The organism is Limosilactobacillus portuensis (assembly GCF_028607025.1).
Taxonomy (GTDB): domain Bacteria; phylum Bacillota; class Bacilli; order Lactobacillales; family Lactobacillaceae; genus Limosilactobacillus; species Limosilactobacillus portuensis.
Genome location: NZ_CP117296.1, coordinates 1,671,455 through 1,729,125 on the forward strand (window position 1 = coordinate 1,671,455; position 57,671 = coordinate 1,729,125).

Consider the following 57,671-nt stretch of genomic DNA (forward strand, 5'->3'; position numbering starts at 1 on the left):
GGGAGATAAGCCTGTTATCCCCAGGGTAGCTTTTATCCGTTGAGCGATGGCCCTTCCATGCGGAACCACCGGATCACTAAGCCCGACTTTCGTCCCTGCTCGACCTGTCTGTCTCGCAGTCAAGCTCGCTTGTGCCTTTACACTCTGCGAATGATTTCCAACCATTCTGAGCGAACCTTTGGGCGCCTCCGTTACCTTTTAGGAGGCGACCGCCCCAGTCAAACTGCCCACCTGACACTGTCTCCCAGCACGTTCAGTGCTGCGGGTTAGAGTGGTCATAATGCAAGGGTAGTATCCCACCAACGCCTCCGTCGAAACTAGCGTTCCGACTTCTATGGCTCCTACCTATCCTGTACAAGCAGTACAAACACTCAATATCAAGCTACAGTAAAGCTCCATGGGGTCTTTCCGTCCTGTCGCGGGTACCCTGCATCTTCACAGGGATTTCAATTTCACCGAGTCTCTCGTTGAGACAGCGCCCAGATCGTTACGCCTTTCGTGCGGGTCGGAACTTACCCGACAAGGAATTTCGCTACCTTAGGACCGTTATAGTTACGGCCGCCGTTTACTGGGGCTTCAATTCAGAGCTTCGCCGAAGCTAACCCTTCCTTTTAACCTTCCAGCACCGGGCAGGCGTCAGCCCCTATACTTCATCTTACGATTTTGCAGAAACCTGTGTTTTTGATAAACAGTCGCCTGGGCCTATTCACTGCGGCTGGTCTTGCGACCAGCACCCCTTCTCCCGAAGTTACGGGGTCATTTTGCCGAGTTCCTTAACGAGAGTTCACTCGCTCACCTTAGGATTCTCTCCTCGACTACCTGTGTCGGTTTGCGGTACGGGCAGTTAACGTGCTCCTTAGAAGCTTTTCTCGGCAGTGTGACATCGGCAACTTCGCTACTGTAATTTCGCTCCCCATCACAGCTTGTCAACCCGGATGTAAGCATTTGACTCACATCCTGACTTACTGCTTGGCCCCACTCTTCCAATCGTGAGGTTTGCTTAGCCTCCTGCGTCCCTCCATCGTCAAACGCAGTTAACTGGTACAGGAATCTCAACCTGTTATCCATCGCCTACGCCTCTCGGCCTCGGCTTAGGTCCCGACTTACCCTGGGAGGACGAGCCTTCCCCAGGAAACCTTAGTCATTCGGTGGACAGGATTCTCACCTGTCTTTCGCTACTCATACCGGCATTCTCACTTCTAAGCGCTCCACCAGTCCTCACGGTCTAGCTTCACCGCCCTTAGAACGCTCTCCTATCACGTGCACGTAGTGCACATCCACAGTTTCGGTAATATGCTTAGCCCCGGTACATTTTCGGCGCAGAATCACTCGACTAGTGAGCTATTACGCACTCTTTAAATGGTGGCTGCTTCTGAGCCAACATCCTAGTTGTCTATGCAACTCCACATCCTTTTCCACTTAGCATATATTTAGGGACCTTAACTGGTGATCTGGGCTGTTCCCCTTTACACGGTGGATCTTATCACTCATCGTGTGACTCCTGGGCATAAATCAATGGCATTCGGAGTTTATCTGAAGTTGGTAACCTATGACGGGCCCCTTGTCCAAACAGTAGCTCTACCTCCACGATTCTTTTTCCCAAGGCTCCCCCTAAAGAGATTTCGGAGAGAACCAGCTATCTCCAAGTTCGTTTGGAATTTCACCGCTACCCACACCTCATCCCAGCCATTTTCAACTGACACGGGTTCGGTCCTCCAGTGCGCTTTACCGCACCTTCAACCTAGACATGGGTAGGTCACCTGGTTTCGGGTCTACAACTACATACTTCGTACGCCCATTTCAGACTCGCTTTCGCTGCGGCTCCGGTTTTTCCACCTTAACCTTGCATGCAATCGTAACTCGCCGGTTCATTCTGCAAGAGGCACGCCGTCACCCATTAATGGGCTCCGACAGCTTGTAGGCACATGGTTTCAGGAACTATTTCACTCCCCTTCCGGGGTGCTTTTCACCTTTCCCTCACGGTACTGGTTCACTATCGGTCACTAGGGAGTATTTAGCCTTGCGAGATGGTCCTCGCTGCTTCCGACGGGGTTTCACGTGTCCCGCCGTACTCAGGATCCTGAACTGAGAGAGTGCCGTTTCGTCTACTGGGCTTTCACCATCTCTGGCACAGCTTCCCAACTGTTTCGACTACGTCGCTCTTTGGTAACTCAAATGTTCAGTCCTACAACCCCAACGAGCAAGCTCGTTGGTTTGGGCTCTTCCCCGTTCGCTCGCCGCTACTAAGGGAATCGATGTTTCTTTCTCTTCCTGCAGCTACTGAGATGTTTCAGTTCACTGCGTCTACCGCTTGCTAGCTATAGATTCACTAGTCAAGCAACCAACGACTAAGTTGGTTGGGTTTCCCCATTCGGAAATCTCCGGATCAAAGCGTACTTACCGCTCCCCGAAGCATATCGGTGTTAGTCCCGTCCTTCATCGGCTCCTAGTACCAAGGCATTCACCATGCGCCCTTCATAACTTAACCTTGATAATCACTTCGTGATTATCCGATTAATTGAGTTAGCGATTAATTTCTAAAAAACTCAAAATAACGCGGTGTTCTCGGTTTGTTTTGTTAATTAATAAAGAAAATTGATATTATTTAGTTTTCAAAGTGCAAGCTTGAGAGTAAACCTCTCAAAACTAAACAAAGTTTCCACAATGTGTAGGTTTCCGTTTTATTCCTTAGAAAGGAGGTGATCCAGCCGCAGGTTCTCCTACGGCTACCTTGTTACGACTTCACCCCAGTCATCTGCCCTGCCTTAGGCGGTTCCCTCCAAATGGTTAGGCCACCGACTTTGGGCATTGCAAACTTCCATGGTGTGACGGGCGGTGTGTACAAGGCCCGGGAACGTATTCACCGCGGCATGCTGATCCGCGATTACTAGCGATTCCGACTTCGTGTAGGCGAGTTGCAGCCTACAGTCCGAACTGAGAACGGCTTTAAGAGATTAGCTTACTCTCGCGAGTTCGCAACTCGTTGTACCGTCCATTGTAGCACGTGTGTAGCCCAGGTCATAAGGGGCATGATGATCTGACGTCGTCCCCACCTTCCTCCGGTTTGTCACCGGCAGTCTCACTAGAGTGCCCAACTAAATGCTGGCAACTAGTAACAAGGGTTGCGCTCGTTGCGGGACTTAACCCAACATCTCACGACACGAGCTGACGACGACCATGCACCACCTGTCATTGCGTCCCCGAAGGGAACGCCTAATCTCTTAGGTTAGCGCAAGATGTCAAGACCTGGTAAGGTTCTTCGCGTAGCTTCGAATTAAACCACATGCTCCACCGCTTGTGCGGGCCCCCGTCAATTCCTTTGAGTTTCAACCTTGCGGTCGTACTCCCCAGGCGGAGTGCTTAATGCGTTAGCTCCGGCACTGAAGGGCGGAAACCCTCCAACACCTAGCACTCATCGTTTACGGCATGGACTACCAGGGTATCTAATCCTGTTCGCTACCCATGCTTTCGAGCCTCAGCGTCAGTTGCAGACCAGACAGCCGCCTTCGCCACTGGTGTTCTTCCATATATCTACGCATTCCACCGCTACACATGGAGTTCCACTGTCCTCTTCTGCACTCAAGTCGCCCGGTTTCCGATGCACTTCTTCGGTTAAGCCGAAGGCTTTCACATCAGACCTAAGCAACCGCCTGCGCTCGCTTTACGCCCAATAAATCCGGATAACGCTTGCCACCTACGTATTACCGCGGCTGCTGGCACGTAGTTAGCCGTGACTTTCTGGTTGGATACCGTCACTGCGTGAACAGTTACTCTCACGCACGTTCTTCTCCAACAACAGAGCTTTACGAGCCGAAACCCTTCTTCACTCACGCGGTGTTGCTCCATCAGGCTTGCGCCCATTGTGGAAGATTCCCTACTGCTGCCTCCCGTAGGAGTATGGACCGTGTCTCAGTTCCATTGTGGCCGATCAGTCTCTCAACTCGGCTATGCATCATCGCCTTGGTAAGCCGTTACCTTACCAACTAGCTAATGCACCGCGGGCCCATCCTGAAGTGATAGCCGAAACCATCTTTGAAACGAAAACCATGTGGTTTTCGTTGTTATGCGGTATTAGCACCTGTTTCCAGATGTTATCCCCCGCTTCAGGGCAGGTTGCCCACGTGTTACTCACCCGTCCGCCGCTCACTGGGAATCCAACGTCAATTCAGTGCAAGCACGTCATATCAGTTGGGCCAGTGCGCTCGACTTGCATGTATTAGGCACACCGCCGGCGTTCATCCTGAGCCAGGATCAAACTCTCATATAAAATATAAGAACTTGAATAGCTCTAATTCAAATTAATTAAGCGAATTGACTTCGCAAATGTTTTGCTTCAAATCATTATGATTGAAGACCCTACACATTTGATTCGTCGAAACTTTGTTCAGTTTTCAAAGGTCTACCTTAGTCAGCAACAAGTGCTGACTAACAAATCTATTATATCAGATGTCTTTTAGGATGTCAACAGTTAATTTTGATATTTTTCAAATTAGCTCATCAACTATTCTCAACAGACAACTTTTATAATATATCATCTTTCATCAAGCTGGTCAACAACAAATTTGATTAATTTATCTCAACCAGTAATATCATTATACTTACTTCCAACTAACTTGTCAATATAATATGATACTTTTTTCATATTATATTCTTTAAACACAAGAGTAATAATAAGTAACACAATTAAATTGGTATACCCAATTTAAATTTGCTGATTTCAAAAGACAACAGTTAAATACTATATAGGTTTCCTACTCATTTTGCAAGGGCAAATTAAAAATAATCATAAAAAATTGACGTTCTAATTTTATTCTGCAATGATAACAGTCAAAATCACTCTCTAACATTACGAAAGAAGACGATAGAAATTAAAATTGCAATTAGCAGTGATAACCACCTAGATGTCAATAAGGTAAATATCAACGATGCGTTAGAATTTCAAGCACACTGGCTTAACGCAAACCACCTCGACTATTACCTATATGCTGGAGATATTTTCAATGATTTTTCCAAAACAAGATCCTATTTTGAGCATTTACAGCAATTAACGGCAATCACTAGAATTGCCTATATTCTTGGTAACCATGACATGTTAAATAATCTCAGTTTTAACGAAGCAGAACATCCTCATTTTCCATCCTATATTCATAATCAATTTATTGATCTTCCAAATAGTAACTGGAGAGTAATCGGGAATAACGGCTGGTACGATTATTCCTTTTCGGCTTATCACGATCAATTAAAAAAGGTTCAGGCATGGAAGAATGTTTACTGGCTCGATAGTTCTATTGATCAGCCAATCTCAGATCAAGAAAGAATGGCCACAGTTATTACACAGGTCAAGCATCAATTAAATTTAGCAAGGGAAAATAATAAATCTGTTATTTTCCTTACCCACTTTGCTCCTCGTCACGAACTGCTTGCACCTAAGCCTAAAGAGGTTAATACTCCCCGAAGAGAATACTTTTATCAAATGGTTAACGCCATGATGGGGAGTGATCGTCTCGGCAACCTCCTAGAAGATTCAAATGTTGTCCGCTACGTTTTTTACGGTCACCTTCACGGAATCCATCCCCCGCTTACCCACCATGGAGTAACATACCTAAATCAGTCAGTCGGGGTTAACAATAAACGAATCAATGAATGGCAAAAGGGTAATTTCTATGATCAATGGACGACTACGCTCCGCATAATTAACCTACCCTAATACTTAAAACGCCAATTTCAGATCTTTTACCTGAAATTGGCGTTTAATTAATACTGTTATTTTGTGAATTGGAATCAGACATTAATAGTCTTTCCATATTCATCGTTGATTGTGTCGACAACATCCTTAACAGTCATGTCATCTTGAACAATAGTTTCACCATCACGAAGGGTGTATTTAACATCTTCATTCAGATTGTTAAAATCAACATCATTACCCTTTGCATCAACAAAATCGAACTTACTTGCTTGGAAGTTCTTAAGAGCATCTTGATCAATATTCATGATTAATGCTTCCTTTCACTTCCTATTGTAGTCTTCTTTTTTAAAAGTGAACGATCTTTTTCCACTTTTTTCTACATTTCTTCACCCATCTTTTTATACGAATCCATTCCGCCGAGCCATAGTTAATCCATTGAAACGTGTCGCTCCTCAGCAAAGGCCTTCATCAACGTCATATGATTCATTAAGTGGTACTTCTTATCAGGGTTTGCCGGATCAATTACCTGAAGTTGGGCCATCATTCCACCATCTTCATGTTCAATAATGTGGCAGTGATACATAAAAACTCCAGAAACATGGAACCAAACTTTAATAACCACATGTTCACCAGGATTAATGGCAACCGTATCCTTCAATCCTAACTCATTTGGATATGGGGCATGACCATTCCGCGAAACAACTTTGAATGCTGTCCCGTGCATGTGATAAGGGTGAATCATCCCTGGTGCTGGATTAGTGTTACAAATATCCCATAGTTGAACCTTGCCCATTGGCATCTTATAGTCAATCCGGTCCATCTTAAACTTCTTGCCGTTCATCGCAACGGCTTCGTCCATCCCATCAAGGGTAACATGGTGAACAGGAAGATCCTTATCAACAGCTGGATCTGGTGTTTCAAATAACGTTTCGGGAAGTACAGTGGTATCCGGCTGAAATTCATGAATCCGAAAACGTAATAGCGGAACATCATCAGAGTAAAGCGTTACGACATCTCCTGGCTTATATTTGCCAAAATCAACGATAATTTCTTGCCGTTCCGCACAGATAATCAGGAGTTTCGTCATTTTTACTGGGTGAGGAAGCAAGCTTAAATCACCAGCAATTTGCGTAAATTCAAGATCATCACTAAAATGCAAACGGAATTCCCGCCGGTTGGCTCCATTCAAAAACCGTAACCGAACTTTCTGTGTTGTAACGTCAAAGTACGGATTAATTGTTCCATTAATCATTGGCGTTGGCCCGGCAACACCATCTGGATCATAGTCTTCACGGTAATTCCATTGATTATCCTCATGGAAACGCCGGTCTTGTAAAATAACTGGAATATCATCAACCCCATAGTTCCGCGGCAATGGAAGGCTGCTTTCGTGGTCATCTTGAACAATTGCTCCAGCAGCAAGCCCATGCCAGACTTGCTCGGCAGTTGATGGACACGGGTGCGCATGGAGCCAAACAAAGGCGGCAGGCTGGTCGATCTTAAAAGTAACGTCACGACTCTCACCTGGGTACACTGGTGCATGACATCCCCCATCCTCAATTGGCCCCGGAATTGCTAACCCATGCCAGTGAAAAGTGGTAACTTCTGGTAAGTGATTAACTAAATGAAGGTGAATTGTCTTCCCCTTCTTAAATACCACCGTTTTTCCTAAAAGCGGTGCGTTATAGCCCCACGTCTTAGTCTTTTCTCCCGGCATCAACTGGACTTCACCCATTTGGGCAACGATTGTGTAGTACATATCAGTCGCTGTTTCCTTATCAGGTTTCAAAATTTCCGGAATATTTAACGGCTTTTCTGGCGTCTGCGGTTCTTCAAGTGGAACGTAACCACCGTCATGGTAGTCATATGCCGCTTCATCATAAAAATAATGATTGATCACTTTTGGTTCACTCATCGATAATCCCTCCAATGACTTTATTCAGTCTCATTATAGTTCTCCCGGTCAAACTTGACTATTTTAATTTCAATAATAAAAAAACAATCTCAGGAATTGGGCCATCCCAAAGATTGTTTCTACTAATTAATCATCGTCTTCCATGTAGTGAAGATCATCAAATTTCTTGTCTGCTTGTTGCTTAGCCAGTTGTGGATTCTGATAGTAAACGCCTGACGTCCAGTATCCAGCTCCTTCAGCAACCACGAGAACTTTGACTTGCTTACCATTAACGGTTTCGGTATGAATTGCATACGAGGAACCATCCCCAGCGGTTTGGCACCAACCACGAACATTAAGAAAGTGCAAGCCGTGAACATCCACAAACCGAGCACTTGACCAGTATCGGGTTGCGTTTTGGACACTAGTACTAGGAGTATCCCCAGCAAGGAAGTTTGGATCCTGCTTGTAAAGGTGGTATTGTTGACCATCTTCACCCAGGATTGCGTTCTTGCTAAAAGTAATCTTACTGTTTGAATCATAATCTGAGCTGTACCAAGTTCCTTGCATTTCTGCTGGAACGGTAACTGCTTCTTGACGACCATATTGATGCCCCGTAGATTCCGAACTGCTAGTTGAGCTTGATTGACTGCCGGATTGTTTATCAATTACTTGGGCATTCTTTGCTAAATCACCTACTAGCTTTGCTTGACCCTGGCGGTTAACGTAGGAAGCCATGTCTTGCTTACTAATTGTTGCTAGTTTGTGACTAAGTTTCCCTGCTTTAACATTCTGGTAAATATTAACAGTGTTGTCCTTATTGATGGTGTAAACTAACCCGGTTGATTTGCCACCAGCGGTTACATCATAAGCAACTCCTTGATCATTATCGCTTAACTTATATTTACTGGTTGGGTATAGGTTGACTTGAAGGCCCTGCTTTTGAGCTTTCTTTGCCATAGTTGCCCAATCATCACCATACTTGTTCCCGGCATAAGTCGCAATCAGGCTCACCGCTTGTTGTGGTGAAAGGTTATCAGTGCTGACCTTTTCGTTACTCTTTGCTACTAACAAACTGCTACTGTTGGAAGAAGAGGAATCCTTAACCTGACTTGCCTGTTGACTACCACAACCTGCTAACAGCAATGCCAGCCCAGCAATCATCAGCTTACTAACACTTTGCGTTTTCATTGGTTACCCTCCAATTAAGATTTAATATTAGTATACAACGCTTCTTTTGATAAATCATAATTGGTTGGCAGATAACTGTTTCCTAAACCACAGCGTACTGCTGATACTGGATCGTTGAACTTAGATAATAATTGATTCCCCAATTAGGCATGTTCGATTGTGCTAAGTGTTCAATGAACGACGAATAAACTTCCGCTCGCCGTGAAAACGGTACTTGCTGCCAAGCTTTCGCATCCTTGACTCCCCCTGCCTTAATCAGATCCGCGAAACTGCCGCCCTGACGATATCCCCTTGGTGATCGATAAATTTTCTTGGCCCGTTGGCGGAGGAGACTATCTTTAGGCTGTTGAACATCAAGATAATAATGAGTTTTTCGGAGATGCGGATAAACAAAATAGTTACCATGGGGAATCCCATAGTTAAATGATTCAGTATTGGCAATTGATTCTAATTTTGCAATTGAGTAATGTGCGGGATTGCTATCAACTTTACCGTCTGTAGTTACCTTATATGAATTCCACTCACTAATAAACTCGCCCCGATCGATATTAATAATAAATTCAATCATTCGCGCAGGATTATTACGAAGCCGCCAAGAATTACGCATTAGTTGAACTTTCATATTACGAGGATAAAAAACATCATTTTGCGTTCGATTATGATAATTACTAACAGTCTCGTAATCTAATCGTATTTTTTGTCTGTGAGCAAAGTTTAATAACCGTTGAAAGTCATTTTGACCAGAATATTGACGAATATAGTTTAAATAAAACAAGTCAAGATAACTGCGAAAAAGGTGGATTTTTCTTCCGAGTTCATCTTCTTTCAATCCACGAGAAGTTGAGTAAGCATCGATTACTAATTGGCGAAATTTAACAAAAAACGGTGATCGTGGAGAAATCTCTAGTTTTAAATAGCTGGGATCTATTTGGAGAAAGTCATTTTGATCGACTGAAGCAGCAAACTCATCATTAAGTATCATCCTTAATCGTTGCTTAGGTGAAGCATCCAGATCTAAGATTCTCATTAGCTGGTTTAGCTTTTCATTCATCAGTTCCACCGTCCTTTCTTAAAATAGTAGTTTAAATTTAGCATTAAAATAAGAAGATTATGTAACCAATTCATTTAAATAATTAATAATATTAAGTATTTCTGATTAGCTAACCGGTTTCCACTTCTTAAATTTCTTCTCAGTAATTGACACTTTTATATTGGCTATTACTATTAAAAGATATAAAGTATAATTAACTACAGGAGGGGATTAGAATGTCACTAATGCAAAACACTTCAGAAATTAGTAAGACTGAACAACAAGTTTACTTAATTACCTTAATTCGTAAGAGTCCCGATCTACCAATGTACATTGATAATATGATTTACGAATCAGCCCAATCAGGACAAAAATTCATGACCAAGCTAGTGGCTGCTTTCTCACGTGCCGGCTACCGTGACAGTAAAGTCGATGATGATCATTATGAATTAACTAACGGTCTTGATAAGATTTCATTATCAGGAAAATTAGAAGATGTATTTAAAGATTAAATTTTAATATTAAAGAAAAATAAAGAATCCAACTTTCAGTAAAACCACTGAAGTGCAACAAAAAAGTTAGACAAAATTGATTATTTAAGCTACCAAGGTATGATTTCGGTATTCAACCGGAGTCATACCTTTTGTTTTTAAGGAGATACGTTGGTAATTAAAGTAATGAATGTATTGAGCTGAGAGTGATTTTAATTCAGCTAAGTCTTTACATGGTGGGAAACCATCTAATAACTCTGTCTTAAACAGGTGAAAGAAACTCTCCATTGGTGCGTTATCATGACAATTTCCCTTACGGGACATACTTTGAATAAAGTGATTATCAGCTAACTTTTGGGTATAGTACCCCAGTTGATAGTGCCACCCCTGATCAGAATGAATAATTGGTTGAGCATTATCAGGCAGCTTTGTACATAGCTCGTTGAGAGTAGCGGTAATCAACTGTCGATCAGGATGTTGACTCAATTGGAAGGCTAAAACTTCCTTACTGGCTTCATCGATAATTGAGGAAATATAAGCCCAACTGTGATTAGCTAAGCGAACTTGAGAAACATCTGTGTGGAGGACTTGATAAGGAATGGTGGCCTGAAATTGTTGTTTTAGTAGATTATCCGCAACTGTGCCCACATTACCTTCATAAGATGAGTATTTACCACTACGGTGGCGATTATACAGTGCCACTTGAACATCTAATTTCGCCATCAACTTGTTCACCGTCATGTCCGCCAAATGAATGCCCATTGCCCGCAGTTTTTGGTTCACGCGACGATAACCGTAGGTCCATCGTCCGCGGACTTGCCCTTCTTTAGCCACGCTAAGAATCACTTGCTTAACACTCGCATATTTATCATGATGGTTAGCGATGCGCTTGCGCTCATCATGGTAAGTAGCCTTAGGAAGGTTGATTTTATGGAGAATGTCACCAATCTTATAGCGATATTTCTTCGGTAGCGATGCTTGATCTGCCCTGATCTGATCAACTATTTGCGTTTTCTCTTTGCCTTGGAGGGTCCGAACAGGGCCAACGATTTTTTTAAGATGTCACGTTCCAATTTTGTGTCATAGAGTTCTTGGCTTTTCTTGGCAAGTTCTTCTTTTAAACGTTCCACTTCAGTCTTATTAGTAAGACGACGAAGTCGTTTCTTAGTATGTTTCACCTTTGACGGCCTACCTTTCGGGTGAGGTTTCAAGGCTTCAATACCATCTCGCTTGAACTGTGACCGCCAAAGTGAAATTTGGCACGCTTGCACGTCAAATCGAGCCGCTACTTTAACCATCGATTCCTCATGAGTTTGGTAGTAGTCTATCACACTCAACTTAAAATCTGCGGTAAGGGTTCGTGGATGACGACGCCGTTTCAAGGCGTCTATCCCACTTAAGCGATATCTTTGAATCCATTTCCTGATCAGTCGGCTACTGATACTGTATTTGCGCCCCAAGGCTCGAGAACTTTGTGGAGTAGTCAGATATTCGTGGACAATTTTAGCTTTAAAGTCAGGTTTGTATTTAGTCATAAAAAGTGCCTCACAATCGTTAGAACTTTTGTCTAACAATTATGAGGCACTTCAAAAATAATTTTCTTCTTGGCCTTTTTTGTTTTTACTTTCATAGTCGTTTGCTGTATAATAATTATTGTGAAAATAAACACAAGATTAGCTAAGGAGTGTAAGAATATGTCAGATCAAAAAGCACAAATTGGTGTTGTTGGTTTAGCTGTTATGGGTAAGAACCTCGCCTTAAACATTGAAAGTCGCGGTTTTACTGTTGGCGTTTATAATCGTCACCGTAACCGAACTGATGAAATGATCCGTGATCACGGTGATAAAAAATTAGTGCCAAGTTACACAATTGAAGACTTTGTTAACTCACTAGAAAAGCCTCGTCGGATCCTGATGATGGTTAAGGCTGGTAAGGCTACTGATGCTGTTATCGATGAATTATTACCATTACTTGATAAGGGTGATGTTTTAATTGATGGTGGTAACACTAACTTCCATGACACAATGGCGCGGAATGCTAAGTTAGATAAGTCCGGAATCAACTTCATTGGTATGGGTGTATCTGGTGGTGAATTAGGTGCCCTCTATGGTCCATCATTAATGCCTGGTGGTCAAAAAGAAGCTTATGACTTGGTAGAACCAATTCTTACTAAGATCGCTGCTAAAGCTGAAGAAGACGGCAAGCCATGTGTTGCTTACATTGGTCCTAACGGTGCCGGTCACTACGTTAAGATGGTTCACAACGGAATCGAATACGGTGACGAAGAACTGATCGATGAAAGTTACAATATCATGCGGAACGTCTTAAAGATGCCAGTTGACGATATTGCTAAAACCTTTGCTGAATGGAACAAAGGTGAACTTTCCAGCTATCTTGTTGATATTACTGCTGACATTCTTACCCGAAAAGATGACCTTGGCGATGATAAGAGTAAGCCAATTGTTGATATGATTCTTGACCGTGGTGCTAATAAAGGAACTGGTAAGTGGAGTTCTGAAACTGCCCTTGACGGTGGTGCACCACAATCTGTTATTACCGAAGCCGTTTATGCTCGTTACATCTCAATGATGAAGAAGGAACGGGTTCAAGCAAGTAAGGAATTACCTGTTGATACTGAAGCCATTTCAATTGACAACAAGGAAGAACTTGTTGAAAAGATTCGTCAAGCTCTCTACTTCGGTAAGGTAATGAGTTACGCTCAAGGATTCGAACAAATGCGGATCGATTCTGAACGTTACGATTGGAACCTCCAATACGGTGAATTAGCCCAAATTTGGCGTGCTGGTTGCATTATTCGGGCCCAATTCTTACAAAATATTACCGATGCCTTCACAAAGAACCCTGATTTGAAGAATCTCTTATTTGATGACTACTTCAAAGACATTGCCAAGAAGTACCAAAAGGCTATTCGGGACGTTGTTTCACTTGCCGTAAAGGCTGGTGTACCAGTTCCATCATTAAGTGCTGCTATTAGTTACTACGACTCATTCCGTGCTGAAGTCCTTCCCGCAAACTTACTACAAGCACAACGGGATTACTTTGGTGCTCATACCTACGAACGGACAGATCGTCCTGGTAACTACCACTACAGCTGGTACGAAGAACAATAATTTAATCGAAGTTCCATTAAATTAAGGACTTATGATGAAATCATCATAAGTCCTTTTTGTTCATCATTAAATAAATATTTACTAATTGCTCACTCTTCCTAGTCATTTTATTATCACTAAGTCATTGTTGCCTGTTATATTTCGCCTATTAGCACTATACCAATTGAACATTTTTTACCTAATGAGCAAATTATTTAGCAAATTTTTTCGTAAAAATTTACTAAAAGAATATTGACATCTTTTATGAAAGCGCTTAACATAATGGCTGTAAGTTATTATAAATGTTGATGCAGAAAAGGGGAGTCTACAATGAACAATAGTTCTAAGAGTCAAGAACATGTTGGTCGTGCCCGTTTCGCCTACTCAATGGGTGCATTTGGACACGATGCCTTCTATGCCTTACTCTCTACTTACTTTATTATGTATGTTACTGGACACTTATTCCATTCCGGTAACAAAGCGTTCAACGATCACATGATTCTATGGATTACCACAATTATTGCGGTTCTCCGGATTATCGAATTGTTAATTGATCCAATGATCGGGAATGCGATTGATCGGACCCATACTCGTTGGGGTAAATTCAAGCCTTGGGTTGTTGGTGGTGGAATTATTTCTGCTGTTATCTTAGCAGCACTTTTCACCCCACTAGGTGGCTTAAACGTTTCTAGCCCTTATCTTTACTTAATTATTTTCGCCATCTTATACATCATTATGGATATCTTCTATTCATTCAACGATGTTGGTTTCTGGTCAATGCTTCCAGCCTTATCATTCAATTCACATGAACGTGATAAGATTGCTACCTTTGCCCGGGTTGGTTCAACTGTTGGTGGTCAGATTGTTGGTTTTGTTATTATGCCAATGGTCCTATTCTTCTCTGCTAACCAAAATGGCGGTACCGGTGATGACCGTGGTTGGTTTATCTTTGCTGCAATTATCGCTGCCATCGCTGCCATTACTGCTGTTGGTGTTGGTTTAGGAACCCACGAACAACAATCATTACTTCGTGAAAACAAGGAACAGACTAAACTTAAGGATGTTTTCAAGGTTCTTGTTAAGAACGATCAACTATTCTCCATTGCAATGTCCTACTTGTTCTACACAACCGGGATTACGCTTGTTAACAGTATGGAACTTTACTACTTCACATATATTCTCGGTAATGCCAAGGCCTTCTCAATCCTTGGTGGTTTGAACACGGTTGTCGGTGTTATCTCAGTTCTTACTTTCCCAATGTTTACTAATAAGATTAGTCGGCGGAAGTTATTCTATGGTTCCATCAGTATGTTAGCACTAGGATTACTAATCTTTGCCTTTGCTGGTCATTCTTTAGTAATGGTTCTAATTGGTGCTGAATTATTCTTTATTCCACAACCACTTGTCTTCTTAGTCGTCTTAATGACAATTACTGATTCAGTTGAATATGGTCAATTAAAGTTAGGACACCGTGATGAATCATTAACTCTTTCAGTTCGGCCTTTGCTTGATAAATTCGCTGGTGCCGTTTCTGGTTGGATCATCGGACCTACTGCAATTGCCGCCGGAATGACTGCTGGAGCTACTGCATCATCACTTTCTGCATCAGGTGTAACAACATTTAAGCTTGTTATGTTCCTTGCACCAGCAATCATGCTTGCCATTTCCGTTATTATCTTTGCCACTAAGGTTAAGTTGGACGAAAAGATGCACGCTAAGATTGTTGCTGAACTTGAACAAACTTGGGGCAAAGAGCTTAACAAGAGCGATGATGAAGGAACAATCATTGCTGATGAAGATGAATCAGTATCAACTTCTAAGCCTGGTGTAACGGAAATTCCTGCTCCGGTTGCTGGTACTGTCGTTGACCTGAAGAATGTTAGCGACCCTGCCTTTGCTAACGGAAGCATGGGCCAAGGATTTGCCATCAAGCCATCTGATGGTAAGGTTTACGCACCATTCAGCGGTACTGTTCGTGCAACCTTCTCAACCCGCCACGCCGTTGGTTTAGTTTCTGATAATGGCATTGCGTTGTTAATCCACGTTGGTATTGATACCGTTAAATTACACGGTACTGGATTTGTTACCTACTTCCACAAGGGACAACACGTTGCTAAGGGTGACGAATTAATGGAATTCTGGGACCCAACTATTAAGAAAGCCGGTCTTGACGATACCGTTATCGTTACCGTTACTAACAGTGAAGAATTTAACTTCAAGCAATTGATTTCTGCTAACCAAGAAGTTACAACCACTGATAACGTTATGGAAGTTACAAAGAAGGATCAAGAAAAGTAAATCTAATCCTTTATAATTCAAAAAGAGTAGCGAGAAAATTCTCGCTACTCTTTTTTAGTTCTATAATCAAGAACGGAGGTGCTAATATGACTAAAGATAAAATCATTGCCTGGTTTTTCGTTATTCTGTGGGCAATTGTCCTCATTTTAACGTTTATGAATAAGATGATGCCTGCAATGGATCTAATGGCAATTGGGATGTTTCTGGATGCAATCGTCTGTTTAATTAGGTCCTGAATGTAAAAAGAGTACGAAGTCAAAATTGTAATTCAGTGAATTACGGGTTTGACTCCGTACTCTTTATTTATTGGGTTATGTGTTCTTGGCAACATAGTCAAGATCTGGTACTTCTACTGCAACCAAGTCAAAATATGTTCGTCGTGACCGCAACTTCCGCCTAGCTATCCCGTCCTTGATTGTAAACAATCATCGTCCGGGATTTTCTAGTGCTCAGTTGCTAATTCGTCACGACTCACACTCTATTTTACCTGATCCACCGCCGTACGAACGACAAGAACATCAACGGGAGCATTCCGCTTAACGTAGGATGTAACAGAACCCATAATAGCCCGTTGCATCCGTGACAAACCGCTGGCACCCATCATAATCATATCGTTGTGGTGATCCCGAACAAAATCAAACGCGATAATTGTCTTTGGGTTTCCTAAACGAATGTGGATATCAATATTATCAAAGTTTTCCTTATCCTTAACACCCTTCAAAACGTCATCAAGGTATTGCTTAGACTTATCAACCAGTTGGTAAGCAATACTGCCATCAGACATTCCAGCAAAATTATAAGCCATTGCACGGGTATCAATAACGTTTAACACGTCAATATGTGCCTTACCATTACGCTTAGCAACCGCTACTGCACGTCCCAACGCTAATTCAGATTCCTTTGAGCCATCCATTGGGACTAAGATGTTTTCATATTCTTGATCCATAATCGAACCCTCCGTTCAACCTCTTACATTTATTAACTACTATTGTACCATTAATTAATCCGTGCTTGTAACTATGCAATTATTATTTATCACTTTTATCAATTATTCTCTACTGATTAAGCATTTGACTTGCTTCATGCAATCAATTACAATCAACGGTAAATAATATTAAGATCTAATTAGGGATGTTTAATTAATTCTAATTTTGCATCTAATTGAAATGAGGTAATTAACGTGGACAAAATCGATCGAAAAATTGTCAATATTTTACAAACAAACGCCCGAGCGTCCCTAAAGGATCTCTCAAAAGAATGTTTCATCTCTTCCCCTGCAATTGCGGCAAGAATTAGCAAGTTGGAACGTTCCGGTATTATCAAGGGCTATCAAGCAGATATTAACCTCGAAAAAATTAACTTCCATGTTAAAGCTTTTATTCAAGTTCAACTTGAACCTCGGCAAAAGAAAGAATTTTATCCTTATATTCAGAATATTCCAAACGTCATTGAATGTAACTGTGTCACCGGTGACTTTTCCGAAGTAATGGAAGTAGTTTTCCCGTCAACGACTGATCTTGATGACTTCATTAATGATATTCAACAACGTTTTGGCAAGACAAGTACCCAAATTGTCTTTAGTACCAGCGTTGATCACCGCGGCGTTCAACTGAGCGATCCCCAGGAATAGGAGCGATTACTAATGCTTCGTTTTCGTCGAGCAACTCCAAATGACCTGCCAAGAATCGTTACAATTTATAATAGTGCAGTTCCAAGCCATGACATCACTGACGATGAAATGCCTATCACTATCGATAGCCGCCAAGAATGGCTTAACCATTTCAATGATCGTTTCCCAATCTGGGTAGTAATCAGTAATTCAATAATCATTGGTTGGTGCTCACTTGGTCAGTTCTACCCACACCAGGCTTATCAATTTTCTGCTGAAATCTCAATTTATTTAGCTCCTGATACCCAAGGACGTGGTTACGGAAAACAAATTTTAAAGTTCATTGATCAGCAGATTACCGATAACCTTGATATTAAAACCGTGATTGCTTACGTTTACGAAAACAACCTTCCCAGTCAAAAACTTTTTCAAAGGTGTGGCTATCAGCAATGTGGCGTCTTGCCACAGATTTCAATCATTGATGGCAAATTCAGAATACTCAAAATTTTCGTTAAACACTTCTAAAAGAAGCCTAAGATTTGTCCAAAGTGAAAAATTCATTTTGAACTAATCTTAGGCTTCTTTAATCAGAACTGAGATCCGCTTGCCAGAAGCTTGCTCACACTCTAATTTTTACCGTAAGTATCCAGGTAGTGATTATATTCGTCACGGTTAAATTCTTTTTCGGATTCACCGATGACCAAAGTTGCAATGGAATTACCAACAACGTTTACGGCCGTTCGTCCCATATCAACAAACCGGTCAATTCCAGCGATAAAGGTTAATCCTGCAATCGGCACACCAATTGTCGAAACACTCGCCAGAAGAACAACAAAGGATGCTCCTGGCACACCGGCCATCCCCTTACTGGTAATCATCAGGACAACCAATAAAGTAAACTGATGGGCAAAGGTTAAGTGAATCCCATATGCCTGAGCAAGGAATAATGCTGCTAACGACTGGTAGATTGCTGAGCCATCAAGATTAAAAGTATACCCAGTTGGAATAACAAAGGAAACAATTCCCTTGCTGACACCCATCTTTTGCGTCTTCTCCATTAGACGTGGCAACGTAACTTCAGAACTCGCTGTTGTAAAGGCTAAGATAATTTCATCAAGAATAACGTGCATTGTCTTCCAGTAACGCAAGTGGAATAAGTGGGCCGTAATCCCCAAAATTACCACAACAAAGATGATCATCGTCATATAAGCAATAACAATAAACAACCCTAATGGCAGTAACGCACTAATTCCCATCTCGGCAATCGTCATTCCAATCAGACCAAAGACCCCAATTGGCGCGAACTTCATTACCCAGTTAGTGACCTTGAACATTACTTCGGCAACCGCATTCAGCACATCAATAAGAATTTTGGCTTTCTCACCGACTGCGGCAATCCCTAAACCAAAGAGAACTGAGAATAGGATTACTGGCATCATATCCCCATCAGACATTGATTTAAAAATGTTTGTTGGAATAATTGAAAGGATCAATTCCCAGAAGCCGCTATTATGCGAAGCAGTTTTAGCGCTCGACATGTACTGTGAAATATCAGTAGCATGAAGCTTATGAATATCAATAAACGTTCCCGGGTGGGTAATGTTACCGATTACTAGCCCAAGAATAATGGCGATTGTTGTTAAAACTTCAAAGTAGATTAAGGTTTTCCCACCTATCCGTCCTAATTTCTTAATATCACCAATGTTCGCAATCCCAACTGTTAAACAAGAAACAACAATTGGCATAACGATCATTTGGATCAAACGAATAAAAATAGTTCCTAGGCTCTGCATGACCTTAATCGCACCAGTATTATGATAAAAGATCATCCCACAGATAATCCCTAATACTAGCCCAATCATAATTTGCCACCCCATGCTTAGGCGTGAAATTCGGTATTTTTTCACCTTAAATCAGACTCCTTAAAAAATGTCTTGTTCTACTTTAGCATATTTTTAAGGGTTTTTCTTAGTAAAATTTAAATTTCATTTCTCAAAAGCCGAACAGTTATTTTATATCAACAATTATTTATTCACTTATTCATTGTTTGGAAGCGGTTTATTTTTCGCGTAAATAGAAGTAGGATATTACTATAGTCTATTTCAAAGGAGGAAATTGACAATTGACCAAACAATGGGCAAATAGTCTCACTGGTCGCTGGTGCTTTTTAGCATTTTCCATTTTGCTAAATGCCTGTTCCAACGGTCTTACCGTTTCTACAAACATGGGAAGTGCAATCTGGACTGCCTCTGCTGCTAATCTTAGTAACTGGCTCCACTGGTCACTAGGAAATATGCTGTTAATTGAAGGAGTTATTGTTGCAATCACTAATTTGCTTCTGTTAAGAAAATTTGACTACTTTCGGTTAATCCGGAATCTTCTTTACATCATCCCTTTTAGTTATATTCTCCAGGGATTTGCTGACTTCTTCAATTATATTGGCGTTCCTGATCTCAATATTTGGTTTCGTGTCATTCTTGATATTATTGGGTTATTTGGTATTGCTGCCGCTGTTTCACTTTACCAGCGAGCTAACCTGATTATGCATCCGAATGATGACTTCCCATACATTTTACGATTTCGTTTTATGCATGGTTCCGCTGTTTGGTCACAATGGACAAGTTATATTCCGCCAATTATTTTAATCATCATCTCAGTAATTGAGACCCACCAGTTAGTTGCCGTTAACTTTGGGACGGTTTACAACATTCTTACCCAAGGTTACCTAATTGGTTGGTCTGATCATCATTTCTTTAGCAAATTGCACCACCACCTAAATTACAAGTACTAAGAGAGGTAATTTTACTATGAAGAAAACCTACATTAACGGTCATATTTTTGTTGGCGATTCAGAAGATCACTTTGCCAATGGCATGATTGTTGAAAACGGCCGAATTAAATGGATCGGCAATGATCCAGTCCCAGAAGGAGAAACAATTGATCTCCAAGGGCAAACCGTTCTTCCGGGATTGATCGACTGCCACACGCATCCAAAATACATTGCCGATGCATTACATGGTGTCGCTTGTACTCCGCCAAACGTTAACAGTATTAAGGAAATGCAAGAAGCATTACGTAAATCTCCCGCCTATGGTAAGGGTGAAGAGGTCTGGATCGAAGGATGGGGATTTGACGAAACCAAATTAGCCGAACACCGGAGTCCTAACCGGGACGATCTTGATGCCGTCTCAACCACTCAACCGATTTTTATTTACCGTTCAGACTGTCATTCTTCTGTTGGTAATTCTAAGGCCCTTGAACTCGCTGGAATTGATGAAAATACGCCTGACCCAGTTGGCGGAAAGATCGAACGGTTCGCTGACGGCCGACCAACCGGCTTCATGCGGGAAGTTGCTGCATCTCAGCTTTTAATTCGCGCTAAGTCTGCTCAAAGTTATGAGGGCGACGTCCAGAACATGGTTAAGAGTTCCGAACACTACCTTGCTAATGGGCTCGTTGCAATTGGTGAAATGATGGGGCGGATGAAGCCATATACCTCTCTTAAGCTCTACCAGGACGCGGTTAAGGGTGGTTTTGCCCCTAAGGCATCAATTTACTATGTCTTTGATGAAATTGATCCTGAAAAGGGACTTCAACCAAGTGGTGACGCTAAACTCCGTGTTGCCGGAATTAAAGTTTTCATGGATGGAAGTATTTCTGGTGAGACAGCATTTAATGCCGATCCATACCCATCAGGCAAAATGGGAGTCAGCCTTACATCGAAGGAAAAGTTAACTCGTGCCGTTAATATGGCGCGTGAAAACAAGTTGCAGTTAGCTGTTCACGCGATGGGCGATCAGGCTATCCAAACCGTTATCGATGTTACTAAGGATCTCGATCCATGGCTTGATGAAATGCCATCAGTACGGATTGAGCACGCATCCCTAATGAGTGATGAAATGTTCGCTGAAATTGCTCACAGTAAAATGAAGTATGCCTTAGTAACTCAACCGATCTTCTTCTTTGCTGAAGATGAGTCATATCGTCATTATTTGAATGCTGAGCAATTCAAGCTAGCATATCGGGTAAAGACAATGTTAAATTCCAAGGCAATGCTTGGGTTAAGTTCAGACGCACCATGTACCCCATGGGCTGAACCTGACAGTCCCTTCTACAGTATTTATGCCGCTGTCACCAGGAAGGCAGCTAATGGTGACATTGTAAATGCCGATGAAGCAATCACTGTTCCTCAAGCAGTTCTTGGCTATACTCGTGATGGTGCTAAAATTGGCGGCTTTGACGATAACGGTACATTGGAAGCAGGTAAGGCAGCTGATTTTGTCATCCTCAACAAGGATATTTTCACTGTTCCCCATGACGAACTGCAAACTGTTCGGGTTAAAGAGACCTGGATGGCTGGGAAAAAAGTTTTTGAAGAATAATCATTTGAATTTGAAAAAGGTGAAGTGCCTCATAATTGTTAGACAAAAGTTCTAACGATTGTGAGGCACTTTTTATGACTAAATACAAACCTGACTTTAAAGCTAAAATTGTCCACGAATATCTGACTACTCCACAAAGTTCTCGAGCCTTGGGGCGCAAATACAGTATCAGTAGCCGACTGATCAGGAAATGGATTCAAAGATATCGCTTAAGTGGGATAGACGCCTTGAAACGGCGTCGTCATCCACGAACCCTTACCGCAGATTTTAAGTTGAGTGTGATAGACTACTACCAAACTCATGAGGAATCGATGGTTAAAGTAGCGGCTCGATTTGACGTGCAAGCGTGCCAAATTTCACTTTGGCGGTCACAGTTCAAGCGAGATGGTATTGAAGCCTTGAAACCTCACCCGAAAGGTAGGCCGTCAAAGGTGAAACATACTAAGAAACGACTTCGTCGTCTTACTAATAAGACTGAAGTGGAACGTTTAAAAGAAGAACTTGCCAAGAAAAGCCAAGAACTCTATGACACAAAATTGGAACGTGACATCTTAAAAAAATCGTTGGCCCTGTTCGGACCCTCCAAGGCAAAGAGAAAACGCAAATAGTTGATCAGATCAGGGCAGATCAAGCATCGCTACCGAAGAAATATCGCTATAAGATTGGTGACATTCTCCATAAAATCAACCTTCCTAAGGCTACTTACCATGATGAGCGCAAGCGCATCGCTAACCATCATGATAAATATGCGAGTGTTAAGCAAGTGATTCTTAGCGTGGCTAAAGAAGGGCAAGTCCGCGGACGATGGACCTACGGTTATCGTCGCGTGAACCAAAAACTGCGGGCAATGGGCATTCATTTGGCGGACATGACGGTGAACAAGTTGATGGCGAAATTAGATGTTCAAGTGGCACTGTATAATCGCCACCGTAGTGGTAAATACTCATCTTATGAAGGTAATGTGGGCACAGTTGCGGATAATCTACTAAAACAACAATTTCAGGCCACCATTCCTTATCAAGTCCTCCACACAGATGTTTCTCAAGTTCGCTTAGCTAATCACAGTTGGGCTTATATTTCCTCAATTATCGATGAAGCCAGTAAGGAAGTTTTAGCCTTCCAATTGAGTCAACATCCTGATCGACAGTTGATTACCGCTACTCTCAACGAGCTATGTACAAAGCTGCCTGATAATGCTCAACCAATTATTCATTCTGATCAGGGGTGGCACTATCAACTGGGGTACTATACCCAAAAGTTAGCTGATAATCACTTTATTCAAAGTATGTCCCGTAAGGGAAATTGTCATGATAACGCACCAATGGAGAGTTTCTTTCACCTGTTTAAGACAGAGTTATTAGATGGTTTCCCACCATGTAAAGACTTAGCTGAATTAAAATCACTCTCAGCTCAATGCATTCATTACTTTAATTACCAACGTATCTCCTTAAAAACAAAAGGTATGACTCCGGTTGAATACCGAAATCATACCTTGGTAGCTTAAATAATCAATTTTGTCTAACTTTTTTGTTGCACTTCAAGGCTAGGATTGGTTCCTGGCCTTTTGATTTTGGGAATTGCTAGAGTTTGCGGCAACAGAGTCAAGAACTGCTCGCCGTGACCGTAATTTCTGCCTAGCTTTTTCTAAGTAACATAGTCAAAACGTGCTTCGCCCGAGTTTCCTAGAGCTAGCAAACTCCTTCCGCAGTAGCTGACTGAACTTTATATCCATAAAGTTCTAGTCATCCTTGCGAGGATTCACAGACGAAAACAAGTTTTCTGGTTCACCGCTTAGGCGCAAGTCGCCTTCGTCAGGAGAAATTGCTAGCTTTCCGGAAACTCTTTACGGCTTCGCACTCTAATTTTCCAATTGATGCCGCTTTCAAAGAAGTTTACAATAGGGTTGTGAATAGATTTGCAAATTAGTTTTTTGGGGGATTGGAGTGAGAAATTTGCAAGAAGTTAAGAAAAAGCATCGGTTCCATATGCCGTCAGCGTTCACGATTCTATTTATTATCATTGTTATTATTGCTGTATTAACCTGGATTATCCCAGCCGGAACATACGCAACCAACAAGGCTGGAAATATTATTTCTGGCACCTATCGTTCGGTTGCTAGTAAGCCTCAAGGGATTTGGGACGTCTTTATGGCGCCTGTCATTGGAATGGTTGGTGACAAAAAGACTGAAGGAGCAATTTCAGTTTCACTATTCATTCTGGTCATCGGGGGCTTTCTTGGGGTTGTAAACAAGACAGACGCCCTTAACGAAGGGATTAGTTCAATCGTTCACCGTTATAAGGGACGAGAAAAATTACTGATCCCGATCCTAATGATCCTTTTTGCCATTGGTGGTTCTACTTACGGAATGGGCGAAGAAACAATTGCCTTTTACCCATTACTGATTCCTGTAATGATGGGCGTTGGCTTCGACTCATTAGTTGCCGTTGCGATTGCCCTTGTTGGGACCCAAGTTGGTTGTTTAGCATCCACTGTTAACCCATTTGCTACCGGAGTTGCTTCACAGACATTAAATATTTCACCAGGTGATGGCTTAGGTTCACGGGTTCTTCTTCTGATTATTACGACAACTATTAGTATCATCTACGTTTACCACTATGCTTCTGTAATCGAAAAGCATCCTGAAAAATCACTCGTTTATAAACAACGAGCAGCGGATGAGAAGCGGTTCGCAATTAAAGTTCGTTCTGACGATGGTAATTTCAAAATGTCAAAACGGCAAAAAGCAGTTATTTGGCTCTTTGGTCTTACATTTGCAATTATGATTCTTGGTTTAATTCCATGGACTAACCTAAACAGTCACTGGACATTCTTTGACAGCTTTACTAAATGGCTAACAGGGATCCCATTCTTAGGCAATTTACTCGGTCACGATATGGCGCCACTAGGAACCTGGTACTTCAACGAAATTACCATGCTCTTCCTCTTTATGTCAGTTCTGATTATGTGGGTTTACCACATGAAAGAAAGTGAATTTATCGACGCCTTTATGTAAGGAATGGCAGACTTCCTTAGCGTCGCAATTATTGTTGCTGTTGCCCGAGGAATTCAAGTTGTAATGAACAACGGGATGATCACGGGAACCGTCCTTCATTGGGGTGAAACGGGTCTTCATGGCCTTTCGCAAAGTATCTTTATTATTTTGACCTACATTTTCTACATCCCAATGTCCTTCTTAATTCCATCTACTTCTGGACTAGCAGCTGCAACAATGGGGATTATCGGTCCTCTTGGGCACTTCGCCCACGTTTCTGGAAGTCTAGTTATTACTGCTTACCAGGCTGCTTCAGGTTGGGTCAACTTAATCACTCCAACTTCTGGAATTGTTATGGGTGCCTTAGCAATCGCCCACGTTAACATCAGTATTTGGTGGAAGTGGATGTTGAAATTGATGATCTACCTATTCATCGTTACCTGTGTATTCTTAGGAATCGCTGCCGTACTCTAGGAGGAATTAAATTATGACACAATTAGTTACCGAAAAAGAACAACAAGAGGCTATCAACGCTCTTGAAGAGTTGATTTCCGTACCTTCTTATAATCAAGCTGCTGAAGAAGATGCTCCATTTGGTCGGGGAATCCGGAACGCCCTTGATAAGATGATGGAAATTTGCGAACGTCTTGGTTTTAAAACCTACGAGGATCCCGATGGTTACTATGGTTATGCTGAAGTTGGCGAGGGTGACAAGATTTTTGGTGTAATTTGTCACCTGGATACTGTTCCTGCTGGCGATCCCAAGACCTGGGAACATGATCCATTTAAGGGAACAGTAGTTAACAATGCCGTTTACGGACGTGGTTCTCAAGATGATAAGGGGCCTGGAATTGCCGCATTATTTGCTGTTAAAGCTTTGATGGACCATGGTTACAAGTTTAACCAGCGAATTCGCTTTATCTACGGGACTGATGAAGAAATTCTTTGGCGAGGAATTGCTCAGTATAACAAGAAGGAAAGCCAAATTAATAGCGGGATCTCACCTGATGCGGAATTCCCACTAATCTATGCCGAAAAGGGTCTCCAGCAATCCTACCTTGTTGGACCGGGAACAGATCAATTTAAGTTGAGTTTAAAGAATGCCTTTAATGCTGTCCCTGACAAGGCCGTTTATGATGGCCCAAAGCAGGATGAGGTTAAGGCAGCCCTTGATAAGCATGGCTTTGAATATATCAGCGATGAAAATTCAATTACCGTTCTCGGAAAATCAGTCCACGCAATGTTAGCCCCACAAGGAACTAATGCCGTTCTTCGGTTGGCAATCGCCCTAGATGATGTCTTTGACTTTAAGCCACTTGATTTCATCGGCAAGCTCTTCAAGGAGGATGCCACTGGTACTAACCTCCTCGGTGATGTTGAAGACGAATCCGGTCACCTGACCATTAATATTTCCAGCCTCGAGATCAACGAAAAGGAAACCCGGATGCAAATCGATCTCCGGATCCCTGTTACCGTTGATCGAGATAAGCTTTTGGAAAAGCTCGCACAACGAGTTGCTCCATACGATCTCAAATACGTTCACTTTGACTATGTTGCTCCACTATACGTTCCAAAGGATAGCAAGCTAATTCAAACCTTAATGGATGTCTACAAGGAACAAACCGGTGATACTACCGCTACTCCACAAATCTCCGGTGGTGCCACTTTTGCTCGAACAATGCATAACTGTGTTGCCTTCGGTGGAATGCTACCAACTACTCCCGACTACATGCACCAAGCCAACGAACAGTGCCCCCTCAAAGACATGTTCAAAGCCATGGAAATCTACGCTCAAGCGATAAAGAGGTTGTGCGTAGATTAAAGAGTGTGAGCGACGACGAATTAGCCGCCGAGTCCTAAGGAATCCCGGACGATGATTGTTTGGCAATCAAGGACGGGATAGTTAGACGGAGGTTGCGGTCACGGCGAACACGTTTTGACTCGGTTACAGTAGCAGCGTTAACTCTGGCAAGCTCCTGGCGAGCAGATCTTAGCCATGTTGCAGTAACCTTGTTCCAATTATTGATGTAACTAAATAAACTGAGAGTTTAAGAAAGATTTTCTTACTCTCAGTCTATTTTTTCAACAATATATTGTTGATTTCATTTTAATTCCGTCTTATTATACATACAAGATATTAATTGTATGGATTACAATATAGGAGAGCGATTTGAATGCCAGTTAACGACTTTAGCCATCATCAGCTTACCTGGTACCCTGATAAGGGTAAGTTACAACGGCCAATTTATAAGAGCTTACTAGAACAACTAAAAGTCGCAATTAATAACGGAGATCTTACTCCAGGGACTAAACTCCCACCGCAAAGAGAATTAGCTGACTTTCTCGATATTAATTTCACTACCATCACCCGAACGTATAAACTGAGTGCACAACTTGGCCTAACCTTTGGGATTCATGGCAAAGGAACATTCGTTAGTCCTAATGGGATCGATCCGCTAACCGCTAATTCTCGTCAACGTCATACCATTGATCTAGGTTTTGCTGCTTCATTTGAACAAACAAACCACCTCTTGGATCAAGTCATTAAAAAAACGGTTAAGCAAGGAGCCACTCAGCTCTTAACGTATGACTCTCCTACTGGCCGTGAAGTAGATAAACTGGCTTTTAAGAGTTATCTTCGGTGGCTGGGAGTCGAGCTTCACACAAATCAAGAAGTCCTTGTAACTGCTGGTGGAGAGAACTCGTTAACCCTTCTCCTCATGATCATTTTTTCACGCGGTGATAAAATAGCGGTTGATGAATTTACTTATGGCAACCTAATCGCAACTGCACAGCTTAATAATATCCAGTTAGTTGCAATCAAAAATGACCAGTATGGGATGGACCCAACTGATCTCGAACGTAAATGTCAAAATAATAATTTAACTGGCCTCTACCTAATGCCCGAATATAGCAATCCCATGGGAATAACATTAAACACTACCCGCCGCAACGAACTGGCAATAGTCGCTAAAAAGCACCACCTTAAGGTTATTGAAGATGATTACCTAAGCTTTCTAAGTCGAAATAATCATGAAAGACCGCCAAAATTAATGCAGCTTCTTCCTGACCAAACCTTTTACATCTGTAGCATGTCAAAGGTGCTCGCATCAGGATTACGCATCGGCTATCTCGCCTTTCCTCAAGCCTATAAACAGCAAATTGAGAACGGCTTCTTCAATACGGTAGTCAAAGTTTCTTCCCTCAATAGCGCGATCGCGACCGAAGCAATCAATAGCCAAACTATTTACAAAATAATCGACCATAAGATGTCACTAGCAAAAGAATCTAACAAGCTATTCGATAGCATTTTTACTGATGCTCCAAAAACCAACCTAACTGATATTGCATTTTTTAGACGGCTTCCTATCAAGAAGAAAATAAGTGGCCAACAAATCGAGAGAGGATTGGCAGACATTTCTATTCGTTGCTTTAGTTCTGATCGTTTTAAGATAAATGCTTCAGCAACAGGTACTTTCCTTCGCGTTTCACTTTCCGCTACTAGTTCTCTTAACGAGCTAGCATATGGCTTAGAGAAGTTAAAAGGATACTTAGAATCGCAAAAATTAATATAGAAAGAGCTAGCCCAGAGCGAGTCGGATCTCGCTCTGGGCTAGCTTTGCTTATTCTTATTTCGTCGTCTGTCGCTTAATCAAATGGGTTCCAACAACCGTCTTACAAGGGTCATTTGCTGGATGAGCAAGTCGCTTAGCCATTACATCAACAGCTGCATGGGCCATCTCATCAGTTCCGACATGAATTGCTGACATGCTTGGATAAACATACTTTACAATTGCCGTATCGTTAAAACTAATCATTGCCAAACGATTAGGAATATCAATTTTGGCTTCTTGAACAGCCTTTAGTGCCCCAACGGCCATTGGATCATTAGCGATAAAGATTGCGTGAGGCAACTTGTCACCAAGCTCTTCAATTGCCTTCTTCATTGCCCGATAGCCCGACATTGACGTATAATTACCGGCAAACATATATTCCGGATGATAAATACCGCGCTGCCGTAAATCAGCTTCAAAATACCGCCGCCGTAGATCAGGAACGACTTCATTGTCCGTTGTCATTTCTGTTCCGGCTAACATTCCAATGTCCTGAATCCCTTCATCCAAGAACTCGTTAATAACAGTATGGACAGCATTCTCAAAGTCAGGTACTAAGCAGTCATACCCCGCAGCTAAACTATCGAAATCAACAAAAACGATGTTATTAGTTACTAGTTTTAACTCTTGCACTTGCGAATCACTAAATTTACCAATTGCAATAATTCCCGTTACGTTCCGGGGAATCTTCTCTAAGTCGTTTTGATAAATTGGCACTGTTTGGATCCCGCGTTGTTGAGCAGAACGTTCAATCTCCATTCGGATTCCCATATAGTAAAGGTCATCAAGTTCTTGGGTAAGCGAATACCATTGAACAATTGCTACCCGTTGCACTTGGTCACTCCGCGTCCGCTTATGCTTCGTGTAATCTAGCTCTTCTGCAGTACTTAAAACTCGTTGTCGAGTATTTTCATTAACAGAAAGCGTCGAATCATTATTCAAGATTCGCGAAACCGTTGCAATAGAGACACCAGCTCGACTGGCAATATCACGTAACGTTGCTGCCATGGTAATCACCCCTTCCCATTTTAGAACTTATTTTACCTGGATTACCGCTAATTTGTCTAGACCGAACTATAATTGAGCAATAAAACGATCCCAACCAGCGTTTCCGGCTTCATCATCCTTGAAGACACCAGCATTTTCGAGAACATTAGCAAATACATTTGCCAATTCTTGTTCCATGATTTCGTCAACGTTGTCAGCATTGATGTCCATCTTTTCGGCAATTTCCTTAGCCCATGAGAGGTGGCTGTCAGCAATATTATTTGCTTCACCTAACCAGAACTTCTTAACTTCCGCTAATTCGTCCTTTAACCGAGCTGGTAAAATTGCCCGTCCCATAACTTCGATCAAACCGATATTTTCCTTCTTGATGTGCCATAACTTTTCGTGTGGGTGGAAGATACCAAGTGGGTACTTGTCACTAGTATTATTGTCCCGTAAAACAAGGTCAAGGACGAACTTCTTCCCATCACGGTGCATAATTGGGGTTACCGTGTGGTGACGAATATCACCATCGAATGCCTTTAAGGACAGACTTTCATCATCATAGTGATCCCAAACATCAATAATGTGGGAACCAAGGTTAATTAACTCAGTGGTATTCGCACTAGTTAACCGAATATCACTCATTGGCCAATTAACAATTCCGGCTTCAACGTCTGGGTATTCGTCAAAGTGGAGTGGCTTTTTAATTTCTGCTTTCATCATTGGGAAGCTGTGGCGACCACCTTGGTAGTGTTCATGGGCTAACATTGAACCACCAACAATTGGTAAGTCAGCGTTACTACCGACAAAGTAAGCAGGCAATTGTTCTTCAATTTCAACTAAGTTAATCAAGGTTTGCCGGTTAATTTGCATTGGTTCATGCTTGCTGTCAAGGAAGATGCAGTGTTCATTGAAGTAAGCATATGGTGAGTACTGGAAGCCCCACTTGTGACCACCAACTACGATCCGGATTACCCGGTGATTACTCCGGGCCGCTTGTCCTAGGCGTCCCTTATACCCTTCATTTTCCATACAAAGAGCACATTGTGGATACTTCTTCTTGGTATCATGAGCAGCCGCTGCAATTGCCTTTGGATCCTTTTCTGGTTTAGACAAGTTAATGGTGATTTCTAGATTACCGTACTTCGTTGGCCGATCAAACACAATGTTCTTCTTAATTGCCGCAACCTTAACGTAATCGTTTGATGTCATTAACTTGTAGAACCAATTAGTCGCAGTTTCAGGAGACTCTTGGTACTTTTCCCAAAATTCTTCATTTACAACGGACGGCCGTGGTGTCATTAAGTCATAAAGTTGATCATTCAAAATTTCCCGTTCTGTTTGACCATCCTCAATCTTACCCCGCTTAACAGCCAGATCAACTAATTGGGCAACAACTGGTTGGTCCTCATTACCATCAACATCTTCATCGCCTACAAAGCCACGAATCTTATTCATTACATAAATCTTGTCAAGTGGCTTGTATGCTCCACTGGCAATTACATCATCAGCAAATTTTTCGATTAACTTCATCTTTTAATTCCCCCACTCACTTAAATATTACTCAAGCTAACGTCCTAGGCGGCATGGTCGAAACGTGCTTCGCCCGAGTTTCCTAGAACTAGCAACCTCCTTCCTAGGCGCAAGTCGCCTTCGTCAGGAGAAATTGCTAGCCTTCCGGAAACTCTTTAGGACGAAGGCACTCTATTAAACGTGCTCGCCAGGAACTTGCTAGAGATAACAGCTTCTAATATTACACAGCCGAAACGTGCTCGCCGTGACCGCAACTTCCGCCTAGCTATCCCGTCCTTGATTGTAAACAATCATCGTCCGGGATTTCCTAGTGCTCAGTTGCTAGTTCGTCACGGCTCGCACTCTACAACTTGTGCGGACCGTCCACAACTTCGGCATCGTAGAAACTGGCGTCGTAACCAATCTTATCGCGGTAGATCTTACCAACATTCTTCTTAAAGTTTTCAGCTTCGGACTTCTTAACAATGGCAATTGCACTGCCGGCGAAACCACCGCCGACCATTCGTGCACCAAGGCAGCCAGGTTGATCCCAAGCATTTTCTGCTAAGGTATCAAGTTCCTTACCAGTAACTTCGTAGTCATACTTCAAGGAAACGTGTGAAGCGTTGATTAAGCGACCAAGTTCTTCAAGGTCACCCTTTTGCATTGCATCGATGGCCCGCTTTGTCCGTTCGTTTTCACTAACAGCGTGACGAGCACGACGAATCAAAGTGTCGTCATTAATTAGGTAGGTGTATTGATCAAAGGTTTCAGAATCAATTTCACCCAGCTTATTGATGTTTAACTTCTTGCTGAGACGCTTTACAGCTTCTTCACATTCTTGAACCCGTTCGTTGTACTTTGAACCAGCTAGTGAGTGGGTCTTATTCGTACTCATAATGATAATTTCGTAGTCGCCAAGCTCAAGTGGTAAGTACTTATAGTCCAAGGTGTTGCAGTCAAGGAAGATTGCGTTATCTTTCTTCCCCATCCCCACAGCAAATTGATCCATAATTCCAGAATTCAAGCCAACAAAGTCATTTTCTGTCTTTTGACCAAGCTTAACGAGATCAATCTCATCAATATCTAAATTAAATTCTTCCTTTAATAAGTTCCCCATCAGCATTTCAATTGAAGCCGATGATGAAAGGCCTGAACCGTATGGAAGGAAACCATGGATATAAAGGTTAAATCCATGATCGATCTTGTAGCCGCGTTGCTTGAGGTAAACAAGCATCCCCTTAAAGTAGTTAACCCACTTTTCATCTTTAGCAGATTGTGGTTGATCATCGTTAATGTCAAAAGTAATGATCTTGCTATTTTCAACCTTGGCGGAGTTTGCTGAATAAATTGCTACGGTAGTGTCTTCACGTGGGCCATAAACACCATAAGTACCAATGCTAATTGCACATGGGAAAACATGACCACCATTGTAATCCGTATGTTCACCAATTACATTAATTCGTCCAGGAGAGAAGAAAACATCCTTTCCTGGTTCCTTAAATGTGTCTTGATATTCTTTAAGAAAATCTTGCTTATCCATGTCAAAATACCTCCATGACCACTTGAGCAAAGTGGCTAAACAAATTAGTAAACTTTTACTAAACTATAATTTAGACTCTTTTACCCCATTTGTCAACAAGCGCTTTCATTTTTGAAGCAATAATATTGTAAGCGTTTTCTGTGAAGATTGATAGGACGCCTGTTTGTCTCCCCTTAGTTCGGTTTAAAGTTCTATAATTATAAAAAAAGGAAAGGGATTTTTTTCATGCATCGCTACTCCCCAAATTCTCTTTATGAATTAATATCTCCTCATGGTCGCTGGTTCATTAAAAAGCTTAACCAATCCGCAACCCTCTACACTACTAATCTTGGCAGCCGATTACGGTTCATCGCTAAAGACGTCAATACCCTGACAGTTAATGTGCTGGATAACCGCAATCCACTTTCACCCTCACAAATTTACGCCTGGCGAATTGACGGCAACCAGTGGCACCGTGAACTAGCAAGTCACCGCAGTTGGCATATAGAATGCGGATCGACAAACCACTTAATTGAAATTATAACGGCTGGTAATACGGATCTTGATCGTGTCTGGAACGGTAACGAGGGGTTTGCGATCACTTCAATTGACGTCAAACAAGGAGAATTGATTAGTGCACCTTCAATCCCGGTGATTGATTTTATTGGCGATTCAATTACCGCTGGCTGCTGGGTAGCGGGACGAAATGCTTCGACTGATTACCGACCAGAAAGCAACTATGCAGGGACCGCTGTTGACTTGCTTCACGCAACCGACGTACGAATTGCCTATTCCGCTGGTGGAGTGCTTCGTCAAGCCACTGGCGGTGTCCCGACTGCGGATCAATTCTTAACGAAACTTGATGTCACGACTTCTTGGCAAGCAAACACTCCTGATCTAGTAGTAATCAACCTTGGCGTTAATGACCGGCGTTTTCCATTAGATCAGTTTAATGCAAGCTACGATCACTTCTTGTCCCTTATTACTACCCTTTTCCCGTCAATTCCAATTCTCCCAATGATTCCGTTCAGTCAAACTTTTGCTGAATCAATCCGTTCTCTTACTAAGAAACACAAACTTCCCCTAATCGAAACTCTGGGATGGTGTTCTAGCTTTACCGATGATCTCCACCCTGATCAGTCTGGAGCCACCGAAAGCGGGTACCGGTTAGCGGAGAAGTTATCAAACTGGCTAAAGTAGGGTACAATTAATAAGGTAAAGTACTTAGGATGATCGCAAGTAGTTCGTCCTAGTAAAAGGAGGTTTTGACATGACGGGTCAACGCTTATTAGACATTCAAGATGGCCATAATTTTCGCGATCTGGGTGGCTACGAAACTAAAGATGGACGTCATGTAAAGTGGCACCGGCTCATTCGTTCCGGTTCGCTTGCTCATTTAAACGAACATGATTTAAACACTCTAGCAGCAATTCCCGTTACGATCGATATTGATCTACGGGCGCCAGAAGAGGTTAAGCAAGCCCCTGATAAACTCCCCCAGACTGCTAGTTATTATCATCTACCAGTATTTAAGTCTGATGAGACTGACGCTTCCCACAGTGATGAAGAAATCATGAGTCGGATTCTAAAACCAGGTAATGGCTATCAGCACATGCTGGATGTTTACCGTCGAATGGTAGAGGTTCCGACTGCTAAGGCTGCTTACCAGCGAATGTTTGAGCTTCTGTTAAGTAATAACCCCGCTCAGGCCAGTCTTTTTCACTGTACTGCCGGGAAGGATCGTACAGGGATGGCTGCCTACCTAATTCTAAGTGCTCTCCAAGTACCTGAAGAAACGATTCTGAAAGATTACTTGCTTACCAATAAGGCAACTCAGAGTTTTCGAGAACAGTGGCTTCAAACGTTACGTGATAAGGGCGAAAGTGAAGTCGTAGTGGAAAATCGCCGTGCTCTCGGTTCTGTTTCAGTCGATTACCTTAACCAGGCAATTGATCTGATCAATACTAATTACGGAAACGTTCAAAATTACTTAACCGAATACTTCGATCTCTCACCGAATGATCTTAAGCAACTACAACAACTATATTTAGATTAAAGAAGTGATTTTAATGAAAATTTCAGTCCCGCTTATTAACGGAATGTTAGCTGATGAATACGGTAAGTACGCTCCAGCTAACTTAATGCTAGCTGACCACCCAATTAAATCTTTTCCAATCGAAATCAGTGAAGCCCCTACCAAAACAAAGACATTTGCCATCGTTTTTGTTGATTATGATTCCACCCCAGTTTGTGGGTTTACCTGGATTCATTGGCTAGCTGCTAATATTCCAAGCACCATGACTTCCATTCCGGCAAATGCTAGTCGCCAACTAAGCGATCAATTTGTTCAAGGAAATAATAGTAATGCTGGATCCCTAGTTAATGGCGATCCTGCAATTTCTAGCGGTTACGTCGGTCCACAACCACCAGATCAGACCCACCACTACACACTAAAGGTTTACGCTCTTGATGACCAGTTGCCGCTGAAAAACCACTACTGGTTAAACGAGTTTATCCATGCCGCTAAGGGTCATATCTTAGCTCAGGCAGAATTTGATATTCCAAGTCGGGCATAAGGAGGAATAATAAAATGGAAACAAGAATTTTCTTTAACCCTGGCGATTCAATCGCTAATATTCATGATTACAACGAGGCAGTTCGTAAGGGCCAAATCTTCAAGCGTGAACGAGAAGCTGATGATCTCGTTATTGCTAAGGGGCCCGATGACGAAGAATACGCAATCTTCTATGCAAAAGATGCGCAAGTCAAGCCGAAAGCTGATAAGGCTAAGCCATATGAAATAAAAAATCGGCTTTAACGTAATAAAAACGACCGTGATGGGAATTTCCCATTACGATCGTTTTTCATTTTAAAACTATTTCTTTTTTAGGAAATACTTTGGCAGCTCGACAACTTCAAACCCTAAAAAGATAATCGCAATAACTTTAATTACCCAACTATCTTTCTCGAAAAGGGTTGTCAACCAAATAATAACTACAAATACGTCTGCATAGAAAGAAGGAAAACTATAAAAAGGCTTATTAGGTTTTTCCATATTGTCATTTCCTTTACCGGCCACCAACCAGCTTAGCAACTTGTGATTCAAGGTAGCCAATCAATGCGTCTGAATCAGTTTTGAAGTCATCAACAAAGCTCTTGCCGTTTGGAGTAACAACACCAACTTGTTCACCCATTGCATCGGTAACAATTAACTTATCCCCGTCACGTTTTACCTCATCGTAGCGTCCTTCAAGCGCCTCATCCAATAAGGCCTGCAAAATGTCCGGAACGGCCTGCTCAATCACTTCTTCTGGTGTTACTTGTTCACCATGAACCTGGTGTTTAGCCACCTGAACAGCTACTTCTTCCATGTTTTCAGGAATATATGCACTCACTAATCTCAGCTCCTTTCCATCACGCACGACAAAATAAATTAATTACTTTTTCCGCTTTTTTCGTCGTTTCTTACTAAATTTAATTCCTTGTGGGACTCGCTTTTTCCTTAACAATTGCCGATCCTTTTCTACCGGAACTGGTTGACGAGTTGCCTGTTGCCGCTTATGCAATTGTTGCCGCTCGTACTCTCCCCACGGACTAAGGATCGACCGCATAAACGTTGCCACTTGCGATTGGTGGGCATCCATCCACTTTTCGGTTTTGTTCACGTTATCAGTATCGACACCTTGACTCTGGATGTATGAAAGCATCAATTGAGTTGTCCGTTGACGACGCTCCATTGAAGCCAACATGTTTTGGGAAGTTTGCATATGAGCAATTGACTTCAAAGCAACCCGGTACTGCTCCATATCAATCTGGTCAGTCCGTTTCAAGTAGTCAAATAGTGCTTGGGCAGTTGGAACGATATTTAGGATCTCCAACTTGGTAATATTTGGATCTAGCGGCATCATCATCCCCAAGACCAATTGCAAGTCAGCAAACCGCCATTGATTAATTCCTTGATGACATTCCTGATACATTAATTGCAGAAATTCCGCAACCAGATATTGCTGATCGGCAATGCTGAGGTCCTTTTCCTTAAATTCCGGAGCGGTGGCGACCTCTTTTTTGATCCGCGTAATTTCCTGCTTCATCTTCCCTGCTGGAATTAACTTTACAGGAGCGGTCGGCTGCTTTAGTTCTTCACTCGCCGGCTCTTTAGCAGGTTGATCTTTTTGTGGTGCTTCATGATTACTGGTTTGCTTTTTAAGATCCGAAGCAGCTGCCTTTTGTGGTTCACCATTTAATTCAGCCAATGTCTGGTGAGCTTTCCGACACTTATTCATTACTGAACGCTGCTCATCAATGGCCTTTTCAATTGCACCTAATTGCTTATTCCCCAAGAACTTTTGATAAGCCTTCAGCACTGGTGACACGGCAATTCCAAACGAATTAGTTAACGCTGGATCAGCAATAAATTGACCAACCATTACTTGTTGAACCGCTTGGGGTGTCCACGCGGTATCATCCAGTTGGTGCTCTTCGGTCATATACTTATTGAACCGGGTCAAAATATTTTGAGCATGTTTCTGCTGATTAGCAGATAACTGGTCATACGTGGACGAATTTAAGAACCCTTTAATATGTTCTTCCTGTTCGCTCATTTCCCAATTATTCCTCCATCAAAAATTGAATTATCTTCTCTATCATATCATAATTACAAATGAACAATTAATTAGGCCGTCAGTAAGACGACAAGGAGCGATTTTTAATGCAACGTAAAAAGATCCAAGAAGCAATGGCTCACGTATATTTTCAAAAAATGACACCAACCGGCTATCACGAAATTGAGCAGGAAATCAAAAAGCTGCAAGCACAGCGTCCCGCCAAGATTGCTCAATTAAAAGCCGCCCGAGCTCTTGGTGACTTATCAGAAAACACCGAGTATAGTACCGCTAAGCGTGAATTGCGTTATTTGGAAAGCCGGTTGCGCTACTTAAATAAGCAACTTCAATATGCGGAAATCATCAAACCCACTGACTCACAAACCATCGATCTTGGAACTACAGTCACCCTTCAATTTATAGACGATGATGAACGGGTCGACTATACGATTGTTGGTAAGCAAGAAGCCGATTTGCAAAAGCAAAAGATTTCATTTGACTCACCGCTTGGGCAAGCGCTACTGCATCAAAAAGTTGGGCAGACGGTTTCCGTTCAGGCACCACAGTCTATCTACCAGGTTAAAATTTTAGCCGTTCAATTAACCTCACCTGAGGAATCAGTTTAAACCAGTTCCGGAAAAAATATTTTGAAATTAACTCGGTCCCCTGCACTAACCTAATTAAGGCAAATATCGACTGATTAATCGGCTGTTTTTCTGCTTGTTTCGCTAGCGAAGAATGCTATACTAGATCTCGTTGCGTTCGCACGTCGTCCACAACATATTGTATTTTTTGTTTTTATTCATTTAACGTGGACACAATATATTGATATAGGAGACTTTGAGTAATGAAGAACTATTTACACTTTCTCGCTCACCAGCTTAAGGGTTGGCCTCAACAAAACTACTACCTGTTTTTCTTCAGCCTTGGCTGTCAGGTAATGACCTTGGTAAACGATAAAATTACCTGGATCACGGTAATTACCTTTATCGGAACAACACTGGGAGTTCTTTGTATCTTAGCAATTAATGCTGCTAAATCCGTTAACGGTTGGTTGGGAATCCTCTCTGCTATCTGTTTTATCATTGTTGGTTTCAGCGCCAAAAACTATCTCAGTATTGGTGAACAGCTTGCTTACGTTGTTACTCTAGATATTCCAGTCCTGCTTTCTGCTAATTGGAATATCAATATGGTCTCCAAAATCCGGAAATTCACTGGTAAAACTTGGGTTGTTGCAATTCTTTCAACAATTGCTGTTTACCTAGTTTCTGGTTATCTGATCGGTGCTTTAACTAATGATCCGCGGCCATGGATTGATGCTATTAGCTTCTCAATTAGTTTGACTGCTGGTGTTATTTGTTTCTTACGGTACAACAACCAATACTTCTGGTGGTTGGCTTCCGGAATCTTCCAGATGGTTCTTTGGGGAATCACATTTGCCCAAGGTGATGCTTCATTAGCAATGGCCGTTAACAGTATGGTTTACATCATCAATGATGTCTTAGCCTTCACCATTTCACCATGGTACAACAAGCGTGAACGTGCCCGGCTTGAAAAAGAAGAAGCTAAGTACTCTGCTAACTTAAATACCCAAGCTTAACATAAACTTACTAGTCCCCAATTCAGGTCCTTGTGATTTGAGTTGGGGATTTTCTTAATGTATGATCTGATTAGTTATTTAACTTTTTGGGGGCTCAAGGATGGCTAAAATATTCGTTGTGGAAGACAATCCCACAATTATCAAAACGATCAGAACTGAATTAGCAAAATGGAAACACACAATCATCACCGTTAAAGATTGGGATCACGTGGTGGACGAAGTGGAAGAAGCTGACCCTGACCTAATCTTATTTGATATTACCCTACCAACTTTTGACGGTTTTTATTGGATTAGTGCTGTGCGTCAAATTACAAAAGCACCGATTATTGTTATTTCAGCAGCGGATATTGATAGTAATATTATGCACGCAATCGCCTCTGGAGCTGACGATTACATCATGAAGCCCTTTTCTACTGCTGTCCTGCTAGCTAAAATCCAGGCGCTTCTCCGGAGAAATCAGGAACCGGGCAATGTGGACAGCCTCAATTGGGACACGAATGATCTTAATTCACTCACTAATGAACTAACGACACCCAAGGGAACTGTTCAATTATCTCCCACTGAAAGCGCCCTTCTCAGCGTCCTTATTACCCACCTAAATCAAACGGTTACTAAGGAGCAACTTCTTGAATGGCTTTGGCAGGGTGGTAAATTCCTTAATGATAATACTTTAAACGTTAATATCAGTCGACTGCGGTCTAAACTAGCAACTGTCAATTTGAATGATAATCTGCGAACTGAACGTGGAATTGGCTATCGGTTGGTGACCCGTCATGCAAAATAAAAAATTCTGGTTCTACCAATTAAAGTCATTTTTACCACTTACCATTGTTTACCTTTTTCTTCTCGGGATTATTAAGCTCTTAACAATTTTGTACTACATCCCCCAAAGCTTTTTCTGGGACGTTATTCGCTTTAGCTTACCCTTCCTAGTAATCTGGTTCTTCATCAACAGCTACCAATCTGCTAAACGGCTAAAAGCAATCATCAAGGAACAGGACATCCCCGCAAACACTCCAACTGAAGCTCAACTTCTCCACACTAATAAGTTCCAACGACGGAAAAGCGATCATTTAATCCGGAGCTTGCATAATCATCAACAAGAGCAGTTAGACCATGTTGAACTGTATTCTCACGAAATCAAAAATTCATTGACCAGTTTACAGGCAGCCGCGGAAAATAACGATATGGTCCCCAGCAAGGTAATCCGTCAAGCTATCCAGCAGGCAGACTACCATTTAGAAATGTTATTAAATGACGAGCGTCTCGCAATGTCTAGCAATGACTTTAATTTTGAATGGATCAACCTTCAAGCACTCATCACGACAATCCTGAAGCAAAACTCTTCTGTTTTCATTAGTCGTCAGCTCGTTCCCAAACTCCAGCACCTTAACGGCATCTCTGTCTTAACTGACAGAAAGTGGCTCCGCTTCTGTATCAACCAACTTCTAACAAACGCCATTAAATATTCGCCTAATGGGGCAACGATTTTCTTTAATTGGGCTGATAACAGTCTCCAAATTATTAATCAGGGAACTGGAATTTCCAGCAGTGATCTCCCCCGCATCTATGACAATGGCTTTTCTGGCAAAAATGGTCACCAAACAACTAAGTCAACGGGGATGGGACTATATTTAGTTAAGAAGATCACCGCCCAGCTAAATTTCGATCTAACAATCACGTCCAAAACCGGTCAGGGAACTCGTGCTACTCTCCATTTCCCAGGAAATAATGTCAAACACAAGGCCATTAAAAAGTAACAACACAGTCCGTAAACATTACAATTCTGTAAGGTTCTCCGCAATTCTGTAAGTACCAATTGCCGGAGAGCCTTTTTATAATGAAGATAGAGTGTGAGCCCGTTAAGACCTTCCGGTGGCTAACGATTTCTCCGACGAACGGCGTCTTGTCGTCGGAGTCGGAGGTCGTTAGCTCGAGGAAGGTTAGGGCGAACAGATCTTGACTATGTAGCCTAGAACGTTATCTCTAGCAAGTTCCTGGCGAACACATTTTGACTCTGCTGCCTAGAACATCAGCCACTGCGCCTCAGAAGTACTCTTCTCTCACAAACGCAACCATCAAAGAAAGGATCAATCATCATGAACCTCTTACACCTTAGCCACATTAAACGAACATATAATGCTAATTCAGCTCACCCAGTTCACGCACTCAAAGATATTAGCTTTGACGTTAACGCTGGTGAATACATCGCAATCATGGGTGAATCTGGCGCTGGGAAAAGCACCTTGTTGAATATTATCGCAACCTTAGAAAAGGCTAGTGCTGGTGAAATTCTATTAAACGGGCAAGATTTAAGCGAACTGACTGCTGACGAGGCAGCTAAGTACCGTCGCGAACACCTCGGCTTTATTTTCCAGCGCTTTAATCTCCTGGATAGTCTTTCCAACCGAGATAACATTTACCTTCCGTTAGTTTTAGCTCAGGTTCCCGTAGCAGAAATGGCTCAACGGGTTAAGCCACTTGCTAAAGCATTAGGGATTAACCAAATCATTGATCGCTTTCCAACAGAAACATCTGGTGGTCAACAACAACGGGTAGCAATTGCTCGGGCATTAATTGCTCAACCCGATCTCCTGTTAGCTGACGAACCAACCGGTGCCCTTGATTCAAATACCAGTAACGAAATTCTTGATCTCTTTGATACCGTTAACGGTAATGGACAAACAATCATCATGGTTACCCATAGTGCTGCCGCTGCTAGTCATGCTAAGCGAACTCTTTTTATTAAAGACGGCAGAATTTACCATGAATTATTCCGTGGCGATGATTCGCTTAAGGAATACCAAGAGCAGATTAGCAATACAATGATGACCATTACGAACGGTGGTGAATAAGGATGCTGTACTCTAAATTAATCAATTCTAGTTTTAAGCGAAACATGCGGAGTTATGGTCCCTACCTAATGGCGACCATTATGCTTGTCGCTATTAACTACATTTTTCTTGCAATTGAAGCTAACTCAAGCTTAAAGAAACTTAATACTGGGGCTGTTACTTCAGCAATGTTGGATCTTGGCTTCAAGTTCATTTTCCTCGTTACCTTAGCATTTCTAATCTATGTCAATCGCTTTCTTTGGCAGCAACGGAGCCGGGAGATCGGACTTTATAGCATGTTAGGAATGACCAGTCATAATCTTCAACTCCTGACAATTATCGAGAAGTGCTATTTAATGGTTATTAGTCTCGTTGCCGGATTAGTCTTTGGGATCATTTTTGAAAAATTGGCCTTCCTTGGTTTTGGCTATCTTTTAAATATTGGGCACATCTCTCAACCTTGGTTCGTTTCATCGGCAATTACCAAAACAATTATTTTAACCGGATGCCTCTTCGCGATCATTATGGTGATTGATCTGGTCAAACTCCACCGGTTAACTCCAAACCAGCTCTGGCATCCCGAAGCAGTAACACCAAAACGTCATGGCATTTTATATTCAATCGCTGGGCTCTTAGGATTTGCTCTTTTAATCTGGGCATACTACATTACCCTCACAATTAAGCCCAAGATTTCTGCTATCTCACATTTTCTTTTAGCAGTAATTCTGTTAGTAATCGGTACCTACCTAGTGTTTATCATCGGGAGCATCATTCTCTTAAAATTACTCCAGAAAAGCAGCTACTTCTACTACAAGCCTCGCCATTTCATTGCTGTTTCCGGAATGATCCAGCGAATGCAGCAAAACAGTGCTAGTCTTGCTACTATTTGTTTGCTTTGTAGTTCAATCCTTGTAATTCTCTTCACTTCAATTACCCTCTACGCTGGAATTGGGAGTACGGTTAAATCCTACGCTCCAGAAGACGTTGTAATTACAAGCAATCAAGGATTAACAACGGAACAGAAAAGTTCGATCAACACCACTGCTCGCCAGCACCACGCTAAAATTAATCATTACCTAACTTACAAAATGACAACTCCGCAATATGGTTACTGGCGGGATAACAAATTCATTAGTCAGGGCAGTATTCAAAAAATGGACAATAAAACCAGCAGTTCGGTAATTTTATTAACAACCAAAGAATATAACCGCATCACTGATCAGCATGTCCATCTCGCAGGTAATGAAGCCTTGACCTATACCAATAATAAAGGGCACGCTGGGACGCTGATCGTTAATGATCAAAAGTATCATGCAAAAAAGCTTCAGCGCTTCTCAGGATACTTCAATCCCGATCATAGTATTTATACCCCGACCTTTATTATCGCTAATAAGCTTCCGAAGTCTTTACCATTAACCACCGTAACCACTTTTAATTACCAATTACCAGGAAGCCAAAAGCAACGAATTAAATTCGAAAACGCCTTACAAACAAAGCTTAGGATTAATAACCTTTCATTTACCGGTAAGGCAACGATTACGTCTTTGATTAACGGCCTCTACGGTGGACTAGTTTTCGTTGGAATCCTCATCAGCTTGGCACTAGCAATCACAACAACAATCGTCATTTACTTCAAGCAAATTTCTGAAGGGTATGCTGACCGGAATCGATTTAAGACAATGCAACAGGTTGGGCTTAGTGAAAAGGAAACCGTTAAAAGTATTCACAGTCAGGTCTTGATGGTCTTCCTTCTTCCCGTAGTTGGTGCAATTGTTAACCTTTGCTTTGCCATTCCGGCAATTCGGCAAATCATGATCCAACTTAACTTCTATAACCTTCCGCTAATGATCACTGTGGGAATAATTGTAGCAATCAGTCTCCTTATCCTTTACCTTATTCTCTATGGATTGACTACCCACACATATCGTCAAATCGTTGACAGTCAAGTTGAGGAAAATTAATCTCAAAAAAGCTCTTAGTATTGCCAGATTCAGCGTACTAAGAGTTTTTAGTTTGTTCACCTATTGATTAATGAACCCCCCATATAGAATTAAGGTGAATTCAACTTATTGGGGAGATGATTCAATGCTAACCGTGAAGAATCTTAATATTTTCTATGGTCGTAAGCAGATAATCGAGAATGCTTCATTTAGTATCAAGCCGGGTGAAATCGTGGGATTAATCGGACCGAACGGCGCAGGTAAAACAACCATTATGAAAACTCTTCTGGGTCTAACAAAATTCACTGGATCGATTTCTTTTAACAATCAGCCCATTACTGCCAATAATCACAAGGCGCTACAAAACGTTGGCGCCTTGATCGAGAACCCTGCAATTTACCCATTTTTAAGCGGAAAGGATAATCTCTCCCTCTATTCAACTGATAAGGACGAGGTCGCGGAGTTAATTACTAAGCTACAAATGAATTCTTACATTCAGCGCCAAGCTAAAAGCTATTCAATTGGGATGAAACAAAAATTAGGGATCGCATTAGCCCTGCTTAACCATCCCCAGTTTGTGATCTTAGATGAACCAATGAATGGTTTAGACATCGAAACCACTATTCTTATTAGAAAAATAATTCACGAGTATGCACACAAGGGAACCGCATTTCTTATTTCAAGCCATGTTTTAAGCGAACTGCAAAAGGTAATGACTTCCGTAATCATCTTAAACCAGGGACATATCATTATGGATGTTCCAGTTTCCCAATTCCAAGAAAGAGACAGTCAGCAATATCGCTTGGTAACCACTGACAATCAAACCGCCATTAAGTTATTAACTGCTAATTCCATTACCGTGACTCCTACCTCTGCTGGACTAATTGTTAATAAGGACGCACTCTCTCAAATCCAACAAATACTATTCGAAAACCAGATCTGGTTACGGGAGCTTGTTCCTAACGTCCCATCTTTCGAAAAGAAAATCATCACTGTCCTTAAAGAAAGGCGGAAGAATTCAAATGGGAAATAGTTTATCACGAGAAATTTATAAATTCACTCACCAGCGAACTCCTCTTTATGGCTTTCTTGTTATGATTGCCCTAATGCTTTACAGCAGTATTCCTTCATACAAGGTTAATCCCTTCTTAATCACTCAAGGATTCGGGGCTATTCAATGGTGCACAATCATCATGGTCGCTGTTAGTGCCGACTTTATTTCAATGGAATATCGTAATAATACAATGGTCACGCTTCTTTTTAGAAGTAACCATCCGTTCACCATTTACCTTGCTAAATTGATTACTCTAGTGGTTTATGGGATTATGGCTGGCTTTGTCTGCTCACTGATTTTGATGCTGTTTCTAGGAAATAACTATTCGTGGTCTGATAGTTTTCATGGTTATCCCCTGATCGTCGCGTTAGGATATAACTTTCTAGGCGCCTTTATCTACCTAATGTTTACCATTTCGCTCTCACTACTTTTGGTTATCCTGTTAAAGTCAAATTCAATTGTCATCATTATCGGTCTCGCAGTCGATTTTTTGGGAGCTAACTTTTCTGGGCTATTAATGAATATCCTTCCGAAACAATTATGGGCGTGGAACCCACTCAATATGATTAACATCATTGTTCAACTATCTAATCAAAGTACAATTAAAATTACCCATCTCAGTAATTTTGAATTACTTCTCGGTAATGGTTGCTATACCCTACTATTCATTATTTTGGGATTGTGGGCCTTTAAAAACTACCAAAAATAGGGAGGGACAAGTATGTATCCCGAATTACACCGTGAACTTTATAAACTCAGTCACCGCAAACTCACTTGGTGGATGCCCGTGATAATGATCGGTTTAATGATTATTATGGGATTGGCAATGGGAAGAGATTATTCCAATCTGCTCGTGATGACCTGCTACAATTCCAGCGACATTATTATGCTAATTCTTGTCATCCTTGGATCAACTATTTTTTCAACAGAATTTCAAAACAATACGATCCTTGCACTGATTTATCATTCATCGAGCAAGCTAGCGACCTTTATGGCAAAGTACATTGCACTATTTATCTATAACGTAGCTCTTCACCTTTTAGCAATTATCTTTACCGTTCTTTTAAATATTATTCCGCTTCTCAATGCACCAGTATCGTGGACAAGTATTTATAAATACCATCAGCCACTAGTAGTAAATATGCTGGCGACGACTGGTATTGACATCATAACTTCAACGTTAATTATCAGCTTACTGTGTCTCTTCTCTTGTCTGATCAACTCCGATGCAATTGTTATTGCGATTAACGCGATTATCATTTTTATGGGGAGGGGCTTTTCTGCAAGTTTACTAAACGCTAACTTGGGAATCGATCAAATTCTCAAGTGGAATCCCCTTAACATGACTAATCTCACAACTCAATATTATAACTACGCATCCTATCACCCCACTTCCATGCTTTCTAACAGCCAACTCTTCTGGGGAACTTGTTGCTATATCGTTTTGATTTCAGGACTAGGATACTTAGCGTTTAGAAGAAAACGATTTTAAAAAATAAACTTCAAGAGCTTCGCAATTAAGTTCTTGAAGTTTATTTTTACTATTCTTCTTTGATTTCTCTTTGGTAAGCTGCATAGGTGGTTGGATCAAAACAAACCATTTCAACTTCAGCAACAACCTGACTTGTTTTAAGAAAATCACGGATTGTTGTGATGGCAATATGGGCAGCCCGAGCTAAAGGAAAGGCATACACTCCAGTACTAATCGAGGGAAATGCTACCGTATGACAATCATTTTCTTCAGCAAGCTGCAAACTGTTTCGGTATGAATTAGCTAATAATTTATCTTCACCATTATTGCCACCATGCCAAATTGGTCCTGGAGTATGGATAACATACTTTGCTGGTAGACGAAAGCCATGTGTAATCCGCGCCTCACCGGTTGGACAGCCATGAAATTGTAAGCAAGCGGCATACAGTCCTGGTCCAGCAGCCCGATGGATTGCCCCATCAACCCCACCGCCACCAAGTAATGTCGTATTAGCAGCGTTGACAATCGCATCCACGTGGACCTGAGTGATATCTCCTTGGATTGCTTTAAGTTGGTGCATTTTTCTCCCTCCTGTCCTGATATTTTTTATTATAGAACTTAAGAGGAACTAAATCCCCTCTTTCAAAGATTTAATTCCTCTGTCGATTCCTATTGTTCAATTTTAGATTTAAATTGCGGATATAGCCAAATTGTAGCGGTAACGCAAAAGCCGAATAAGATATATCCCGTAATTCTTCCAGAAACATATCCTAAATAGTTATGGATATCTCCTGGCATTACTGAAAGTGACGAAGCAGTTAGCTCAAATTGCATTACAGCCAAGACAAGCCAACAAATATAGAATCCGTACTTCATCTTCAACCTTTTCCAGTCAATATACTTTAAAAGAACAACCGTGTTGAAAATTAGCGCTAATACTAATACCCACGTAAACTTTCGCAGAGTTAAGTTACCCATTATCACAGGCTTTGCTAATAAAATTACAGACATAATAACATTAATAATGTAACTAAAGATAAAGGTCCGCCGTTCTTTTTTGTTTATTTCATGTTCTTGTTTATAGTTATCAATCATTTCGTGATCCTCCCGTAATAAATCATCTAAACTTACACGATAGAGGTCACTAACTTGAACCAGCATAAAAACATCAGGATAACTTCGGCTATTTTCCCAACTGGAAATTGTTTTTCGTGAAACATTTAGTCTTTCAGCAACCTCTTGCTGCGTCCAGTTATTCTTCTGTCGATAAGATTTCATTTTTTGAGCAAAATTCATCTATAATTAACCTCCACCGATATCAAATTAATTTCCCGGGAAATAATTCTTGATACCAAGATAACCAAAAGTGCGTTAAATGTCACGCTAAGGATCATGGCAACAAAAAAGTTCCGCTTGTCTACTCATACAAGACAAGTGGAACTTTTTATGAACTTACTTTAGAAGTGTAGCATTGCTAACACGACCGCAATAAGTCCTACTGCAGCATAGCTAAAACGTGCTCGCCAGGAACTTGCTAGAGCTAGCAATTCTAATGCAACATTACCAAGGCGCAGTAGCTGATTGACTTCTCGTATCAACAAGTTGATAACGAGAAATCTAATCATCCTTGCGGGGGTTCACAAACGGAAACAAGTTTCCTGGTTCACTCCCTCGCCGTGACCGCAACTTCCGCCTAGCTATCCCGTCCTTGATTGCAAGCCAATCATCGTCCGGGATTTTCTAGTGCTCAGTTGCTAATTCGTCACGGCTCACACACTCACCAAATATTCACCCGATCCTCAGGGGCTTTGAACATCGGATCGTTGGGTTGGATGTTGAAGGCGGAGTAGAAGTCATCGAGGTTTTCGGCTTGGATATTAGCCCGGAGCTTTTGTGGAGCATGGACGTCAATGGAAAGTAACAATTGTTCATATTGTTTAGTAGCCTTCATTCGCCAGATCGTTGCCCAGTTAATAAAGAATTTCTTAGCATCGAAATCGTCCTCTTGTTTAGCAGCCTCCAAGGCACAACTCAAGCCACCGGCATCAGCAATGTTTTCGGAAACAGTCAGCTTCCCGTTAACCTTCTGACCAGCGAATTCAATTCCATCAAATTCTTTAATCATCTTTTGGGCCAACTGCTTGAAATGGGCGGAATCTTCTTCTGTCCACCAGTTATTGAGATTCCCTAATTCATCAAAAAGTGCCCCGTTATTATCAAAGGCGTGCGAGATTTCGTGAGCAATTACCGCACCAATTCCACCATAATTCTCACTACTACTTTGCTTTAGTGAATAGAATGGTGCCTGCAAGATTGCGGCCGGAAAGACGATAATATTCTTAAACGGGTGGTAATATGCGTTTACGGTTGCCGCACTCATTTCCCAACGCATCCGGTCAACAGGCTTGTTCCACCGACTAAACATCTCGCGATTTGCGACAATGTTAGCTTGATTGAGGTTCGCAATCAATGACTCACCCTCATCAATTTTAATTTGATCGTAAAGTGCTGGAATCTTATCTGGGTAGCCGACCTGAATACCTAACTTATCTAACTTTAAGATCGCCTTATCACGGGTAGCCTTGCTTAACCAGTCATTGTTAGCTAGTCGTCCCTTGTATACCTTGATCATCTGCTCAACCATATGATGAACATCTTCTTTGGCTTGAGGGCCAAAGTATTTTTTCCCGTAATAGTCACCCATTACTTGGCTAAAGACATCTCGTGCCAAGTAATAAGCAAATTTCCGTTGGTTAATCGGCTTTTTACTCCCGGAAAGCGCCCGACTATACCGGCCGTTAATCTCCCGCATCTCATCATCAAGATAGCTTGCGTTAGCTCGAATAACGTTAATTAATGCCCAGCTCTTAAACAATTCAAAGTGATCCGTTAAAATTCCATTAAGTGCCTTAAAGTATTCTGGTTCAGTTACAATGACCTTTTCAGGAGTAGTACCAATGAGCCGTTTAATCACCTCTGCCAAGTCAAGCTGGTCAGTTGAACTTGCTAATTCTTCGACGGTTTGCGGATTATACATTTTACTATAATCAGCGGCTTCCTCTGCACTCTTGACATTTGGTGCAAGTAAGGCATCAAATTTCTTAGCATTTTCAATGTGTTTAGCAGCTTCCTCTTTGCTATAACCCAACTTGTCCATCAAGGTGGCAACCATTGATGACCATAGTTTTAATAATTGATCGTGCTGCTCTTTCTTATCGTTTTCATAATAGCTTTTATCTGGCAAGATCAATGAAGGAGCAGAAGCAAATAGAGCATAAACAGTTGCATTCTTCATATCAGCATCAATATCAAAAACAACTGGTGACGGCATCCCCGCCATAATCCAATTCCGCCATTGACCCTGGTATTCATCATATGACTTTAGTTCTTCAATACTTGTAAGCATCCGCTTAAGGGGACGTGGACCAACCTTTTTGCGAAAATCAAATTTTTTAGCTAACCGGTATAGTTTGACCATCTCGTTAAAGCGGGAATCATCACTTTTTTCTTTTCCTTCTGCATAAGCATCTAGATCATCCATAATTTGCTTATCAATTTCGTCAACAAGATCATTAAAGCCCCCAGTTGCTGGCTTATCATCAGGAATTTTAGCGGTCTTTAACCATTCCCCGTTAACCGCTTCATATAAGTCATTTTTTATTTCTTGTTCATTTACTGTCACGCTCTTCATCCTCCTTATTAATCATACATTTATTATACTATTTTTAATTATTCGTTATCCATCAAAGGGCTTTAAGAGCTCGAACCGCGCAGTCCCGCTGAACCATTGGGAATGCTGACTTAATAATTGACCAACCGCTTGATAATCATCGAGATTAACATTTCCAATTACTAGGCGATGATGTTGCAACTGACGAGCTAAAATTACGTCTGCAGCCATTACCCGATCCCGAAAAAGCATTTGATTTCCTAAATCCCAATCAACGTTCAGGAGCTTGACTGCCCGCTGGTATTCTTTTGAATGAGTTAGGATCTGTTTCATTACTGTCGGCTTTAATAATTCAGTCATTTTATTTCCTTCTTTAAGCTAAGAATTCGCCCGACCGGACGTTGAAGTGACAAGTCTGTAACTGATCCAGTTACTAACCAATCCACTTGATGAAAATTGTATGGATTAATCTTTTGTTCACCCCATCCATCAGTCATGATTACTACTAATGAATTTGTTGGATTAATATGACGATCATGGAGAAAATCAAATATGCATTGGAAACTTGTCCCTCCGCCACCAACTCGGTGAAAAATAACCCGCTTGCCATTTTCAACACGTTGATAATGCTCAGAATGAACACGTGCATCAAACGGGTAAACTTCTACTGGAAGGTGATCGCTATTCGCCAAATAACTAATCTGGCTTAATAGCTTTTCCAGCTCATCATCAGTCACTGAACCAGAATTATCAACAAAGACTAAAACTCGGGGAACCAGTCGACTAACCGATCCCGGAAGTTCCATCCGCCAGGGTTGTCGTCGATTGAACCGGTATGCTGCTTCCTCTCTTCCTGCAGCTAACGTTTCCACTTGACGGCTGATTAATTGTTGCCAATTAAACCGATTATTTATTTGAGGTTTCAATAATGTTGTTAAAATATCACCTGGTAATAATCCACGATCCTTTTTTGGAGTATTCATATACGCCTGGTGTAAGATCTTCTTTAACTGCGCTAACCGTAATTGTTGAATTCCAAAAGCAGGTTGAGCATTACCTAATTGCCATCCCTGATGTGTTTCCTGAATTACCTGAGAAGGTTTCGCTTGAGTATTTTTGCCTGTTCCCCGTTCTTTTTTTCGTTGTAATTTCTGCTTATCTTGATCTGACAGGTTCTTTAATAAACGAAGATAACTGCTCGAATCCTGATGTGATAAAATTCGGCGATGTAAATACCGTTGCAGTTTCTCTAACGTCATTGTTTCACGGGGAACTTCTGGTAAATATTGGTTAACTGCGATATCCGTTGCCAATTGAACTAGTTCCGGCGTAGGAGAATTAGCATAACGTAACGGATGTTGCCATAGTAAATGAAGGGCTTCGTGTTCTAATAAAATTACTACTTCATCACTTCGTAACTCGGCTAATTTTTGAGGGACTACTCTTAACTCAATTTGATCTTTTTGCCAAAAGAGACCCAGAATTGCATCTTGTTCCTGAACAACCCGGCGCGGAACTTGTAGAAGAATTTCGCCAAGAATCCGCTGACTCTGGAGAACCTGAATAATCGCTTGAGTAAGAACACGCTGAGTTATTTCATAATCTGAAGTGTTTCCTCTTAATTGCTCAAGCATTTTTGCTAGTTGATTCATTCGCCCCGATCTCCGTAAGTCGCTATTTGAGCACCAGTTTCGTATAATTCTGCCACCGCACCGGCAGGATTTTCTTTAGCGGTATTATACATTTTATTTAACAATTCATCGTCTTCACCAACTTGCCGAATAAGTGAATATTGGCCGTCCGGACTAATATCGGTTAGGTACGAACTAAAATTAGCTGCCCCGCTATTCTGTGCTAACGTCTCTGGATATTTCCTAACCCATTCACGTAAAAGCGATAACTTATCAGCTTCTTCTAATTGTTGGAAGTCGGCTTCGAGTCCGGCTTGATTTATCATATCGCTTACCTTTAAGCGAACCCCGCGTGCCTGAACAAATTCAGCGAATGAAACCCCAATCTCAGTTCCCAAATCACCGCTAAATAAGTCAGGTGCTAGTTGTTCTTGTACTTTTCCAGAAAGTTTTTGTAACTGGTCCAGGTTCCGTGAAACTCGCTCCCAAGCTCTTGGCGTTGGTGTTAAATCAGAGCCAAATTGGTGTGGTTGAATTAGACGACTCGGGTACTGTGTTAAGTATTCAATTACCAACGGATTAATTTGAGAACGCTTCGCCCGTCCGCGAGGCTTTTTTGCCCACTCAAGCCATTCGTCAGTCGAACTAGCCATCACTAGGCGAACAGTCCGATCCTTAATCGCCGCGTCACCAGTTGAAACTGCATACTCACTATTTTCAAACCCTTCCATTGTGTTATCTGGATTTTCGGCAATTACAATTCTTACCGTTTCTGGAAGTCGCAAACTGTTAATTTGCCGTTGGAGAACCAAATTCATCAGCTCACTCTGAACAGACTGTGATCCCCGATTAAACTCATCCAGAAACCAAATAATTTCCCGGTTGGGATTCTCTTCAGCATAGCGCACGATTGACACCAGTGTTTCAGAGTAACCAAACTGAACATTTGCTAAGCGACCATAATCCTTCGTTTCAACAAAGGAGTCACTAGTCAGTGGTGGAACAGGAATTGCAAGATCTCCCTTTTCACTTAAACTAACCACGGTAGTATATAGTTTGGCGTCCATCTTCTTAGCAACTTCCTCTACTAAGGCGGACTTTCCTAACCCGGCTTCACCCACAATGCTAGGAACATTTCCAGCGCGTAAAACTAACGGGACCGTAATTAGGAGCTGTTGATATGTCAGGGCCATTTTTATTCCTCCCATCCATGATCTTTTAAGTTCATTTCACGTTTCCGCAGACCAGAAACATAAGGGTTTCCCTTAACATAAAAGCGGTATGGCTTCCGACCATCCTTGCCATTTAAATTTACTCCAATCCGACTTGTCGTTATAATCTCACGTGGTTTTCGACCGGTAGTAAGCTCAATCGTTAAGGGACTGGTTTCTAATGGCTGACCATCCAATTCTCGTGAATGAATTCCGAGTGCTTGAACCAGCTTTGCGGGACCGTTACTAAGATTAAAGCCATTCATTCCTCGATTAATTATCATTTGTTCTTGATTAACAGTCGGTTCTAGTCCCCGAATAAGGACTCCCTGAGGCTCTTCGGCATCCTGAACAACCACGTCAAAGCAATAATGGCCCCTAATTTGATAAAGATAAATATTTCCCGGGTTACCATAAAGTGATTCGGAATAATTCGTTCGTCGACCATTATATGCATGTGAAGCGGAATCATTTTCGCCAAGATAGGCTTCTGTTTCTACAATTAATCCACCAGTTGTTATCCCATCAGCGTTAGTATAAGTAATCTGTTTTCCCAATAGTGATCGGGCAATCTTTTCTGTGGGACGACCGGTAAAAAACTGTTGATAATTTGTTAGCATCCTTGATTCCTCCTCAACTTGTACTATTCTAAAAGTATCACTAATTAGAAGGGGATTCACTATTATGGAATTAAAGTTAGAAAGAATTTATACAAAGCCTGCCGACCTCGATGGCTACCGAATCCTTGTTGACCGTATTTGGCCCCGTGGGATCTCAAAAGAAAAGGCACATCTTGATCGCTGGATGAAAGAAGTTGCCCCGAGCAGTGATTTACGAAAATGGTATGGTCATGATGTTGCCCGTTTTCCAGAATTTAAGGAACGTTACCTGAATGAAATTGCAAACGCGCCTTCTTACTACAATACCCTTCGTGCAATTGTTCAAGAAGAATTAAAATCACAAAATGTCATTCTTCTTTATGGTGCCAAGGATGAAGAACATAATCAGGCTGTAATCCTTGCAAACAAGCTCGCATCTGATTTGGGGGTTAAGGTTCACTCAGTTAAAAAAAGCGAAAATTAACATAATCTCCTTAATACTCTAAAGATAAATGCCAAAAAATGGCTTTTTAACATTTAGATATCCTTATTAAAGCAACAATAACCTCCGAAAATCGATTTTCGGGGGTTATTGTTGCAAATTCTAGTGATAATTATGCTAAAAATTCAATTTTTGGCCTTAACAGTAACCTATTTTAATAGCTTCAACCCTCGCTGCAAAACCGCATCATCCACAAAAGTCGTTAGAAAACGTTGAAGTGGCGTTTCACTATGGCGATCCTTAAATGCCATCGGTTCAGCGGCAATAATAACGGCCATCAGATTATTTTCCGTTAACATCAATTGCCCGGGCCGTTGATATTTTCCCTTTGTATGTTTCCCGGTTCGCCAAATATGGATCTTGGCGTTCCCTTGCTGATCTACTTTCAGTTGATACTGACCGTTATCATCTGTCTCAACCGGAATACATGTAAATCTTTGAACTTCATACTTTCCTTTTTTACTCACTATTCTCTTCCTCCAGCCATAAGTTAACCTAACCATATTCTACTCTCCTCTAGTCCCGCTCACAATTAACAAAAAGTGCTAAGCTAAAGGTAGTTTATATTCAGGAGGTTTCCATTATGGCAGACAAAGCAATTACCGCTGAACAAATGCGACACTATGATTCATACACAATTAACACAATTGGCATTCCGTCATTAGTATTGATGGAACGCGCAGCATTGGCAGTTCGTGATGAAGTACTAAATGCATTTCCGTTGAATTTACAAAACATTGTGGTGGTTGCCGGAAGTGGCAATAACGGCGGAGATGGACTAGATGTCGCCCGTCTCCTCCATATTGCCGGTGTAAAAGTCACTATTCTAATTGTTGGTAATCCGGACCACGCTTCCAATGAACACCAAGTTCAAGATCGAATTTGTCAGTACTATAAAATTCCGCAAACTTCAGATCTTAATGTTCTGAAAGACGCATCATTGATTGTCGATGCCCTGTTTGGTATCGGCATTGATCGTCCTGTTGAAGGCAACTATGCTACAGCAATTGAGGCTATTAATAATAGTGACGCCGTGGTGGTTGCCGTTGATATGCCATCAGGTATTAATACCGATACTGGAGAAGTAATGGGCGTTGCCGTTAATGCAACGGCAACCGTTACCTTTGCTGTAAATAAGGTTGGTTTAACTAAAAGTGCTGGTAAAAAACATGCTGGTCGGGTAGTTGTTGCTAGTGATATGGGGACATATCCAGTTGACGATTAGTGATATTAATATTCATTTTTAATTTAAATGTATAAAACATCACTGAATAAGCTTGATTTTAGATGCATTATCTCAGATAATTAGTGAAATAGTTCTCATAATTAATATGATTCTATTGTATTTGAACTATCTTAAATGGAGGGACCATTATGAGTAAAATTTTTGCTTTTAGTATCCGAAAAGATGAAGAACCTTATTTAAAGGAATGGGCTGCTGCTCATCCTGCAGTTGAGGTTGACTTCACCGATAAGCTATTAACACCTGAAACTGCTAGTTTAGCAAAGGGTGCTGATGGTGTCGTTGTATACCAACAATTAGATTACACTCCTGAAACGCTTCAAGCATTGGCAGACTTAGGAATCACTAAGATGTCACTGCGGAACGTTGGGGTTGATAACATTGATATGGATAAGGCCAAGGAACTTGGCTTTGAAATTACCAATGTTCCAGTTTACTCACCAAATGCAATCGCAGAACATGCCGCAATCCAAACTGCACGTGTTCTTCGTCAAGACAAGGTCTTAGACGAAAAGATCGCTAAGGGTGACCTTCGCTGGGCACCAACTATTGGTCGTGAAGTTCGTGACCAAACTGTTGGGGTTATCGGAACTGGTCACATTGGCCAAGTTTACATGCAAATCATGGAAGGCTTCGGCGCAAAGGTTATTGCTTACGATGCCTTCAAGAATCCTGAACTTGAAAAGAAGGGTTACTACGTAGACTCACTTGATGATCTTTACAAGCAAGCTGATGTTGTCTCCCTTCACGTTCCTGCATTGAAGGATACTATTAACATGATTAACGATGATACTATCGCTAAGATGAAGGATGACGCAGTTCTTGTTAACGTATCACGTGGTGCATTAGTAGATACTGATGCTGTTGTTCGGGCATTGGATAGTGGTAAGCTCTTTGGTTTCGTTATGGATACTTACGAAGACGAAGTTGGGATCTTCAACGAAGACTGGCAAGGTAAAGACTTCCCAGATGCACGTTTGAAGGACTTAATTGACCGTCCTAATGTATTGGTAACTCCACATACTGCCTTCTACACTACTCACGCAGTTCGCAACATGGTAGTTAAGGCATTCGATAATAACCTCGCATTAGTTGAAGGCAACACTCCAGAAACACCAGTTGAAGTAAAGTAAACCTTAAATAAAAATTATCAATTATAGATAAAGGGGCCAGGAAAAACAAAATGTTTTTCCTGGCCCCTTTACTATTTACCGCAAATACTTTGTTGGCTCAGCAACAAAATCTGCAATCTTAACATCAACCGTATCCTTAGTAGCAGCATTCTTTAGTTGGAACTGTCCTTCATCAACTTCACGTTCACCAAAGACCGCAAAGTACTTTGCATTACGGCGGAAAGCTTCTTTAATTTGCTTACCAACCTTAACGCCACTGTAATCTTTATCAGCAACAACGCCCTTATCACGGATTTGATTTAGAATCTTAAAGGCAAGGTTATCGCCAGCTTCATTTGCACTAGCAAAGAAGACATCTAATTGATCTTGAGGAGCAAATTCTGGATTCTCTTCTTGAAGAAGGAGCATCAACCGTTCTACTCCCATTCCGAAACCAATTCCCCCTTCTTCAGGACCACCAAGTTGGCTAATAAGACCGTTGTAACGACCTCCCGCACAAACAGTCGTGTAGCCACCCCCGAATACTGGCGAATCGGACATGATTTCAAAGATTGTGTGGTTGTAGTAATCTAAGCCCCGAACCATGTTAGTATCAATTTCATAATCAATCCCTAGTTCCCTTAACAAGGATTGAACTTGATCAAAGTAATTCTGTGATTCTTCATCCAAGTAATCCAGAATGGATGGCGCTTGAGCAACAATCTTTTGGTCTCCAGCGTCCTTACTATCCAAAACACGAAGAGGGTTCCGGTACATCCGCTCCTGAGAATCAGAACTCAATTCATCGTAGTGGGGCTTCAGAAAGTTAATTAATGCTTCACGATAATCTTCACGAACCTGCTTATCACCTAAAGTATTAATTGTTAACTTCACATTGGGAACACCGAACCGCTTGAATAGCTGCATTGCCATTGCAATTACTTCAACATCAATTTGTGGTGATTCATTATTTAATGCTTCAACACCAATTTGATGAAATTCGCGTTGCCGTCCTGATTGTGGACGCTCATAGCGAAACATTGGCCCCATGTAATAAACCTTGTATGGTTTGGGATATTCAGGACCATACAGCTTATTTTCAACGTATGCCCGAACAACACCAGCAGTTCCCTCTGGACGTAAGGCAATGTGCCGGTCACCCTTATCGTGGAAATCGTACATTTCCTTTTCAACGATGTCCGAGGTATCACCAACATTTCGTGAAAAGACGTTGTAATCTTCAAACATTGGTGTCCGGATACCGCGATAACCAAATTGATCAAATACCTCACGCGCGACTTCTTCAACCTTTTCCCAAAGATTAGTCGTTCCTGGTAGTAAATCTGCGGTTCCTTTTGGTTTTTGGTATTCCATACTGGTACTCCCTTCAAAATAAAGCGCCCTCCTAAGACAAAGTGCCTTAGAGGGCGACTAATAAATTAAATCGTCTCTCTATAATTAATCGTTAATCTTAATTATCCATGTGTGATTTTACCATAGCTAGCAGACTTTTTGTACCTTTACCGTACCTGCTGTTGGTGAATATGAAATAATTTTATTCCTACAAACATCAAGGTAACAATCATCAGCATAAAAACCGAGAAAAATAGTTCTTGATAATTGCCATGTTCAATTATATATCCGCCATAAAGCGGTCCAATTGCTCGCCCAACTGAAATAACAATATTATATAAGCCTTGATAGTGACCAGCATTAGCAGTCCCGGTCAATTGGGTAATCCATGCTGGCAATCCTGCAAAGCTCAATGTTTCCCCAATTGTCAAAATCACAAAATCAACTACAAATTCGACCAAGTTATGGGCAAAGATTAAGAAGAAAAATGAACTAGCAAAGATTAAAATTCCTAGCACAATCTGAGTT

At 41.6% G+C, this 57,671-nt stretch carries 53 protein-coding genes, 2 rRNA genes and 1 pseudogene (2 of these 56 running past the window's edge); 30 read left to right on the top strand and 26 right to left on the bottom strand.

The window, feature by feature from the left end; all coding sequences use genetic code 11:
- Together PRK60_RS08535 and PRK60_RS08540 are read right to left on the bottom strand one after the other, a co-directional pair.
- Nucleotides 1–2,488, bottom strand: a 23S ribosomal RNA gene (locus PRK60_RS08535); it reaches 434 nt to the left of the window's first position.
- A gap of 204 nt (nucleotides 2,489–2,692) precedes the next feature.
- Nucleotides 2,693–4,267, bottom strand: a 16S ribosomal RNA gene (locus tag PRK60_RS08540).
- The 16S and 23S rRNA genes sit together here, the layout of an rRNA operon.
- Before the next feature lie 651 nt (nucleotides 4,268–4,918).
- On the opposite strand from PRK60_RS08540, the gene PRK60_RS08545 reads away from it, so the two are divergent.
- On the top strand, nucleotides 4,919–5,707 hold the full coding sequence (locus PRK60_RS08545; RefSeq protein WP_316243098.1) for a metallophosphoesterase: 789 nt from the start codon (nucleotides 4,919–4,921) through the stop codon (nucleotides 5,705–5,707).
- A gap of 74 nt (nucleotides 5,708–5,781) precedes the next feature.
- Here PRK60_RS08545 and PRK60_RS08550 read toward each other — a convergent pair whose 3' ends face one another.
- From PRK60_RS08550 to PRK60_RS08565, 4 genes are all read right to left on the bottom strand, one after another.
- Entirely contained in the window at nucleotides 5,782–5,991 is a 210-nt protein-coding gene (locus PRK60_RS08550; protein ID WP_102169567.1) for a hypothetical protein, read from the bottom strand.
- Between the two features lie 122 nt (nucleotides 5,992–6,113).
- Nucleotides 6,114–7,601, bottom strand: a complete 1,488-nt coding sequence (locus tag PRK60_RS08555) for a multicopper oxidase family protein (protein ID WP_273645981.1) — start codon at nucleotides 7,599–7,601, stop codon at nucleotides 6,114–6,116.
- A 126-nt stretch (nucleotides 7,602–7,727) separates the two neighbouring features.
- Nucleotides 7,728–8,771, bottom strand: a complete 1,044-nt coding sequence (locus PRK60_RS08560; protein ID WP_273645982.1) for a hypothetical protein — start codon at nucleotides 8,769–8,771, stop codon at nucleotides 7,728–7,730.
- A gap of 82 nt (nucleotides 8,772–8,853) precedes the next feature.
- Nucleotides 8,854–9,822 (bottom strand): DUF3114 domain-containing protein, encoded by a 969-nt coding sequence (locus tag PRK60_RS08565; RefSeq protein WP_273645983.1) that lies wholly within the window; start codon nucleotides 9,820–9,822, stop codon nucleotides 8,854–8,856.
- A gap of 215 nt (nucleotides 9,823–10,037) precedes the next feature.
- Here PRK60_RS08565 and PRK60_RS08570 point away from each other — a divergent pair, with 215 nt between their 5' ends.
- Complete coding sequence (locus PRK60_RS08570; RefSeq protein WP_102169571.1) at nucleotides 10,038–10,313, top strand: hypothetical protein; 276 nt, start codon at nucleotides 10,038–10,040, stop codon at nucleotides 10,311–10,313.
- A gap of 84 nt (nucleotides 10,314–10,397) precedes the next feature.
- On the opposite strand, the gene PRK60_RS08575 is transcribed toward PRK60_RS08570, so the two are convergent.
- Nucleotides 10,398–11,342: an IS3 family transposase gene (locus PRK60_RS08575; RefSeq protein ID WP_144356498.1), complete on the bottom strand. Its 945-nt coding sequence runs from the start codon at nucleotides 11,340–11,342 to the stop codon at nucleotides 10,398–10,400.
- Nucleotides 11,294–11,827, bottom strand: a complete 534-nt coding sequence (locus PRK60_RS08580; protein ID WP_102169382.1) for a helix-turn-helix domain-containing protein — start codon at nucleotides 11,825–11,827, stop codon at nucleotides 11,294–11,296. The genes PRK60_RS08575 and PRK60_RS08580 overlap by 49 nt, the downstream gene beginning before the upstream one ends.
- A gap of 159 nt (nucleotides 11,828–11,986) precedes the next feature.
- On the opposite strand from PRK60_RS08580, the gene gndA reads away from it, so the two are divergent.
- The 3 genes from gndA (at nucleotide 11,987) to PRK60_RS08595 (ending at nucleotide 15,936) form a co-directional block, all read left to right on the top strand.
- Entirely contained in the window at nucleotides 11,987–13,423 is a 1,437-nt protein-coding gene (gene gndA / locus PRK60_RS08585; RefSeq protein ID WP_273645984.1) for an NADP-dependent phosphogluconate dehydrogenase, read from the top strand.
- Nucleotides 13,424–13,732: 309 nt separating this feature from the next.
- Nucleotides 13,733–15,700: a sugar MFS transporter gene (locus PRK60_RS08590; RefSeq protein WP_102167901.1), complete on the top strand. Its 1,968-nt coding sequence runs from the start codon at nucleotides 13,733–13,735 to the stop codon at nucleotides 15,698–15,700.
- Between the two features lie 86 nt (nucleotides 15,701–15,786).
- On the top strand, nucleotides 15,787–15,936 hold the full coding sequence (locus tag PRK60_RS08595; protein WP_178695993.1) for a hypothetical protein: 150 nt from the start codon (nucleotides 15,787–15,789) through the stop codon (nucleotides 15,934–15,936).
- A gap of 242 nt (nucleotides 15,937–16,178) precedes the next feature.
- Here PRK60_RS08595 and PRK60_RS08600 read toward each other — a convergent pair whose 3' ends face one another.
- Nucleotides 16,179–16,646 carry a universal stress protein gene (locus PRK60_RS08600; RefSeq protein ID WP_102167902.1) on the bottom strand — a complete coding sequence of 156 codons (468 nt, stop codon included), beginning with the start codon at nucleotides 16,644–16,646 and terminating at the stop codon, nucleotides 16,179–16,181.
- A 234-nt stretch (nucleotides 16,647–16,880) separates the two neighbouring features.
- Between PRK60_RS08600 and PRK60_RS08605 the strand changes: the two genes are divergently transcribed.
- Together PRK60_RS08605 and PRK60_RS08610 are read left to right on the top strand one after the other, a co-directional pair.
- Nucleotides 16,881–17,330: an Lrp/AsnC family transcriptional regulator gene (locus PRK60_RS08605; RefSeq protein ID WP_003716441.1), complete on the top strand. Its 450-nt coding sequence runs from the start codon at nucleotides 16,881–16,883 to the stop codon at nucleotides 17,328–17,330.
- Nucleotides 17,331–17,342: 12 nt separating this feature from the next.
- Entirely contained in the window at nucleotides 17,343–17,834 is a 492-nt protein-coding gene (locus PRK60_RS08610; RefSeq protein WP_273645985.1) for a GNAT family N-acetyltransferase, read from the top strand.
- Nucleotides 17,835–17,935: 101 nt separating this feature from the next.
- On the opposite strand, the gene PRK60_RS08615 is transcribed toward PRK60_RS08610, so the two are convergent.
- A complete protein-coding gene (locus PRK60_RS08615) occupies nucleotides 17,936–19,216 on the bottom strand; it encodes a dicarboxylate/amino acid:cation symporter (protein ID WP_102167904.1) in 1,281 nt (426 codons plus the stop codon).
- A 215-nt stretch (nucleotides 19,217–19,431) separates the two neighbouring features.
- On the opposite strand from PRK60_RS08615, the gene PRK60_RS08620 reads away from it, so the two are divergent.
- From PRK60_RS08620 to PRK60_RS08650, 7 genes and pseudogenes are all read left to right on the top strand, one after another.
- The gene (locus tag PRK60_RS08620) at nucleotides 19,432–20,100 is read left to right on the top strand and encodes a YczE/YyaS/YitT family protein (RefSeq protein WP_102167905.1); all 669 of its coding nucleotides are present in this window, start codon (nucleotides 19,432–19,434) and stop codon (nucleotides 20,098–20,100) included.
- A gap of 16 nt (nucleotides 20,101–20,116) precedes the next feature.
- Entirely contained in the window at nucleotides 20,117–21,691 is a 1,575-nt protein-coding gene (locus PRK60_RS08625) for an amidohydrolase (protein ID WP_102167906.1), read from the top strand.
- Between the two features lie 74 nt (nucleotides 21,692–21,765).
- Nucleotides 21,766–22,299, top strand: a complete 534-nt coding sequence (locus PRK60_RS08630; RefSeq protein WP_102169382.1) for a helix-turn-helix domain-containing protein — start codon at nucleotides 21,766–21,768, stop codon at nucleotides 22,297–22,299.
- A gap of 8 nt (nucleotides 22,300–22,307) precedes the next feature.
- Nucleotides 22,308–23,195, top strand: coding sequence for an IS3 family transposase (locus PRK60_RS08635; protein WP_273646448.1), 888 nt, complete (start codon nucleotides 22,308–22,310; stop codon nucleotides 23,193–23,195).
- Nucleotides 23,196–23,676: 481 nt separating this feature from the next.
- Nucleotides 23,677–25,158: pseudogene (locus PRK60_RS08640) on the top strand (YfcC family protein).
- A gap of 13 nt (nucleotides 25,159–25,171) precedes the next feature.
- Entirely contained in the window at nucleotides 25,172–26,506 is a 1,335-nt protein-coding gene (locus PRK60_RS08645; protein ID WP_273645986.1) for a M20 family metallopeptidase, read from the top strand.
- 352 nt (nucleotides 26,507–26,858) lie between these two features.
- Nucleotides 26,859–28,259 carry an aminotransferase-like domain-containing protein gene (locus PRK60_RS08650; RefSeq protein WP_148444415.1) on the top strand — a complete coding sequence of 467 codons (1,401 nt, stop codon included), beginning with the start codon at nucleotides 26,859–26,861 and terminating at the stop codon, nucleotides 28,257–28,259.
- Between the two features lie 54 nt (nucleotides 28,260–28,313).
- Here the strand turns inward: PRK60_RS08650 and PRK60_RS08655 are convergent, their stop codons facing one another.
- The 3 genes from PRK60_RS08655 to PRK60_RS08665 all read right to left on the bottom strand — a co-directional run bounded on the left by PRK60_RS08655 (nucleotide 28,314) and on the right by PRK60_RS08665 (nucleotide 32,343).
- On the bottom strand, nucleotides 28,314–29,306 hold the full coding sequence (locus PRK60_RS08655) for a LacI family DNA-binding transcriptional regulator (RefSeq protein WP_273645987.1): 993 nt from the start codon (nucleotides 29,304–29,306) through the stop codon (nucleotides 28,314–28,316).
- A gap of 66 nt (nucleotides 29,307–29,372) precedes the next feature.
- Nucleotides 29,373–30,821, bottom strand: coding sequence for a UDP-glucose--hexose-1-phosphate uridylyltransferase (locus PRK60_RS08660; protein WP_102167911.1), 1,449 nt, complete (start codon nucleotides 30,819–30,821; stop codon nucleotides 29,373–29,375).
- A gap of 343 nt (nucleotides 30,822–31,164) precedes the next feature.
- Nucleotides 31,165–32,343, bottom strand: coding sequence for a galactokinase (locus PRK60_RS08665; protein ID WP_102167912.1), 1,179 nt, complete (start codon nucleotides 32,341–32,343; stop codon nucleotides 31,165–31,167).
- Nucleotides 32,344–32,568: 225 nt separating this feature from the next.
- Here PRK60_RS08665 and PRK60_RS08670 point away from each other — a divergent pair, with 225 nt between their 5' ends.
- From PRK60_RS08670 to PRK60_RS08685, 4 genes are all read left to right on the top strand, one after another.
- Nucleotides 32,569–33,522 (top strand): SGNH/GDSL hydrolase family protein, encoded by a 954-nt coding sequence (locus tag PRK60_RS08670; protein WP_102167913.1) that lies wholly within the window; start codon nucleotides 32,569–32,571, stop codon nucleotides 33,520–33,522.
- Between the two features lie 70 nt (nucleotides 33,523–33,592).
- Nucleotides 33,593–34,378, top strand: a complete 786-nt coding sequence (locus PRK60_RS08675; RefSeq protein WP_102167914.1) for a tyrosine-protein phosphatase — start codon at nucleotides 33,593–33,595, stop codon at nucleotides 34,376–34,378.
- 13 nt (nucleotides 34,379–34,391) lie between these two features.
- Complete coding sequence (locus tag PRK60_RS08680; RefSeq protein WP_102167915.1) at nucleotides 34,392–34,898, top strand: YbhB/YbcL family Raf kinase inhibitor-like protein; 507 nt, start codon at nucleotides 34,392–34,394, stop codon at nucleotides 34,896–34,898.
- Nucleotides 34,899–34,912: 14 nt separating this feature from the next.
- Nucleotides 34,913–35,140 carry a hypothetical protein gene (locus PRK60_RS08685; RefSeq protein ID WP_102167916.1) on the top strand — a complete coding sequence of 76 codons (228 nt, stop codon included), beginning with the start codon at nucleotides 34,913–34,915 and terminating at the stop codon, nucleotides 35,138–35,140.
- 57 nt (nucleotides 35,141–35,197) lie between these two features.
- Here PRK60_RS08685 and PRK60_RS08690 read toward each other — a convergent pair whose 3' ends face one another.
- The 3 genes from PRK60_RS08690 to PRK60_RS08700 are packed head-to-tail and all read right to left on the bottom strand — an operon-like array spanning nucleotide 35,198 to nucleotide 36,923.
- Nucleotides 35,198–35,377 (bottom strand): hypothetical protein, encoded by a 180-nt coding sequence (locus tag PRK60_RS08690; RefSeq protein WP_102167917.1) that lies wholly within the window; start codon nucleotides 35,375–35,377, stop codon nucleotides 35,198–35,200.
- A gap of 13 nt (nucleotides 35,378–35,390) precedes the next feature.
- Complete coding sequence (locus PRK60_RS08695; RefSeq protein WP_102167918.1) at nucleotides 35,391–35,717, bottom strand: hypothetical protein; 327 nt, start codon at nucleotides 35,715–35,717, stop codon at nucleotides 35,391–35,393.
- A gap of 42 nt (nucleotides 35,718–35,759) precedes the next feature.
- Nucleotides 35,760–36,923: a hypothetical protein gene (locus PRK60_RS08700; protein ID WP_102167919.1), complete on the bottom strand. Its 1,164-nt coding sequence runs from the start codon at nucleotides 36,921–36,923 to the stop codon at nucleotides 35,760–35,762.
- 107 nt (nucleotides 36,924–37,030) lie between these two features.
- On the opposite strand from PRK60_RS08700, the gene greA reads away from it, so the two are divergent.
- The 9 genes from greA (at nucleotide 37,031) to PRK60_RS08745 (ending at nucleotide 45,843) form a co-directional block, all read left to right on the top strand.
- A complete protein-coding gene (greA, locus tag PRK60_RS08705) occupies nucleotides 37,031–37,549 on the top strand; it encodes a transcription elongation factor GreA (RefSeq protein WP_273645988.1) in 519 nt (172 codons plus the stop codon).
- A 221-nt stretch (nucleotides 37,550–37,770) separates the two neighbouring features.
- Nucleotides 37,771–38,523, top strand: coding sequence for a nicotinamide riboside transporter PnuC (gene pnuC, locus PRK60_RS08710; protein ID WP_102167921.1), 753 nt, complete (start codon nucleotides 37,771–37,773; stop codon nucleotides 38,521–38,523).
- Nucleotides 38,524–38,623: 100 nt separating this feature from the next.
- Nucleotides 38,624–39,307 (top strand): response regulator transcription factor, encoded by a 684-nt coding sequence (locus PRK60_RS08715; RefSeq protein ID WP_273645989.1) that lies wholly within the window; start codon nucleotides 38,624–38,626, stop codon nucleotides 39,305–39,307.
- Nucleotides 39,297–40,283 carry a sensor histidine kinase gene (locus PRK60_RS08720; RefSeq protein ID WP_102167923.1) on the top strand — a complete coding sequence of 329 codons (987 nt, stop codon included), beginning with the start codon at nucleotides 39,297–39,299 and terminating at the stop codon, nucleotides 40,281–40,283. Before PRK60_RS08715 ends, PRK60_RS08720 begins: the two co-directional genes overlap by 11 nt.
- Nucleotides 40,284–40,622: 339 nt before the next feature.
- Nucleotides 40,623–41,378: an ABC transporter ATP-binding protein gene (locus PRK60_RS08725; protein ID WP_178695912.1), complete on the top strand. Its 756-nt coding sequence runs from the start codon at nucleotides 40,623–40,625 to the stop codon at nucleotides 41,376–41,378.
- A gap of 2 nt (nucleotides 41,379–41,380) precedes the next feature.
- On the top strand, nucleotides 41,381–43,318 hold the full coding sequence (locus tag PRK60_RS08730; protein WP_273645990.1) for an FtsX-like permease family protein: 1,938 nt from the start codon (nucleotides 41,381–41,383) through the stop codon (nucleotides 43,316–43,318).
- A gap of 124 nt (nucleotides 43,319–43,442) precedes the next feature.
- On the top strand, nucleotides 43,443–44,330 hold the full coding sequence (locus tag PRK60_RS08735) for an ABC transporter ATP-binding protein (protein WP_102167926.1): 888 nt from the start codon (nucleotides 43,443–43,445) through the stop codon (nucleotides 44,328–44,330).
- Nucleotides 44,320–45,060: an ABC transporter permease gene (locus PRK60_RS08740; protein WP_273645991.1), complete on the top strand. Its 741-nt coding sequence runs from the start codon at nucleotides 44,320–44,322 to the stop codon at nucleotides 45,058–45,060. The genes PRK60_RS08735 and PRK60_RS08740 overlap by 11 nt, the downstream gene beginning before the upstream one ends.
- A gap of 12 nt (nucleotides 45,061–45,072) precedes the next feature.
- Nucleotides 45,073–45,843: an ABC transporter permease gene (locus PRK60_RS08745; RefSeq protein ID WP_102167928.1), complete on the top strand. Its 771-nt coding sequence runs from the start codon at nucleotides 45,073–45,075 to the stop codon at nucleotides 45,841–45,843.
- Between the two features lie 49 nt (nucleotides 45,844–45,892).
- On the opposite strand, the gene PRK60_RS08750 is transcribed toward PRK60_RS08745, so the two are convergent.
- The 7 genes from PRK60_RS08750 to PRK60_RS08780 all read right to left on the bottom strand — a co-directional run bounded on the left by PRK60_RS08750 (nucleotide 45,893) and on the right by PRK60_RS08780 (nucleotide 52,954).
- Nucleotides 45,893–46,402: an O-acetyl-ADP-ribose deacetylase gene (locus tag PRK60_RS08750; RefSeq protein ID WP_102167929.1), complete on the bottom strand. Its 510-nt coding sequence runs from the start codon at nucleotides 46,400–46,402 to the stop codon at nucleotides 45,893–45,895.
- A gap of 89 nt (nucleotides 46,403–46,491) precedes the next feature.
- Complete coding sequence (locus PRK60_RS08755) at nucleotides 46,492–47,118, bottom strand: helix-turn-helix domain-containing protein (protein ID WP_191912822.1); 627 nt, start codon at nucleotides 47,116–47,118, stop codon at nucleotides 46,492–46,494.
- 481 nt (nucleotides 47,119–47,599) lie between these two features.
- A complete protein-coding gene (locus tag PRK60_RS08760; RefSeq protein ID WP_244973963.1) occupies nucleotides 47,600–49,513 on the bottom strand; it encodes a M13 family metallopeptidase in 1,914 nt (637 codons plus the stop codon).
- Nucleotides 49,514–49,558: 45 nt separating this feature from the next.
- Complete coding sequence (locus PRK60_RS08765; RefSeq protein WP_102167931.1) at nucleotides 49,559–49,852, bottom strand: hypothetical protein; 294 nt, start codon at nucleotides 49,850–49,852, stop codon at nucleotides 49,559–49,561.
- Nucleotides 49,849–51,144, bottom strand: a complete 1,296-nt coding sequence (locus tag PRK60_RS08770) for a vWA domain-containing protein (protein WP_148444418.1) — start codon at nucleotides 51,142–51,144, stop codon at nucleotides 49,849–49,851. Before PRK60_RS08770 ends, PRK60_RS08765 begins: the two co-directional genes overlap by 4 nt.
- A complete protein-coding gene (locus PRK60_RS08775; protein ID WP_178695910.1) occupies nucleotides 51,141–52,316 on the bottom strand; it encodes an AAA family ATPase in 1,176 nt (391 codons plus the stop codon). Before PRK60_RS08775 ends, PRK60_RS08770 begins: the two co-directional genes overlap by 4 nt.
- 2 nt (nucleotides 52,317–52,318) lie before the next feature.
- Nucleotides 52,319–52,954, bottom strand: a complete 636-nt coding sequence (locus tag PRK60_RS08780; RefSeq protein ID WP_178695908.1) for a DNA-3-methyladenine glycosylase — start codon at nucleotides 52,952–52,954, stop codon at nucleotides 52,319–52,321.
- Nucleotides 52,955–53,018: 64 nt separating this feature from the next.
- Here PRK60_RS08780 and PRK60_RS08785 point away from each other — a divergent pair, with 64 nt between their 5' ends.
- Nucleotides 53,019–53,417 (top strand): DUF488 domain-containing protein, encoded by a 399-nt coding sequence (locus PRK60_RS08785; RefSeq protein ID WP_102167935.1) that lies wholly within the window; start codon nucleotides 53,019–53,021, stop codon nucleotides 53,415–53,417.
- 167 nt (nucleotides 53,418–53,584) lie between these two features.
- On the opposite strand, the gene PRK60_RS08790 is transcribed toward PRK60_RS08785, so the two are convergent.
- Entirely contained in the window at nucleotides 53,585–53,902 is a 318-nt protein-coding gene (locus PRK60_RS08790; protein WP_102167936.1) for a DUF7671 family protein, read from the bottom strand.
- Nucleotides 53,903–54,018: 116 nt separating this feature from the next.
- Between PRK60_RS08790 and PRK60_RS08795 the strand changes: the two genes are divergently transcribed.
- Both PRK60_RS08795 and PRK60_RS08800 read left to right on the top strand, forming a co-directional pair.
- Nucleotides 54,019–54,660: an NAD(P)H-hydrate epimerase gene (locus PRK60_RS08795; protein ID WP_273645996.1), complete on the top strand. Its 642-nt coding sequence runs from the start codon at nucleotides 54,019–54,021 to the stop codon at nucleotides 54,658–54,660.
- A 149-nt stretch (nucleotides 54,661–54,809) separates the two neighbouring features.
- Nucleotides 54,810–55,811: a D-2-hydroxyacid dehydrogenase gene (locus tag PRK60_RS08800; protein ID WP_148444419.1), complete on the top strand. Its 1,002-nt coding sequence runs from the start codon at nucleotides 54,810–54,812 to the stop codon at nucleotides 55,809–55,811.
- A gap of 75 nt (nucleotides 55,812–55,886) precedes the next feature.
- Here the strand turns inward: PRK60_RS08800 and hisS are convergent, their stop codons facing one another.
- Nucleotides 55,887–57,164, bottom strand: a complete 1,278-nt coding sequence (gene hisS / locus PRK60_RS08805) for a histidine--tRNA ligase (RefSeq protein ID WP_273645997.1) — start codon at nucleotides 57,162–57,164, stop codon at nucleotides 55,887–55,889.
- Nucleotides 57,165–57,310: 146 nt separating this feature from the next.
- Nucleotides 57,311–57,671: the final stretch of an MFS transporter gene (locus tag PRK60_RS08810; protein WP_273645999.1), read on the bottom strand. Its footprint extends 815 nt past the window's final position; 361 of the gene's 1,176 nt are visible here — the last part of the coding sequence; the start codon falls outside the window, past its right edge; its stop codon occupies nucleotides 57,311–57,313.

Bases quoted from the DNA above. Each gene is read 5' to 3' on its own strand.
- PRK60_RS08550 (WP_102169567.1), bottom strand. From the start codon at position 5,991: ATGAATATTGATCAAGATGCTCTTAAGAACTTCCAAGCAAGTAAGTTC.
- PRK60_RS08555 (WP_273645981.1), bottom strand. From the start codon at position 7,601: ATGAGTGAACCAAAAGTGATCAATCATTATTTTTATGATGAAGCGGCA.
- PRK60_RS08560 (WP_273645982.1), bottom strand. From the start codon at position 8,771: ATGAAAACGCAAAGTGTTAGTAAGCTGATGATTGCTGGGCTGGCATTG.
- PRK60_RS08565 (WP_273645983.1), bottom strand. From the start codon at position 9,822: ATGAATGAAAAGCTAAACCAGCTAATGAGAATCTTAGATCTGGATGCT.
- PRK60_RS08570 (WP_102169571.1), top strand. From the start codon at position 10,038: ATGTCACTAATGCAAAACACTTCAGAAATTAGTAAGACTGAACAACAA.
- PRK60_RS08580 (WP_102169382.1), bottom strand. From the start codon at position 11,827: ATGACTAAATACAAACCTGACTTTAAAGCTAAAATTGTCCACGAATAT.
- gndA (WP_273645984.1), top strand. From the start codon at position 11,987: ATGTCAGATCAAAAAGCACAAATTGGTGTTGTTGGTTTAGCTGTTATG.
- PRK60_RS08590 (WP_102167901.1), top strand. From the start codon at position 13,733: ATGAACAATAGTTCTAAGAGTCAAGAACATGTTGGTCGTGCCCGTTTC.
- PRK60_RS08595 (WP_178695993.1), top strand. From the start codon at position 15,787: ATGACTAAAGATAAAATCATTGCCTGGTTTTTCGTTATTCTGTGGGCA.
- PRK60_RS08600 (WP_102167902.1), bottom strand. From the start codon at position 16,646: ATGGATCAAGAATATGAAAACATCTTAGTCCCAATGGATGGCTCAAAG.
- PRK60_RS08610 (WP_273645985.1), top strand. From the start codon at position 17,343: ATGCTTCGTTTTCGTCGAGCAACTCCAAATGACCTGCCAAGAATCGTT.
- PRK60_RS08625 (WP_102167906.1), top strand. From the start codon at position 20,117: ATGAAGAAAACCTACATTAACGGTCATATTTTTGTTGGCGATTCAGAA.
- PRK60_RS08630 (WP_102169382.1), top strand. From the start codon at position 21,766: ATGACTAAATACAAACCTGACTTTAAAGCTAAAATTGTCCACGAATAT.
- PRK60_RS08645 (WP_273645986.1), top strand. From the start codon at position 25,172: ATGACACAATTAGTTACCGAAAAAGAACAACAAGAGGCTATCAACGCT.
- PRK60_RS08650 (WP_148444415.1), top strand. From the start codon at position 26,859: ATGCCAGTTAACGACTTTAGCCATCATCAGCTTACCTGGTACCCTGAT.
- PRK60_RS08655 (WP_273645987.1), bottom strand. From the start codon at position 29,306: ATGGCAGCAACGTTACGTGATATTGCCAGTCGAGCTGGTGTCTCTATT.
- PRK60_RS08660 (WP_102167911.1), bottom strand. From the start codon at position 30,821: ATGAAGTTAATCGAAAAATTTGCTGATGATGTAATTGCCAGTGGAGCA.
- PRK60_RS08665 (WP_102167912.1), bottom strand. From the start codon at position 32,343: ATGGATAAGCAAGATTTTCTTAAAGAATATCAAGACACATTTAAGGAA.
- PRK60_RS08670 (WP_102167913.1), top strand. From the start codon at position 32,569: ATGCATCGCTACTCCCCAAATTCTCTTTATGAATTAATATCTCCTCAT.
- PRK60_RS08675 (WP_102167914.1), top strand. From the start codon at position 33,593: ATGACGGGTCAACGCTTATTAGACATTCAAGATGGCCATAATTTTCGC.
- PRK60_RS08680 (WP_102167915.1), top strand. From the start codon at position 34,392: ATGAAAATTTCAGTCCCGCTTATTAACGGAATGTTAGCTGATGAATAC.
- PRK60_RS08685 (WP_102167916.1), top strand. From the start codon at position 34,913: ATGGAAACAAGAATTTTCTTTAACCCTGGCGATTCAATCGCTAATATT.
- PRK60_RS08690 (WP_102167917.1), bottom strand. From the start codon at position 35,377: ATGGAAAAACCTAATAAGCCTTTTTATAGTTTTCCTTCTTTCTATGCA.
- PRK60_RS08700 (WP_102167919.1), bottom strand. From the start codon at position 36,923: ATGAGCGAACAGGAAGAACATATTAAAGGGTTCTTAAATTCGTCCACG.
- greA (WP_273645988.1), top strand. From the start codon at position 37,031: ATGCAACGTAAAAAGATCCAAGAAGCAATGGCTCACGTATATTTTCAA.
- pnuC (WP_102167921.1), top strand. From the start codon at position 37,771: ATGAAGAACTATTTACACTTTCTCGCTCACCAGCTTAAGGGTTGGCCT.
- PRK60_RS08715 (WP_273645989.1), top strand. From the start codon at position 38,624: ATGGCTAAAATATTCGTTGTGGAAGACAATCCCACAATTATCAAAACG.
- PRK60_RS08720 (WP_102167923.1), top strand. From the start codon at position 39,297: ATGCAAAATAAAAAATTCTGGTTCTACCAATTAAAGTCATTTTTACCA.
- PRK60_RS08725 (WP_178695912.1), top strand. From the start codon at position 40,623: ATGAACCTCTTACACCTTAGCCACATTAAACGAACATATAATGCTAAT.
- PRK60_RS08730 (WP_273645990.1), top strand. From the start codon at position 41,381: ATGCTGTACTCTAAATTAATCAATTCTAGTTTTAAGCGAAACATGCGG.
- PRK60_RS08735 (WP_102167926.1), top strand. From the start codon at position 43,443: ATGCTAACCGTGAAGAATCTTAATATTTTCTATGGTCGTAAGCAGATA.
- PRK60_RS08740 (WP_273645991.1), top strand. From the start codon at position 44,320: ATGGGAAATAGTTTATCACGAGAAATTTATAAATTCACTCACCAGCGA.
- PRK60_RS08745 (WP_102167928.1), top strand. From the start codon at position 45,073: ATGTATCCCGAATTACACCGTGAACTTTATAAACTCAGTCACCGCAAA.
- PRK60_RS08750 (WP_102167929.1), bottom strand. From the start codon at position 46,402: ATGCACCAACTTAAAGCAATCCAAGGAGATATCACTCAGGTCCACGTG.
- PRK60_RS08755 (WP_191912822.1), bottom strand. From the start codon at position 47,118: ATGAATTTTGCTCAAAAAATGAAATCTTATCGACAGAAGAATAACTGG.
- PRK60_RS08760 (WP_244973963.1), bottom strand. From the start codon at position 49,513: ATGAAGAGCGTGACAGTAAATGAACAAGAAATAAAAAATGACTTATAT.
- PRK60_RS08765 (WP_102167931.1), bottom strand. From the start codon at position 49,852: ATGACTGAATTATTAAAGCCGACAGTAATGAAACAGATCCTAACTCAT.
- PRK60_RS08770 (WP_148444418.1), bottom strand. From the start codon at position 51,144: ATGAATCAACTAGCAAAAATGCTTGAGCAATTAAGAGGAAACACTTCA.
- PRK60_RS08775 (WP_178695910.1), bottom strand. From the start codon at position 52,316: ATGGCCCTGACATATCAACAGCTCCTAATTACGGTCCCGTTAGTTTTA.
- PRK60_RS08780 (WP_178695908.1), bottom strand. From the start codon at position 52,954: ATGCTAACAAATTATCAACAGTTTTTTACCGGTCGTCCCACAGAAAAG.
- PRK60_RS08785 (WP_102167935.1), top strand. From the start codon at position 53,019: ATGGAATTAAAGTTAGAAAGAATTTATACAAAGCCTGCCGACCTCGAT.
- PRK60_RS08795 (WP_273645996.1), top strand. From the start codon at position 54,019: ATGGCAGACAAAGCAATTACCGCTGAACAAATGCGACACTATGATTCA.
- PRK60_RS08800 (WP_148444419.1), top strand. From the start codon at position 54,810: ATGAGTAAAATTTTTGCTTTTAGTATCCGAAAAGATGAAGAACCTTAT.
- hisS (WP_273645997.1), bottom strand. From the start codon at position 57,164: ATGGAATACCAAAAACCAAAAGGAACCGCAGATTTACTACCAGGAACG.